General features: G+C 51.5%; 47 protein-coding genes (2 of these 47 running past the window's edge). 30 read left to right on the plus strand and 17 right to left on the minus strand.

What is annotated here, in order from left to right; genetic code table 11:
* Window positions 1–290: the 3' end of a methyl-accepting chemotaxis protein gene (locus tag C4F51_RS08355; protein ID WP_193908887.1), read on the plus strand. The gene continues 1,411 nt to the left of window position 1, outside the view; the window shows 290 of its 1,701 coding nt (coding positions 1,412–1,701); the start codon falls outside the window, past its left edge; the stop codon is at window positions 288–290.
* Window positions 287–817, plus strand: a complete 531-nt coding sequence (locus tag C4F51_RS08360; protein ID WP_193908889.1) for a shikimate kinase — start codon at window positions 287–289, stop codon at window positions 815–817. Before C4F51_RS08355 ends, C4F51_RS08360 begins: the two co-directional genes overlap by 4 nt.
* Window positions 818–960: 143 nt before the next feature.
* On the opposite strand, the gene C4F51_RS08365 is transcribed toward C4F51_RS08360, so the two are convergent.
* Entirely contained in the window at window positions 961–1,431 is a 471-nt protein-coding gene (locus tag C4F51_RS08365; RefSeq protein ID WP_193908891.1) for an Lrp/AsnC family transcriptional regulator, read from the minus strand.
* Window positions 1,432–1,811: 380 nt separating this feature from the next.
* Between C4F51_RS08365 and adk the strand changes: the two genes are divergently transcribed.
* The gene (gene adk / locus C4F51_RS08370; protein WP_193908893.1) at window positions 1,812–2,465 is read left to right on the plus strand and encodes an adenylate kinase; all 654 of its coding nucleotides are present in this window, start codon (window positions 1,812–1,814) and stop codon (window positions 2,463–2,465) included.
* A 109-nt stretch (window positions 2,466–2,574) separates the two neighbouring features.
* Here adk and C4F51_RS08375 read toward each other — a convergent pair whose 3' ends face one another.
* From C4F51_RS08375 to C4F51_RS08385, 3 genes are read right to left on the minus strand one after another with little or no spacing between them, the layout of a single operon-like run.
* A complete protein-coding gene (locus C4F51_RS08375; RefSeq protein ID WP_193908895.1) occupies window positions 2,575–3,003 on the minus strand; it encodes a secondary thiamine-phosphate synthase enzyme YjbQ in 429 nt (142 codons plus the stop codon).
* A gap of 26 nt (window positions 3,004–3,029) precedes the next feature.
* A complete protein-coding gene (locus tag C4F51_RS08380; RefSeq protein ID WP_193908897.1) occupies window positions 3,030–3,398 on the minus strand; it encodes a hypothetical protein in 369 nt (122 codons plus the stop codon).
* Window positions 3,399–3,430: 32 nt separating this feature from the next.
* Complete coding sequence (locus C4F51_RS08385; protein ID WP_193908899.1) at window positions 3,431–3,781, minus strand: HopJ type III effector protein; 351 nt, start codon at window positions 3,779–3,781, stop codon at window positions 3,431–3,433.
* Window positions 3,782–3,946: 165 nt separating this feature from the next.
* Here C4F51_RS08385 and C4F51_RS08390 point away from each other — a divergent pair, with 165 nt between their 5' ends.
* From C4F51_RS08390 to fadA, 7 genes are all read left to right on the plus strand, one after another.
* Window positions 3,947–5,641, plus strand: coding sequence for an NAD-dependent malic enzyme (locus C4F51_RS08390; RefSeq protein ID WP_193908901.1), 1,695 nt, complete (start codon window positions 3,947–3,949; stop codon window positions 5,639–5,641).
* Between the two features lie 279 nt (window positions 5,642–5,920).
* Window positions 5,921–6,571 carry a UPF0149 family protein gene (locus tag C4F51_RS08395; protein WP_193908903.1) on the plus strand — a complete coding sequence of 217 codons (651 nt, stop codon included), beginning with the start codon at window positions 5,921–5,923 and terminating at the stop codon, window positions 6,569–6,571.
* A 125-nt stretch (window positions 6,572–6,696) separates the two neighbouring features.
* Window positions 6,697–7,053, plus strand: coding sequence for an MmcQ/YjbR family DNA-binding protein (locus tag C4F51_RS08400; protein ID WP_193912472.1), 357 nt, complete (start codon window positions 6,697–6,699; stop codon window positions 7,051–7,053).
* Window positions 7,054–7,095: 42 nt separating this feature from the next.
* Window positions 7,096–7,758 (plus strand): SDR family oxidoreductase, encoded by a 663-nt coding sequence (locus tag C4F51_RS08405; protein ID WP_193908905.1) that lies wholly within the window; start codon window positions 7,096–7,098, stop codon window positions 7,756–7,758.
* A gap of 97 nt (window positions 7,759–7,855) precedes the next feature.
* Complete coding sequence (locus C4F51_RS08410) at window positions 7,856–8,470, plus strand: helix-turn-helix domain-containing protein (protein WP_193908907.1); 615 nt, start codon at window positions 7,856–7,858, stop codon at window positions 8,468–8,470.
* A 231-nt stretch (window positions 8,471–8,701) separates the two neighbouring features.
* The gene (gene fadB / locus C4F51_RS08415) at window positions 8,702–10,852 is read left to right on the plus strand and encodes a fatty acid oxidation complex subunit alpha FadB (RefSeq protein ID WP_193908909.1); all 2,151 of its coding nucleotides are present in this window, start codon (window positions 8,702–8,704) and stop codon (window positions 10,850–10,852) included.
* A 12-nt stretch (window positions 10,853–10,864) separates the two neighbouring features.
* A complete protein-coding gene (gene fadA / locus C4F51_RS08420; RefSeq protein WP_193908911.1) occupies window positions 10,865–12,040 on the plus strand; it encodes an acetyl-CoA C-acyltransferase FadA in 1,176 nt (391 codons plus the stop codon).
* Window positions 12,041–12,115: 75 nt separating this feature from the next.
* Here the strand turns inward: fadA and C4F51_RS08425 are convergent, their stop codons facing one another.
* The 3 genes from C4F51_RS08425 to C4F51_RS08435 form a co-directional block, all read right to left on the minus strand.
* Entirely contained in the window at window positions 12,116–13,327 is a 1,212-nt protein-coding gene (locus C4F51_RS08425; RefSeq protein ID WP_193908913.1) for a lytic murein transglycosylase, read from the minus strand.
* 30 nt (window positions 13,328–13,357) lie between these two features.
* Window positions 13,358–13,912: a uracil-DNA glycosylase family protein gene (locus C4F51_RS08430; RefSeq protein WP_193908915.1), complete on the minus strand. Its 555-nt coding sequence runs from the start codon at window positions 13,910–13,912 to the stop codon at window positions 13,358–13,360.
* Window positions 13,913–14,224: 312 nt separating this feature from the next.
* Window positions 14,225–15,190 carry a CvpA family protein gene (locus C4F51_RS08435; protein WP_193908917.1) on the minus strand — a complete coding sequence of 322 codons (966 nt, stop codon included), beginning with the start codon at window positions 15,188–15,190 and terminating at the stop codon, window positions 14,225–14,227.
* 319 nt (window positions 15,191–15,509) lie between these two features.
* On the opposite strand from C4F51_RS08435, the gene C4F51_RS08440 reads away from it, so the two are divergent.
* Window positions 15,510–17,486, plus strand: coding sequence for a methyl-accepting chemotaxis protein (locus C4F51_RS08440; protein ID WP_193908919.1), 1,977 nt, complete (start codon window positions 15,510–15,512; stop codon window positions 17,484–17,486).
* 133 nt (window positions 17,487–17,619) lie between these two features.
* Here the strand turns inward: C4F51_RS08440 and C4F51_RS08445 are convergent, their stop codons facing one another.
* Both C4F51_RS08445 and C4F51_RS08450 read right to left on the minus strand, forming a co-directional pair.
* The gene (locus C4F51_RS08445) at window positions 17,620–19,647 is read right to left on the minus strand and encodes a PhoX family protein (protein ID WP_193908921.1); all 2,028 of its coding nucleotides are present in this window, start codon (window positions 19,645–19,647) and stop codon (window positions 17,620–17,622) included.
* A gap of 281 nt (window positions 19,648–19,928) precedes the next feature.
* Window positions 19,929–20,789: a DMT family transporter gene (locus C4F51_RS08450; protein WP_193908923.1), complete on the minus strand. Its 861-nt coding sequence runs from the start codon at window positions 20,787–20,789 to the stop codon at window positions 19,929–19,931.
* A gap of 386 nt (window positions 20,790–21,175) precedes the next feature.
* Between C4F51_RS08450 and purU the strand changes: the two genes are divergently transcribed.
* From purU to C4F51_RS08475, 5 genes are all read left to right on the plus strand, one after another.
* Window positions 21,176–22,036: a formyltetrahydrofolate deformylase gene (gene purU / locus C4F51_RS08455; protein ID WP_193908925.1), complete on the plus strand. Its 861-nt coding sequence runs from the start codon at window positions 21,176–21,178 to the stop codon at window positions 22,034–22,036.
* Between the two features lie 93 nt (window positions 22,037–22,129).
* Entirely contained in the window at window positions 22,130–22,495 is a 366-nt protein-coding gene (locus C4F51_RS08460; protein WP_193908927.1) for a DUF6164 family protein, read from the plus strand.
* A gap of 240 nt (window positions 22,496–22,735) precedes the next feature.
* Window positions 22,736–24,004, plus strand: a complete 1,269-nt coding sequence (locus C4F51_RS08465; RefSeq protein WP_193908928.1) for a hypothetical protein — start codon at window positions 22,736–22,738, stop codon at window positions 24,002–24,004.
* Complete coding sequence (locus C4F51_RS08470; protein ID WP_193908930.1) at window positions 24,004–25,764, plus strand: hypothetical protein; 1,761 nt, start codon at window positions 24,004–24,006, stop codon at window positions 25,762–25,764. The genes C4F51_RS08465 and C4F51_RS08470 overlap by 1 nt, the downstream gene beginning before the upstream one ends.
* Before the next feature lie 179 nt (window positions 25,765–25,943).
* A complete protein-coding gene (locus C4F51_RS08475) occupies window positions 25,944–26,753 on the plus strand; it encodes a hypothetical protein (RefSeq protein ID WP_193908932.1) in 810 nt (269 codons plus the stop codon).
* Window positions 26,754–26,829: 76 nt separating this feature from the next.
* Here the strand turns inward: C4F51_RS08475 and C4F51_RS18320 are convergent, their stop codons facing one another.
* Both C4F51_RS18320 and C4F51_RS08485 read right to left on the minus strand, forming a co-directional pair.
* Entirely contained in the window at window positions 26,830–28,266 is a 1,437-nt protein-coding gene (locus C4F51_RS18320; RefSeq protein WP_193908934.1) for a cellulase family glycosylhydrolase, read from the minus strand.
* A gap of 147 nt (window positions 28,267–28,413) precedes the next feature.
* Entirely contained in the window at window positions 28,414–30,273 is a 1,860-nt protein-coding gene (locus tag C4F51_RS08485) for a glycoside hydrolase family 6 protein (protein WP_193908936.1), read from the minus strand.
* Window positions 30,274–31,527: 1,254 nt separating this feature from the next.
* On the opposite strand from C4F51_RS08485, the gene C4F51_RS08490 reads away from it, so the two are divergent.
* From C4F51_RS08490 to map, 7 genes are all read left to right on the plus strand, one after another.
* Window positions 31,528–33,198: a lytic polysaccharide monooxygenase gene (locus C4F51_RS08490; RefSeq protein ID WP_193908938.1), complete on the plus strand. Its 1,671-nt coding sequence runs from the start codon at window positions 31,528–31,530 to the stop codon at window positions 33,196–33,198.
* Window positions 33,199–33,341: 143 nt separating this feature from the next.
* Entirely contained in the window at window positions 33,342–35,927 is a 2,586-nt protein-coding gene (locus C4F51_RS08495) for a cellulose-binding domain-containing protein (protein ID WP_193908940.1), read from the plus strand.
* A gap of 290 nt (window positions 35,928–36,217) precedes the next feature.
* Entirely contained in the window at window positions 36,218–37,279 is a 1,062-nt protein-coding gene (locus C4F51_RS08500; RefSeq protein WP_202987654.1) for a DUF4380 domain-containing protein, read from the plus strand.
* Window positions 37,280–37,437: 158 nt separating this feature from the next.
* Window positions 37,438–38,511 (plus strand): nicotinate-nucleotide--dimethylbenzimidazole phosphoribosyltransferase, encoded by a 1,074-nt coding sequence (gene cobT, locus C4F51_RS08505; protein ID WP_193908942.1) that lies wholly within the window; start codon window positions 37,438–37,440, stop codon window positions 38,509–38,511.
* The gene (locus tag C4F51_RS08510) at window positions 38,508–39,131 is read left to right on the plus strand and encodes a histidine phosphatase family protein (protein WP_193908944.1); all 624 of its coding nucleotides are present in this window, start codon (window positions 38,508–38,510) and stop codon (window positions 39,129–39,131) included. The genes cobT and C4F51_RS08510 overlap by 4 nt, the downstream gene beginning before the upstream one ends.
* Window positions 39,131–39,904 (plus strand): adenosylcobinamide-GDP ribazoletransferase, encoded by a 774-nt coding sequence (locus C4F51_RS08515; protein WP_202987655.1) that lies wholly within the window; start codon window positions 39,131–39,133, stop codon window positions 39,902–39,904. The genes C4F51_RS08510 and C4F51_RS08515 overlap by 1 nt, the downstream gene beginning before the upstream one ends.
* Window positions 39,905–39,918: 14 nt before the next feature.
* Window positions 39,919–40,665, plus strand: coding sequence for a type I methionyl aminopeptidase (gene map / locus C4F51_RS08520; RefSeq protein WP_193908946.1), 747 nt, complete (start codon window positions 39,919–39,921; stop codon window positions 40,663–40,665).
* A gap of 67 nt (window positions 40,666–40,732) precedes the next feature.
* Here map and C4F51_RS08525 read toward each other — a convergent pair whose 3' ends face one another.
* Complete coding sequence (locus C4F51_RS08525; RefSeq protein WP_193908948.1) at window positions 40,733–41,836, minus strand: DUF533 domain-containing protein; 1,104 nt, start codon at window positions 41,834–41,836, stop codon at window positions 40,733–40,735.
* Between the two features lie 283 nt (window positions 41,837–42,119).
* On the opposite strand from C4F51_RS08525, the gene C4F51_RS08530 reads away from it, so the two are divergent.
* Window positions 42,120–43,013 (plus strand): bestrophin family protein, encoded by an 894-nt coding sequence (locus C4F51_RS08530; RefSeq protein WP_193908951.1) that lies wholly within the window; start codon window positions 42,120–42,122, stop codon window positions 43,011–43,013.
* A gap of 230 nt (window positions 43,014–43,243) precedes the next feature.
* Window positions 43,244–43,765, plus strand: coding sequence for a cytochrome b (locus C4F51_RS08535; protein WP_202987656.1), 522 nt, complete (start codon window positions 43,244–43,246; stop codon window positions 43,763–43,765).
* A gap of 59 nt (window positions 43,766–43,824) precedes the next feature.
* Here C4F51_RS08535 and ybaK read toward each other — a convergent pair whose 3' ends face one another.
* Complete coding sequence (ybaK, locus tag C4F51_RS08540) at window positions 43,825–44,295, minus strand: Cys-tRNA(Pro) deacylase (RefSeq protein ID WP_193908960.1); 471 nt, start codon at window positions 44,293–44,295, stop codon at window positions 43,825–43,827.
* A gap of 411 nt (window positions 44,296–44,706) precedes the next feature.
* Between ybaK and egtB the strand changes: the two genes are divergently transcribed.
* Window positions 44,707–45,963: an ergothioneine biosynthesis protein EgtB gene (egtB, locus tag C4F51_RS08545; RefSeq protein WP_193908962.1), complete on the plus strand. Its 1,257-nt coding sequence runs from the start codon at window positions 44,707–44,709 to the stop codon at window positions 45,961–45,963.
* Window positions 45,964–46,033: 70 nt separating this feature from the next.
* Complete coding sequence (gene egtD, locus C4F51_RS08550) at window positions 46,034–47,014, plus strand: L-histidine N(alpha)-methyltransferase (protein ID WP_193908964.1); 981 nt, start codon at window positions 46,034–46,036, stop codon at window positions 47,012–47,014.
* 322 nt (window positions 47,015–47,336) lie between these two features.
* On the opposite strand, the gene C4F51_RS08555 is transcribed toward egtD, so the two are convergent.
* The 3 genes from C4F51_RS08555 to C4F51_RS08565 all read right to left on the minus strand — a co-directional run bounded on the left by C4F51_RS08555 (window position 47,337) and on the right by C4F51_RS08565 (window position 52,299).
* Window positions 47,337–48,695, minus strand: coding sequence for a CAP domain-containing protein (locus C4F51_RS08555; RefSeq protein WP_193908966.1), 1,359 nt, complete (start codon window positions 48,693–48,695; stop codon window positions 47,337–47,339).
* Window positions 48,696–48,781: 86 nt separating this feature from the next.
* A complete protein-coding gene (locus C4F51_RS08560) occupies window positions 48,782–49,300 on the minus strand; it encodes a DUF6942 family protein (RefSeq protein WP_193908968.1) in 519 nt (172 codons plus the stop codon).
* Between the two features lie 53 nt (window positions 49,301–49,353).
* Window positions 49,354–52,299 (minus strand): EAL domain-containing protein, encoded by a 2,946-nt coding sequence (locus C4F51_RS08565; RefSeq protein WP_193908970.1) that lies wholly within the window; start codon window positions 52,297–52,299, stop codon window positions 49,354–49,356.
* On the opposite strand from C4F51_RS08565, the gene C4F51_RS08570 reads away from it, so the two are divergent.
* Entirely contained in the window at window positions 52,298–52,546 is a 249-nt protein-coding gene (locus tag C4F51_RS08570; protein WP_193908972.1) for a hypothetical protein, read from the plus strand. The genes C4F51_RS08565 and C4F51_RS08570 overlap by 2 nt on opposite strands.
* A 58-nt stretch (window positions 52,547–52,604) precedes the next feature.
* Complete coding sequence (gene purT, locus C4F51_RS08575; protein ID WP_193908974.1) at window positions 52,605–53,801, plus strand: formate-dependent phosphoribosylglycinamide formyltransferase; 1,197 nt, start codon at window positions 52,605–52,607, stop codon at window positions 53,799–53,801.
* 93 nt (window positions 53,802–53,894) lie between these two features.
* Here the strand turns inward: purT and C4F51_RS08580 are convergent, their stop codons facing one another.
* The gene (locus C4F51_RS08580) at window positions 53,895–55,604 is read right to left on the minus strand and encodes a S41 family peptidase (RefSeq protein WP_193908976.1); all 1,710 of its coding nucleotides are present in this window, start codon (window positions 55,602–55,604) and stop codon (window positions 53,895–53,897) included.
* 304 nt (window positions 55,605–55,908) lie between these two features.
* On the opposite strand from C4F51_RS08580, the gene C4F51_RS08585 reads away from it, so the two are divergent.
* A protein-coding gene (locus tag C4F51_RS08585; RefSeq protein WP_193908978.1) for a BCCT family transporter crosses the window boundary here: on the plus strand, window positions 55,909–57,671 show its 5' portion. It continues 325 nt past the right edge of the window; only the first 1,763 of its 2,088 coding nucleotides appear in the window; the start codon lies at window positions 55,909–55,911; its stop codon lies beyond the right edge, outside the window.

The raw sequence follows: 57,671 nt of genomic DNA on the forward strand, positions 1-57,671 counted from the left end.
ATGCCAGCGCCAGTATGACTGACGATGCGGTTGTTGCTGCCAATGAAGCCGGTGAATCCCTTGCCGGTATCGCCGCCGCGGTGCAAAACATCACCAATATGTCGATCCAGATCGCAACGGCGGCGGAAGAGCAAAGTTCGGTAACCGCCGAGATTGACAAGAATCTGGTAGGCATCAACCAGCTGGCCACGTCTACCTCGGGCGATGCCGGTAAAACGGCAAGCGCCAGTCAGCAGCTTAACCAGCTCTCGGTTGGCTTGCGTCAGCTGCTGGGCAGTTTCCGCATATGAGTCGGTACCTGCCACGGTTACAGGCAGCCTGGCATAACCTCGTATTAGTGGGGATGCCAGGGGCGGGTAAAAGTACTCTGGGCGTGTTGTTGGCTAAAGAGTTGGCGCTGGGTTTTGTTGATACCGATTTGTTGATTCAAACCGATGTGGGCAAGACCTTGCAGCAGATTGTCGACACTGAGGGCTATCTGGCCCTTCGCGAGCATGAGTCGCGGGTGCTGGCCAATTTGGCTCTCTCGGACAGCGTTATCGCCACCGGCGGCAGCGCTGTGTACAGCGAGCAGGCAATGACGGCTCTGCGCGCGCGGGGGCTTGTTGTGTATCTGGATGTGTCACTGCCAGCGCTACGCAGCCGTATTACCAACTACGATCAGCGCGGTATTGCGCGGAGGCCCGATCAGAGCTTTGAAGATCTGTATGAAGAGCGCAAGGCGCTTTATCTGAAATGGGCTGACACGGTGATTTTCTGTGAGGGTAAATCGCCGGATGATGTTGTCCGTGACGTGCTGGCAGCGGTGGCGGTTTAATTTCCGTTAAAGAAATGCGCTAGTGATCGACTATGCTTGAAACCCTGACAGCTGCCGCGTGTGATTACCGGCGGCTGTCAGTTTGGCAGGCTTAACGCTAAACGATTCGATTAAACGCTGATGGCTTGATAAACCGGTAGCCATCAGAGCGGAAGGCGGGTAGTGTATTTGACTTGCCGCAACGCAAAAGACGAACTGATATTGGCGATATGGGGCAGGCGCATTAATGAGTGGCGCAGCAGTTGCTCATAAGCCGCCACGCTTTCCACAACCACCCGCAATAAATAATCCCGATCGCCGCTCATGGCATAGCACTCGACGATTTCCGGGGTATCGCTCAATGCTGCTTCAAATTCATCCAGCGCCGGTTGTTCATGGGTTTTAAGGTTCACGTACACATGCACCGTTACGCCCAGGTTCAGCATGTCCGCATCCAGCAAGGTAACCTTGCCGCGAATAATGCCTTCCGCTTCGAGGCGCTTCAGGCGTCGCCAACAGGGGGTGTGTGACAAGCCAATCAAATTGCCCAGATCCGCCATGGAGTAATCTCCATTTTCCTGCAGGGCGCGCAGAATTTTACGATCGTATTCATCAAGCTCAACAGCATTCGTCATTGATAATTATCCTGCTAATGTCCGAAGTTGTAGTCGGTATCATCCCTTAAATGGCGGGTATGAGAAAAAAGTATGTCGCCATTGTATGCTTTGAGAGGGCAGTGAGCAATTGTTGAGACGCCATTCACGCGGTTTTTTGGTTGCGTTACCACCGGCTTCCGGTCTTGCCTGAATGACAGAATGGCCTTGCACGGGAGCCGTTCGAAAAATCTATTTATTATTCAAAATCAAATAGTTGTGTATCACCTTGCCAGCTTCCCGGAGCGCATATTGTGATTGCTGCCAGGGACGTGTATCGTAACGCCTTTTTTACCAGTCGTATGTGCCAAGACAGGTTTGCATGTGTTTAGCGGCTGGAGAGACAGTGAGGACAGACCATAATGAGAGTTATTTTGTTGGGCGCACCCGGAGCAGGAAAGGGTACACAAGCGCAGTTGATCATGGAAAAGTTTGGCATTCCGCAAATTTCCACCGGTGATATGCTGCGCGCGGCTGTTAAAGCCGGTACTCCGCTCGGATTGCAGGCCAAAGATATTATGGCCTCAGGTGGTCTGGTATCCGATGATTTGATCATCGCCCTGGTTAAAGAGCGCATTACCGCTGCTGATTGTGCCAACGGATTCCTGTTTGACGGTTTCCCGCGCACTATCCCGCAAGCGGAAGCCTTGCAGGAAGCCGGTGTTCATATTGACCATGTGATCGAAATTGACGTGGCTGACGAAGAGATCGTTGCCCGTCTGAGCGGTCGTCGTGTGCACGAAGCCTCAGGTCGTATTTATCACGTTATCCATAATGCCCCCAGGCGTGAAGGCCTGGATGACGTAACCGGTGAGCCGCTGGTTCAACGTCCTGATGATTCCGAAGCAACCGTACGCAAGCGTTTGGGTGTTTACCACGAGCAAACCAAACCGCTGGTTAATTTTTACCAGAGTATGGCTACCGCCGGTGATAAAAATGCACCGCGCTACACCCGTATTGATGGCGTTGGCAGTGTTGATGCCATTCGCCAGCAGCTGTTGACCGTATTGGGTTAAACGCTAAAAAAATTGCCGGTTTAAACGCCGGCAATTTTTTATCCGCTAATGCCCGGATATTCCCCGAATTACTTTTCTCTTCCTGTTATTGCACTGGCAGCCTGATGTTTCAGGATAAAGCCTGCCCCTGAATGGTTATAACCAGCTGGCGCGAGCCGCCATGATTGCGATGTTCACCCAGATAAATTCCCTGCCATGTACCCAGGTTTAATCTACCCCGGGTAATCGGTATCACCACACTGCAACCCAGCGTACTGCTTTTGATATGCGCCGGCATATCGTCATCGCCTTCGTAGTCATGACGATAATAAGGCGCGGCCTCGGGTATAAATTTGTTGAAATGGGTTTCCATATCCTGACGCACGGTGGGGTCGGCATTTTCGTTAATGGTTAATGACGCCGAGGTGTGCTGAATAAATACATGCAACAAACCGATATCAATATTGGCAAGCTCGGGCAGCGCCTGTACCACGTCGTCGGTGATCAGATGAAAGCCGCGAGTTTTTGCTTTCAGCGTTATTTTCTTTTGAATCCACATAATTTTATATCATCAAGGGTGGGCTGCTACTCGGAGGTGTCGCTGGCCGGTTCGGTTTCTGCCGGGGCGGTGCCAACATCCTGCGGACATATGCCATCGCTGAATCCTGTTACGCGTTGGTCGGTACACGCCGAGCAGCCATTGGAAAACGTGTAGGTTTCCCAGCTGGGGCAGGGCGTTGTTACGCAGCGCACGCCGGTATCAATAAACCCGCATACCGGTTGATAATCGGGCGTGCAGGCTGCCGGTCTTTCTTCCGGGCAGCGCACGGCAGGCTGATTATCTGCCGCAACCGGGGCCAGGGGTTCCGACGCCCGGCTGTCGCCGGATTGACAGGCTGATAACAGCACTACTGTGGTGATTAACAGAATCATTCGGCAGGATGCGACAGACATAAAAGCCTCTTCGAAAAATCAGCTAATAAAACTCAGATTTGTTTGGGGGTGAGCGCTGCAGATTCAAACTCAATGCCCGACCAGCCATGGCGTATAAAATTTCTGATGTTGCCGTGGTCGCTGCCTTGCGGATTTTTCAATACATCTTCGCGGTAAAAATCGCCAAAACAATAGAGTGTTTCCTGCTCGGAAAGCGCATGTATTTTCGCAAATGAAAAAACCTTGCATGAGCCTTCGTTTTGTCCGGCGGCATTGCTGATCTCGCCATTGCGAAATGCCGTAGGGATGTAATCGAAATTACTCTGGATGGTGTCAATCGTATGATTAAAGCTGACGGTTTCCGGGGCTGTGCGAAGTTTGGTCAAAAAAATCGATAATTCCATAAAATACTGACTCATCTAATCGTAAAAGGTGAACTGCTATGGTGCATTTTTTGTGTGGTTTTGTCTTTCGCGGGCAGGCGGGAAATCCCCTTGTGAAGCCATTATTCCTGCAAACTTGTGTGATAGTATAGCCTCGTTTCTCACCGACTCCGAAGGGTTACTGCTGTGAAAAAACGTCCTATCTATATTCCCTTTGCCGGCCCCGCATTGCTGGAGGCGCCTCTGCTGAATAAAGGCAGCGCGTTCAGCGAATACGAGCGTCAGCAATTCAACCTTGAAGGGTTGTTGCCTTACAATATTGAAACCATCGAAGAGCAGGCAGCCAGGGCGTACCAGCAGTTGTGTGCGTTTCAAACCGATATCGACAAACATATTTATCTGCGCAATATTCAGGATACCAATGAAACCCTTTACTTCCGCCTGGTAACTGATCATTTGCAAGAAGTCATGCCGCTGATTTACACCCCGACCGTGGGGCAGGCGTGTCAGCAATTTTCGAAAATTTATCGTCGCAAGCGCGGTCTGTTTGTCTCCTGGCCGGATCGTGATCGCATCGAAGATATGCTGCAAAATGCGACCAAACAAAATGTGAAAGTCATCGTTGTCACCGATGGCGAACGCATTCTCGGGTTGGGCGATCAGGGCATTGGCGGCATGGGTATTCCTATCGGCAAGCTCGCCTTGTACACCGCTTGCGGCGGCATCAGCCCGGCCTACACTTTGCCCATTACGCTGGATCTTGGTTGTAATAACCCCGAGTTGATTGATGATCCCATGTACATGGGCTGGCGTCATCCGCGTATCAGCGGTGAAGAATATTATGAATTCGTAGACACCTTTATTCAGGCGGTGAAGCGCCGCTGGCCGCATGTGCTGCTGCAATTTGAAGACTTCTCGCAAACCCATGCCAACCCGCTACTGGCGCGCTATCGCGATGAACTTTGCTGCTTCAACGATGACATTCAGGGCACTGCCGCCGTGGCATTGGGAACTCTCCTGTCAGCGTGTATGGCCAAAGGCGAACGGCTGCGTGATCAACGCATTGTCTTTGCCGGTGCCGGTTCAGCCGGATGCGGTATTGCCGAGCAATTGATTGCGCAAATGCGCGATGAAGGATTGACGGATGCAGAAGCGCGGCAGCGAATTTTTCTATTAAACCGCTCCGGGCTTGTCACCAGCAGCACGCCGGAGCTGCTGTCTTTTCAGCAGGTATTAAGTGTTCCCGACGAACTGCTGCAAGGTTGGCAGCGGGATGAAAATAACACCTCTGGCGCTTTCGATTTGCTGGATGTGGTGAACAATGTGCGGCCCACCGTATTGGTCGGGGTGTCGGCACAGGCCGGTTTGTTCACGCAAAAAATTATCCAGAATATGCAGCGCCATTGTGAGCGCCCGATTGTATTGCCGCTTTCCAACCCCACCTCAAAAGTTGAGGCTTTTCCGGCAGATATTTTGCGCTGGACGGATGGTAAGGCCATGGTCGCTACCGGCAGCCCGTTTTTACCGGTTGAGATTGAAGGGCAACAAATTGCTATTGCCCAATGTAATAACAGTTATATTTTCCCGGGCGTAGGGCTCGGGGTTATTGCTGCCAAAGCTACCCGTATTACCGATGGTATGATGATGGCCGCCAGTCGTGCGCTGGCAGCGGCATCACCGGTGGCACAAACCGGCAGCGGCGCGTTGCTGCCTGCGTTGGGCGATATCCGTGCAGTAAGCAAGGTTATTGCCAAAGCCGTGTTTTTACAGGCGGTTTCCGATGGCGTGGCAATGCCGGTACCGGAGGACGTTATTGATAACGCCATTGAAGCCAATTTCTGGCAGCCGGAATACCGCAACTACCGACGCACATCGTTTTAATACAATACGCTTCGCGGGGCCGCGACTTTCAGTTACCTAAAACAGGGTGAGGTCGCAACCCGCGATGTGATCGCCTTCGCTACAAAATGCAACAGACGCGCACAACCCGGCGTGAAAAAATGGAATGGGTTGCAGTAATTGGTTCTCGGGTGTTGTCTCAAAGAGCCTTTGCAGCTTTTCAGTATACGGAGATAAAGCTATACATTTCTTTACCTCAGCAGGTTTCCGGATGTCGGATTTACGTGGCAGTATGACGGCCACTTTAACGCTGGTGTTTTTATGAGCAGGCGGGAGTTTTTTAAAAACAGTGAATGGCAGCAGATATTGACGACGTTTCTGGAGTCATCCGGGCGTCCGCCATTCACCATGAATTTTTATCAGCTCGACGGTTATATAAAAGCATTAACGCTCTTATCGGATTGTTGCGATGATAAGTGGTTTCCGCTGATATTCGGTGATCAGTCACCGGCATGGCGGGATGAGCAAGAAGCATTGCAGATTCGCGAAGGTATACAAACGCTGGTCGACTTTCACCGACAGCAATTACAACAGGATTGTTGTGACTTGCCACTGGATGTGGATTATTCGCCGAATCGTGAGGAGCGAATGGATCTTGAGCAATGGGCAAGAGGATTTTTGCAAGGCTATAGTTTTCAGGATGATCAATGGAGCAGTTTGTTGGAATTTGCGCCGGGGATAAGGGTTGATGGAAATTTAACAACCGAATCACTGGCCGATGAAATGGACGCTGTGCTATACATTGTATCAACTGTTGCAGATGCTGATTTTGCTGTGGTTCAAGGGGTTCCGGAAGCTGAACTCGATAGCATTTTCAGACGATTGCCTGTTGCCCTGGTTAGCCTTGGTCAATCAGTCAAACAACGCATCACGCTGCAACCCCGTATTGATACAGTCACCGGCATTGTTTGAGCGGTTTGTCTGTGGTCTTCGCATTGATTCCATAGCTCCTTTGTCAGGAGCAAGCCGTTTTCGACGCTGCTTTTATTAATCTGATGACTGAAACTAATTGACTGGTCACGGTAAAGGACTAAATGATGGATTTTTTATCTGCACAAAAATATTTATCGGGTAAACCACAGGCGCGGGAAAATTTTCCTTTCGGCCCGGAAGTAGCGGTTTACAAGGTATGTCATAAAATGTTCGCTACGCTGACGGTAGAATCGGGGTTGCCCCGGGTCAATCTCAAGTGCGATCCCGATGAAGCGCTGGCGCTGCGCGACAAGTATCCGGCCGTTCAGCCGGGTCATCACATGAACAAGAAGCATTGGAATACCGTCTATCTGGATGGCAGCATCAACAGCGCTGACATTGAGCGTATGATCGATAATTCCTATGATCTGGTGGTAAATAATTTGCCGACCGACGAGCGGGTCAAGCTGCTCGGAAAGTAAGTATTTGGTGTAGTAACGATTTGATGTAACGGAGAGTGTTGGATGGGGACTGTTTTAATAACCGGTGCTGCAGGTGGTATCGGTCTGGAGTTAACCCGGCATTACTTGCGTGGCGGCCATCAGGTGTTTGCGGTATGCCGTAAGGCAACTGCCGAGCTGAACGCCAGTGGTGCAACGGTTATTGCCAATATTGATGTCATTGACGAGCAAAGTTACAGCGCGTTAACGCAGTCCCTCTCCGGCATCGAACTGGATATCCTGATCAATAATGCCGGCGTTTTTGGAGACAATACGCTGGGGTCAATTGACTACGAAAATATTGAATATCAATTTAAAGTTAATGCTGTTGCACCTTTGCGGGTAACTGAAGCATTGCTTTCTTCCTTGAAGCCCGGTTCCAAAATTGCCATGATTACCAGCCGCATGGGTTCCATTGCTGACAATGGTTCCGGTGCCTATTACGGTTATCGCATGAGCAAGGCCGCACTCAATGCTGCCGGTGTGTCACTGGCGCGTGATCTGGCCGGAAAAGGTATCGCGGTAGGTTTATTTCACCCGGGTTTTGTACAAACCCGTATGGTGGGTTTTGCCGGGGATATTTCTCCGGAGCTGTCCGCTCAGCGGCTCGCGCAACGCATCGAAGCGCTCTCCTTGCAAAATACCGGCGGGTTCTGGCATTCAAGTGGTGATAAGCTACCCTGGTAGCAGACTTTCTTACGGGTCTTGCAATCAGGTTACAGGTACAGCAATAAGGCTTGCTTAAGGCAAGGGAAAGTGATGTCACTGAAGCGACGCAACAACTATGACCGAGAATCTTGTTTTTCCTCCGGAAAGTGAAGCAGCGGAAATTGCTACTGCTGACGATATCGGTTTGCGTTTGAAATGCATTCGTGAGCGCAATGGCCTGTCGCAACGCGAGCTGGCCAAGCGCGCCGGCATCACCAACAGCAACATCTCCATGATTGAGCAGGGGCTGGTCAGCCCATCGGTCAATTCGCTGGCTCGGGTGCTTGGCGGAATTCCCATGACACTCGCACAATTTTTTGCCTGCAATCCACTCGATATCGGGCAGGTGGTTTATCGTGCTGACCATCTCGCCGCAACGGCTGTTATTCTGGCTAACGGTATCACCCGAACAACGGTTGCAACCGACAAGTTGGATCGGCAGCTGACCTTGCAAAAAATGTCTTTTCTTCCTGAAACGGATACGGGCAGACAGTTGCTGCACACCGACACCGAGTTGAGCGGAACAGTGGTTTTTGGTTCGCTGGAGTTAACTGCCGGTACGCTGGTGCAGCAATTATTTGCTGGCGATGCGTTCTATTTAACGGCGGGTCAACCTTACCGATTGCGCAATCTTTCTACCGCTCATGCAGAAGTCGTTATCACTACGCCTTCGGGCAGCAAAACCTGCTGAATCTTTTCTGACACATTATTATCCTTTCTGCATTTTCAAGCTTGCTACCTCTTTTTCCCCGGCGCAATTCGTGGCACTGTAAACCCACGGTACCTGAATGCGGCGCCGTCGGTATGCAATAGCGACTTCCGTAACGATTATTGCTGATAAAAACAACGAGATAGCGGTGTTCTGTTGTTCGGCTGCTACACTGATAGCTGTCCCGAACTTATTCACAAGAGACCTGTGCTTATGTTTCAAGGAAAAGCCATTTCCCTCACCCGGCTAGCGTCGGGTATTGTTGAACTCATCATTGATCTCAAAGATGAGTCAGTTAACAAATTCAATTTACTCACGGTATCCGAGCTTTCCAAAGCGCTGGATATTCTGGAGCAAACCTCCGACATCAAGGGCTTGCTTGTCACCAGCGGCAAGGATGTATTTGTCGTGGGGGCAGATATCAGCGAGTTTGGTGCGGCTTTCGCAGCCGGCCCTGAGGGGGTCATCAATCACCTCGCCACCAACAACCGCAATTACAACCGGCTGGAAGATTTACCTTTTCCTTCCGTTGTTGCCGTTAACGGTTATGCACTGGGTGGCGGTTTTGAATTGTGTCTGGCTTGCGATTACCGCGTGGCCAGCAGCAAAGCCAAAGTGGGCTTGCCGGAAACCAAACTGGGCATTATTCCGGGGTGGGGCGGCACGGTTCGCTTGCCGCGCCTGGCCGGGCTTGAAACCGCTGTGGAGTGGATTGCTTCCGGTAAGGAAAACAGCGCCGCCGATGCGCTGACTGCCCGCGTAGTAGACGGTGTGGTTGAGCCGGAGGTGTTGCGAGATGCGGCGCTGGCTACCTTGCAATTGGCCATTGATGGCAAATTCGATTACAAGGCGCGCCGGCAACAAAAAACGTCTCCGCTGCAGTTGAATTTCATTGAATCGATGATGGCTTTTGAAACCTCAAAGGCCTTCGTTGGTGCTCAGGCCGGTCGTAATTATCCGGCGCCGGTGGCCGCTATTAAAGCGATGCAAAAAGCGGCGGATAAATCCCGTGATGAAGCGCTGCAAATTGAAGCCGAAGCGTTTGCCAAAATGGCACAGACGCCAATCGCCCCGGCGTTGGTGGGTATTTTTCTTAATGACCAGTTACTGGCAAAAAAAGCCAAAAGCTGGGAGAAAAAATCCGACAAAAAAATTGAACGCGCGGCCGTGTTGGGCGCGGGCATCATGGGCGGCGGTATTGCCTATCAGTCGGCGAGCCGCGGTGTTCCATTGCGTATGAAAGACGTTGCCCGAAAGGGGTTGGATGTCGGTTTGGCTGAGGCCAACAAACTCCTTACCAAACGCGTTGAACGCAAAAAAATGACGCCATCGGAAATGGGCGATGTGTTAAATCGCATTGAACCGATGCTGAGTTACGACGGCTTTGATGATACCGATATCGTGGTAGAAGCCGTTGTTGAAAACCCTGAAGTAAAACGTAAAGTGTTGGCCGAAGTTGAGCAGGCGGTTAATGCCGACACTGTTTTAACCTCCAACACCTCAACCATTTCCATTTCCTGGTTGGCCGAAGCTTTGCAGCGGCCGGAAAATTTCTGCGGCATGCATTTTTTCAACCCGGTGCCGGTAATGCCGCTGGTAGAAGTCATTCGTGGTGAAAAAACCTCTGATCGTGCTATCGCCAGAACCGTGGCCTACGCCAATGCGATGGGTAAAAAGCCGATCGTGGTAAAAGATTGCCCGGGCTTTCTGGTGAACCGCGTTTTGTTTCCTTATTTTGCCGGTTTCTCGCTGCTGGTTCGCGATGGTATGGATTATCAGCGTATCGACAAGGTGATGGAAACCTGGGGTTGGCCCATGGGGCCTGCGTATCTGTTGGACGTTGTAGGGCTTGATACCGCTGTACACGCTGAAAAAGTGATGGCCAAAGGCTTCCCGGATCGCATGCAGCGCGACTACCAATCGGCCATTGAAGCGTTGTACGAAGCAGAGCGTCTCGGTCAGAAAAATGGCAAGGGTTTCTACGATTACCAGACAGACAAAAAAGGTAAGCCGGAAAAAGTTGCCAGCGACGTGGCGGTAAAACAGGTGCAAGGTGTTGTGCAGGGCGATGCAAACGATATCAGTGATGAAGATATTATCGCGCGCCTGATGGTTCCTATGGCAACCGAATTGATGCGCTGCCTGGAAGAGGGGATTGTTGAATCGCCGGCTGAGGCGGACATGGCGCTGGTGTACGGTATTGGTTTCCCGCCGTTCCGCGGCGGTGTTTTGCGCTGGATTGATACCATCGGTCTGGCAACCTTTGCTGACATGGCAAAAAAATTCGAGTCGCTCGGTGCGCTGTACACACCGCCGGCCAGTTTTGCTGACCAGCTGACCAACAACAAAAAGTTTTACGGCTAAAGGAGACGCACAGTGAGTTTACATCCAAGAGATGCCGTGATTGTCGATTACGCTCGCAGCGCCATGGGGCGCTCCAAAAATGGTTGCTTCCGCCACGTGCGTGCCGATGATATATCGGCTGCCATTATTAAAGGCTTGCTGGCGCGCAATGAGGGGCTTGACCCTGCCACCATTGACGACCTGTTATGGGGTTGCGTGATGCAACGCGAAGAGCAGGGTTTTAATATTGCGCGCAATATTTTGTTACTGACCGGCTTGCCGCATACCATCCCCGCGCAAACGATCAACCGCTTGTGCGGTTCTTCGATGTCGGCACTGCACATAGCGACCGCCAATATCCGTGCCGGGCTGGGTGATGTTTATTTGATTGGTGGCGTTGAGCACATGGGGCATTTGCCCATGTACGAATCCATCAACCCCAATCCGTTAACCGGCCTGAGTGTTGCCAAAGCCGCCGGTAATATGGGTATGACAGCAGAATATCTGGCGCTGTTACACGGCGTTACTCGCCAGCAAATGGATGAGTTTGGGGCGCGCTCTCATCAGTTGGCGGCCAAGGCGCGTGCTGATGGCAGTTTTGCCCGGGAAATTATTCCGGTGGCCGGCCACGACAACCAGGGTATTCCCATTCTGGTGGAGCACGATGAAACCATTCGACCGGATACCACTGTAGAAGCGCTTTCAAAACTGCCGCCGGTGTTTGATCCTAAAAATGGCCAGGTAACGGCTGGTACTTCGTCGCAAGTGTCTGATGGTGCTTCGGTTATGTTGGTGATGTCTGCCGAGCGCGCTCAGGCATTGGGTTTGAAGCCAATCGCCAAAATTACTTCGTTAGGCCTGGCCGGTGTTGACCCGTCGATCATGGGTTATGGCCCGGTGCCGGCCACCGAAAAAGCACTAAAAACTGCCGGTTTGACGATTGATGACATTCAGGCGGTTGAGTTGAATGAGGCGTTTGCTGCCCAGGCCATTCCGGTGTTGAAGGATTTGAAATTGCTTGAGCACATGGATTCCAAAGTCAATTTGCATGGCGGTGCCATTGCGCTGGGTCATCCGTTTGGTTGCTCCGGTGTGCGCATTACCGGCTCGTTACTGACGGTGATGGAACAGCGCGATTTAACTCTCGGTATATCCACCATGTGTATCGGACTGGGGCAGGGTATTACGACGGTGTTGGAACGCTTATAACATCAAGCGGCAGATGTAAAAATGCCCCGGCGTGCTGAAAACACGCCGGGGCATTTTTTATTGCGGAAGCAAATTTTACAGGTTGATACCCAGTTTCTGCAGGGTATTGGAATCTGCAAAACCGTCGGCAATCATACCGTGTTTCTGTTGGTATTCACCGAGCGCACGGCGTGTGGCAGGGCCGAAAATACCATCGGGTTCGCCCACATCAATATCGGCTTTCGCCAGTTTAAGTTGTAAATCCAGCACTTGCTGGCGGCTCAGGCGAGGTGCGTCCGTTGCCGGTTGTTGAATCAATTTCCCGCCGCCGGTGATACGGTCAGCCAGATGGCCGACGGCAATGGCGTAATACTCTGAACGGTTCCATTTCATGATCACGCGGAAATTATCGTAAACCAGAAAGGCAGGGCCCTGATAACCGGCGGGCACCAGCAAGGAAGCGGTGAGATCATCCGCTGCTGACAATACATCACCTTTGGCCTGTTTAACCCCGGCATCACGCCATTCGGTCAGTGTGCGGCTCTGGTTCAAACCTGCTTCAAGGAAGTCGAAATCGAGCGGTAATGACACTTCGCGGCCCCAGCGGCTGCCTTTTTCCCAACCAAGGCTGCGCAGGAAGTTTGCCGCCGATGCCATGGCATCGGGGATGCTGTTCCAGAGGTCGCGCTTGCCATCGCCATCGTAATCCACCGCATGGCGTAAAAAGGCCGAGGGCATAAATTGTACGTGGCCCATGGCACCCGCCCAGGAGCCCTCCATCTTATCGGGGCTGATAGCGCCTTCATCAATAATTTTCAGGGCGCTCATCAACTCGCCGGTGAAGTAATCGCTACGACGCGGATCACAAGCCAGTGTAGCCAGCGAATCGAGTACTGACATCTTGCCGAAGAAGCTGCCGTAGTTGGTTTCCAGCCCCCAGAAAGCGACCAGATATTGCGAGGGTACGCCATATTCCTTGCTGATTTGTTCCAGCAAGGCCTGATGTTTTTGCAGCAATGCGCGGCCTTTGTCTACCCGGTCCTGAGTGACGCGGCGATTCAAATAATCGGCAAAGGAGGTGGTGAATTCCGGCTGCTGACGATCCAGCTCAATGACCCGGGCAGAGTATTTAACCTTTGCCAGGGTGTTTTCAATGGTGGATTTGGAAATTTCATTTTCGTTTGCGGTAGCAATCAAAGTGTTCAGGCATTGATCAAAGTTGCCTGTTTCCTCTGGCGCCTGAGCGAAGCTGTGCATCGCCAGACCGAGTAAAAGGGCACCACTGATACACTTTATTTTTTGACTCATAACAACTCCAACAGCTGGTCCTGCACGGTTTCAGGCAGGGTTTACCAAAAAGGCCTGGCGATATTTTAACAGACGATACTCAAATACAGAGGAAACTTCCTGTGACGCCAGCAATTGTCGATATTCCGGCAGACACGCTATGTGGCGATTGGCCGCTGGTGATGGGGAAATCAGCACGTCAGTAGACAAACTATTTGCAGGATAGTGCCTTAAAAAAGTGCGCCAGACAAACCGGCTGGTAAAGACAATACGATCAATTCCGGCACTCAGGCAATGTTCAATGGATTCACTATTAATAGCAAGAATATGCAGGTTGCTATCCGAGCAATTATTGTGGGTACGTATAACCTGACCGGCAATATCGGTGAGCGCCAGGCCATGCTGGTCACATAAGGCTTCTTGCTGGGTGCGGTTACTGGCCGGTTGCTGGAACACGGCTGACAACAGTGGCCAGAAGAAATTTTTGCCACTACCTCCGTAAAACCACGAGCCGTAGTCTTCGCCGTTAAAGCAGGGAAAACTCCCCATAATCAGTGTTTTCGCTCCAACCGGTGAATAATGTCCAAAAGGGTGTTGTTCAACCATCGTATAACAATCCGCTGCTGGGCTGTATGTAAAACGAGGGTGGTACACCGGAATGGGTAGAGCGATTGCGCCATTCGGCCCTGAACCGGCTGAAACCGCAGCGTGTCGCGATTTAGCCGTTCAAGGTTTGATACCACCAGCGCGTCCTTGAATACTGCCTGAAAAATCTGATGGAAATTATAGTAACTCCGACAGATTCCCCTGAGATCTGCTGCACGGTTTCAGGTCGCGGGAAATATCTATGGCACCGGATTCATTAAAGAGGCCGCCGTGCTGCTGGTAAATTGAACAAAACGGCTCACTCGCCGGGGTTTATGGCTGGGTGCCCCCGGCATCTTCTATTTCGGTTTCTGCCCGGCTGGCGCGCACCGCTTCACCAAATGCCTGGAGCAGCGCCGGGAAGCGCGGATCATTCATCAATTGCCAATAGGCTTTTTGTTCAATCAGACGCTGAAACTCCGCGTCTTTCATAATGGCTTGAACCTGCGGGTCCTGGTAGAGTTTTTCCATGCCCCGGTTTGCATCCACCATCAGATTGGCCAGTGCTTTATCCGGCGGGCTGTTTTTATCGGTGAGCCCGGATTGTTGCAGCAATATTTGCAAATCCGGATGGTCGGCAATTTGCTGAAACAGCGGGTCGGCCATAATTTGTTCGGTATCACCTTCTCTCACCATGGCCGATAACTGTGGATCGGCGATAAAAGCTTTCAGCTCCGGCATTTGCGCCACATTGGCGAGCCGTTTGCCATTGTCGACCGGCGAATGCAAAAAACCTTCGGCAAATAATGCCGCATCCGGCTGCACCAGATTGATCAGCCGTGCTCCGGTTTTACTGACCAGCTCGCGTGACAGCTGCGCCAGCGGCGAGTCCGGGGTTTCCGCAGTTTTGCGAAAGTCCTGAAACAGTGTCCAGCCATAGACCAGCAAAATGCCCACCAACGCGCCGATAACGGCACCGGTGAGTAACCCGGCCAGGCGTGACAAGGCGCTCAGCTTGCCAGCAGTACGGGTGTGCTGATCGAGCAGGGAAAACAACAAGGTTACTACCATGCTGACCGGAATAAAAATCAGCAAACCGGCCACTGGATAAACCGCCATACCATGCAATGAGGTGTTTTCCCGAAGGTAATTCGCCAGGGGTGCAATAAACAGGAAGGTGGCTGCGTAGGCTGCCAGCAAACTGCAAAGCTGCGATAAAACGCGAATGAAACCTTTCCAATAACCCTGAAGTGCAAATAGCACTATGCAGCCGGACAGCAATATAAAAGACAGAGACATGATGTTATTTAATACCTGGAACGCCTTGCAGGCAGGTGCGGCAATATAAGCTGGGCGTGGTGAACCGGCAAGCTGCGGTGCTAGTGATAAAGCCTTCAAATGACGCCTGGCCACTGAGGCTGCAGTAAGGCAAATATCGCGGGGTTAGCTCAATAATTGGCGATATCTGCCATATTTCCGGTTTTTTGCTTATCAATGTGGCCGGAAAAGCGCTTTTATTGATTGACCAGGTAAATTACTCAAGTATTCTCCGCGCTCGCCGAAACACCTGACTCAATCAATTGCTCCATAAGGATCGATGGAACACCGGAGATGCCCCATGAATCAACCCCGCTCCCGTATTGCCTGGCAACTGGCGACGGCCCTTGCCGTTATGCTGGTGCTGCTAATCAGCCTCAGCACTATCCTCGCCTTGCGCTCTCTGAGCAACGCCAATCTGGTTACCCGCGAAGAACACCTCGGCAGTGAAGCGCGGCTGCTGGCAGACCAGCTGGGTACTTTTCATGACGGTTTGCGCGAAAGCACCCAGCGGTTGGCTGGACTGTTCGAGCGGCGTTTTAGCACGGGTCTTTATGTGGCTCCGGATGAGCGTGTCACCGTCGGTTCCCGGCAGGCGCCGGTTCTCTATTTAAATAACACAGCCTTAAACAACGACTTTACCGAAGTGGATGAGTTTCGCCAGTTAACCGCCGGTGTGGCGACTATTTTTGTGCGTGATGGCGATGACTTTATCCGCGTTACTACATCGGTGCCCACGCAGGATGGCGGTCGCGCTATCGGCACTGTGCTTGATCGGCAACACAACGCCTATGCGCGGTTGCGGGCGGGTGAAAGCTACGTGGGGCGGGCGCTGTTATTTGAGCGCTTTTACATGACCCAGTACACGCCGGTGCGCGATGCAACGGGCCATGTATTTGCGGTGCTCTTCGTGGGTTTCGATTACACCGATGCGCAGCAAGCACAGTTTGCCAATTTGCAGCGTTTTCGCATTGGCAGCACCGGTTCGCTGGCTTTGCTTGACGAGCAGGGCAAATGGCTGGTGCCGCCTTACGCCGCGCGGCAGCCGGAGCAATTGATTGCGAACCTGTCCCCGGTGCTGGGCGCGCCGGGTAAAGGCGGTTTCTGGAGTGACGGGGAGCAGCGCTTTTACAGTGTCGCCATGCCGTTTGCCGGTGGCCCCTGGACGGTGTTGGCGAGCATGCCCGAGGCAGAAATTCAGGCAGTAACCTGGCGGGTCGGTAGCCAACTGGCCATCGGCAGCGTGATAACTCTGATTATCGCGGTCATTGCGGTGATCTGGCTGTTGCGCCGCAAGCTGCGCCCCCTGGGCGACCTGGTGCGTCAGGCGCAAGCGCTGGGCGCCGGTGATCTCGGTGTGCGTCTTGAGGTCGGCAGTAACGATGAGATTGGTGAGTTATCGCGCAGCTTTAATCAGATGAGCGAAGCCCTGTCGAGCATGGTCGAGCGCATTCGGGATGCCGCACGACACGTCAGCCAGCGAGCCGAGGCGCTGTCCGGCTTATCTCGCGGTGCCTATGCGGGTATTGAGCAACAATCCGGTGAGATCGGCAGCATGGCAGGAGCGGTTGAAGAGTTTAGCGCTACTTCCAAAGGCATTGCTGACAATATGCGTAGCACCGAGCGGATGGCTCATCAAAACGCGCAGCAAACCCGCATTGGCCGTGCCTCCATGGACGAAGCCTCCAATGCACTGGAGCAAATTTCCCAATCGCTGAATGCCACCTCTGAAGTGGTTGACGGGCTGGGGCAGCGTTCCCAGGAAATTGGCGGCATCCTCAGTGTGATTACCTCGATCGCCGAACAGACCAACTTGCTTGCGCTCAACGCGGCTATTGAGGCAGCTCGTGCCGGGGAACAAGGCCGCGGCTTCGCGGTGGTTGCCGATGAAGTGCGCAGCCTGGCGGGTCGTACTCGTGAAGCCACCACCGAAATTTCCAGCATGATCAGCAGTATTCAAGGCGAAACCGGCAGTGCCATCAGCACCATGGAACAAGGCCGTCAATTGATGCAAAACGGTCTGGAGCTGAATGCCAGAGTTGCCGAAGCCTTGAGCCGCATTGCCGAGCAAACCAGCGCCGCTGGCGATCAGTTTGCCGCTATCACCACTGCCACCAGCGAGCAGAGCAGCACTGCAACGGTACTCAGCAGCAACTTGCAAAGCATCGCCCAGGCCAATGGCGAGCAGCACGAAGTGATTGCCAACCTGGCGCACACCTCGAAGGAACTGGAAGCGTTGGCGGCTGATCTGCATCGCGAAGTTGAACGTTTTCGTTAACCCGTTGCTGCAACCCCAATAAAAAAAACCGGCGTCCAGGGGCGCCGGTCATTTTGCGTTTTTAATGTAATGATTGGTTATTGCAAGACTGGTGAAAATTTACCAGCTTTATTTAAGAGAGCGCATTGACAAATCAGGTACCGATAATACCGCCATCGTTTTTAGTCACAATCACGGTTGCCGAGCGAGGGCGACTGGTGCCGCCGCCTGGCCAATGGCTGGTGAAATTGCCTGGTGTAGAACGATCACCCGGGTGCTGAATATTAACAAACATGGTTTTCAGGTCCGGTGTGGTATGAACGCCGGTCACTTCACAATCCATCGGGCCAATCAGGAAGCGTCGCACTTCTTTCGTTACCGGATCGGCAGCGAGCATTTGGTTGTTACCAAACGGGCCGGCATTTTGTTGTGAACCGCTCATGTCCGTTTGAATCCACAGCACGCCACGCGGGTCGATCCACAAACCATCCGGGCTGGCAAAATGGTTGGCTTCCGTCAGGGTTACATCACCGGTGCTGGTACCCACATCGCCGCCTAACAGGAAAATATCCCACTCGAAGGTGTGATCGGCCTGCTCGCGCCAGCGAATAATATGACCGGTAGTATTGTTGGTGCGCGGGTTGGCGGCGTCAGTGGTGCTACGGCCGCTGTTGTTGGTGAGGGTGAAATACACTTCACCGGTTTGCGGGTGCACTGTGCCCCACTCAGGGCGGTCCATTTTGGTGGCGCCTTGAATATCGGCAGCAAGGCGGGTATTGATCAATACATCGGCCTGGTCGGCAAAGGTCACACCGGCGGCTGCGGCTTTTGCCACAAAACCGGAATCGTTAATGTCGAGCGGCAGCCATTCACCTTTCCCGGTTTCATCGAAACGGGCCACGTAGAGTACGCCGTGGTTCAACAAGTGACCGCCCGCGGTTGCCGCGTGGTAATTATCCGCAGACACAAATTTGTAGATGTATTCGTAAGTGGCGTCATCACCGGAGTAACAAACCACCGGTTCACCTTCTACCGCCGGTGCAAACACCACGCCTTCGTGACCAAAGCGGCCTAATGAGGTACGTTTTTGCGGTTTGCTTTCCGGTCTGAACGGATCAATTTCTACCATCCAGCCAAAGGTGTTCGGTTCGTTGCGGTAATCCTGATGGGCGTGATCGCCTTTGGTGGACGCATCAAAACGTACGTAAACATCTTCACCGGATTCAGCGTGCTCCCAGGAGTAACGGCCGTTGCTTGACGGTACGCCGTAACGGGCGTGTTCGCGCGGACGGGTTGTATCTTTGTTAACAAAATAACCGGCCCAGTTTTCTTCGGCAGCCAGATAAGTATTCCACGGCGTGAGGCCGCTACCGCAGTTGTTCAAGGTGCCGCGTGTTTCGGTACCGGACGGGCTGTATTTGGTCGCCATTTTGGCGGAACCCATCGCCGGGCCGCGAATTTCCATCGGCGTAGCGCCGGTAATGCGACGGTTGAACACACTGCCTTCTACCACGCGCCATTCACCGCTGGTGCGTTTAATATGAATAACGCTAACGCCGTGGGTCGCAACTTCTTTATGCACTTCATCCGTCGGGCGTTTGCCATTGACCAGGCTTGGGCCATTGGCGTGCAACACATCCGGATCGAAGTATTCGTGGTTCATTACCAGCAAACCTTCTTCGGAATTATTACCGCCTACATTGGCATCCATCGCCAAAAAGAAAATACCATCGTGGTGGCTGCCCACCTGTTGTTCCTGCTCAATACCGGTGTTGCTGCCGTTGTCGGCAAAGGGTGGCAGGCTGCCAGTCAGCGGCGTGCCCCAGGGAACAAATGCGGTGGCTGTGTAACCGGCAGGCACCTGAATGCTATCACCACGACCGGCTGCAAGACCGGTAAAGCCCAGCAACACTTCCGGCGCGGCGCTGGATGAACTGCTGGAGCTGGAAACGCTGCTGCTTGAAGAACTTGAGCTGTTTTTGTTGCTGCTGCTTGAACCGCAAGCGACCAGACCGGCGCCAATAAAAGCGGCAACAGCGGTGTGCACACTGCCTTTCAAAAATGAACGGCGTTGCAGTTGGCGAGCTTCCAGCACGGAAGCAAAAGTGCGGTTTTCAGAGAAGTTGGACAGTGGTTCTTCTCCGCTGTTATCAACGACCAGCGGGCTATTTTTGTCGACCATCGAAAGTGTCTCCATGCAAAACGGTTGCGTTGTTGGAATGGTTAGCCCACGCAGTAAACGTTAGATGTATGACAGTTTCGGGACAGTTAGGGGAAAGTTTTATGAGTGATTACGGAATGTGATCAAGGCAGCAAAAATGTTTTATCGCGGAAATTTTAACTGACTCTGTTTTTGAAAAAATAAATACATTTTTACTGTTGCAGCCATCGGCAAGCGAACCGCAAGTGCTTGCCGTGGCATAGTGAAAACCTTTTCAGGAACGATTATCGAGTCAGGAAAAATTACCGAGCGCCCAGCCAGGCGCCGGTACTGGTAGCTAACAAACCGATAATTAACCAGCTGCTCAACGCCTCACCCAGAATTAAAGAAGAGCCCAACCCTGCGATTGCCGGTACCAGCGCCATGCAGGAACCCAGGCGGGCAGGGCCGAGCCGTGTCATCGCCGCCATGTAAAAAACCATGGCTACCACCGCCACAATCACACCGTGATAAATACCTTGCAAGGCAATGTCTTTAAAGGGAACAAGCAGAATCGCTTTGGGCAACAATAAAATATAAACCGGCAGGTAAAGAATCGCCGCCAGCAGTGCACCGCCAATCGCCATTTCCCAGGGATCGAAGCCGGAGCGTTTTGCCAGAATGGTGTAAATGGCCCAGAGCACTGACGATAAAATTAATAGCAAATCGCCGGGCAAGGTATTTTCACTGCGCGAAAAAATATCCAGTCCTAAAAAAATCAAACCTATAGCAATCACCGGCAATGCCATGCGTAAACTGCTGCGTAGCGGTTCGCGTAAAATTAACAAGGCAAACAGCGGCACAAAAAAAGGCAGCAAACCGGAAATCAATACCGCCCCATGCGCCGCCGGTGCGTAGCGAAACGCGCTGTACACCACCAGCGAATAGGCCAGCCCGCCGGTAAGCGCCAGTGCCAGCATTTTTCTGTTAAATAAGGGAACCCGTTTCCAGAATAACCACAAGGGCAATAACACGGTGGCGGCCACACCAAAGCGCAGCGCGGTAATATCAAACGGATTTAAATCGCTGGTGCCACCCAGACGAGCAACCAGCACAAAACCTGACCAGATTAAAATGGTACCGGCGGCGAAAAAATAGCCGCTACGAGAAGAGGGAGACTGCATGAAAAACTCCGGGGAACAGCAGGGACCAGCCTGATAGAAGATTGCTCGGGTAAAAGGCTGGCGGGACTGGCCGAATAAGTATCTGCCAATTGGTTACAGGCTTCAAGCTCCAACGAAAATCGTATGGCTTGAGGTTGTTGTTGCCAGTTGTGTATTGCAGCCGGAATCGGGGAATGGATGAATCTGATGCGGGCTGGTTGCTTTTTGAGCAGGAATGTTGGTTGCCTTTGAATTACCGGTTGCTTCCAGTTTAGCTGCTCAAATGTATCGGGATAGCCGCCCTGAGACAGCGCTCACCCTCCACTATAGCTTCAACCCCTTGAATTCAGGGGCTGCTATCCCGTAGGCTTGGCGTCTTTGTGCCGTATCTACAGGAATTACTCGGAATGTCCGGAGTTAAAGAGATCGTACTTACCTTCAGCTGCAAGGACTCGAAAGGTCTGGTTGCGGCTGTTGCTACCTTGTTTGCAACCCTGGGTTTCAACATCAAGGAATCTTCCCAGTTTGAAGACGAAAACAGCCAGCGCTTCTTTATGCGCACGGTTTTTGAGTGCCCACCGGGTTATGCGCTGGGGCAGATTCGCCAGTTGTTCAAGCCGCTGGGTGAGCAGTATCAGATGGATTGGAATATTTTTGATACCCACGACAAGCCGAAAATATTGATTGCTGTCTCCCAGTGGGGACATTGCCTGAACAACCTGCTCAACAGCTGGCGAAATGGCACGCTACCGGTAGATATTGTCGGGGTGGTTTCCAACCATGAAGTGATGCGCGATCTGGTAGATTGGTACAAGTTGCCGTTTCATTATTTACCGGTAACCGCTGCTACTAAAAAAGAGCAGGAAGGGCAAATTTTTCAGCTGATTGAAAACTATCAAGCCGATTGCCTGGTACTGGCGCGCTACATGCAAATTCTGTCGGATGACCTCTGCCGCAAACTGAATGGTCGGGCTATTAATATTCACCATTCCTTTTTGCCCGGTTTCAAAGGCGCCAAGCCCTATCACCAGGCTTACGATCGTGGCGTGAAACTGATTGGTGCCACCGCGCACTATGTCACGGCAGATCTCGACGAAGGGCCCATTATTGAACAGGCCGTTGAGCGTGTTTCGCATATCAACTCGCCGGATGATATGGCAGAAATCGGGCGGGATATTGAAGCCGTGGTACTGAACCGCGCGCTGCGTTGGCATGCAGAACACCGTGTGCTGCTGAACGGTAGTAAAACGGTGGTTTTTTCACGCTAGATTGTTAAATATTGTTGGATGCCCGGCAAGAGCATCGTGCCGGGCATTTTTTTGCAGGTTCCTGTTTCGTCATTTTTATAAGAAAGGTCTTCCATGGCAAAGCTGATTTTCAGATTGAGTAACGTACCGGAAGATGAGGCTATCGATGTAAGACGATTGCTGGAAGAAAATAATATTCCCTATTACGAAACCGATGCAGGATTCTGGCGTGTTGGCGTGGACGCCTTATGGCTGTCGGACGACAGTCAATATGAACAGGTTAAAGCCTTGCTGGAGACGTATCAAAAGTCCCGCACCGCCGAACAGCAGCAACGTTATCAGCAGCAGGTAGCTGACGGCGAAGCCGAAACGTTTGTTGGCCGCAACGCCAGAAAACCTATCCGTTTTATTTTGCTCGCAATAGCAATTCTCTTTGTGTTGAGTTTCACCTTGTTACCTTTTATGGCTTTTTTGTCGTAATTTTTATTAGCACTATTACCAATAATGGTAACCATGATGAGGGTGACGCCAATTTTTTATGGTGTTATCCGGTGTTATTGATCTCTGCTTTTTCCTTCCCTATAGTCCATTGAATAATTCCTCAGAGCCAGGCTTGCAGACCTTTCGGCTCTTTCTCTTTGTTGTCTGATTTTTTCAAAAAAATAATGGCCGTTATAGCGGCTTTTTCTCTGTCTTTCATAACGTAAAAGGATGTTGGTTATGTATACGTGCGTGCGCTGGCCTCGACCCCTGACTCTGCGATTCATCTTCTTAACGCTATTTATATTACTGACCACCGCCTGCCATTCTCCCGATGTAGCCATTGAACCTGCGGGAAAAGTGCATGCTTTACAGGCGGTGGCAACCGCAACGCCTTGTAACCTGCCGGCTGTACCGCCTGCGGCCAGCAGCAGTTTGGCGGCATTTTCCCATTACTCCTGGCAACAATTTACCGCCCTTAATTGGCCTGCTCAGGCGGGAGTGCGCGGACAGCCCGATTGCAGCAAAAAAATCGGTGATGCCGGTGTTCGAGTGTGGGAAACCTATAAAACGACCGATCAACTGTTTTTACCGGACGCCGCCAACCCCGGCCCCTGGTCTGCCGGAGAAATTACCGCGTTTGATTTGAAGTATCGCGCCAAAGCCAATGATGCATTGCCGGTTGAAGAGTCGATTCGGCAAGCCGTGGGCGGTTGGCTTATCGATCAATACCGCAATCCTACCTATTACTCCATCTCGGTGAACCAGAACAGTTATGACTATGTGGTAAGCCAGGGGTTTTATGACCAGAACCGGGTAGCCAATGCAGCGCACATTCGTTTTCCGGACAATGCGCTGGAGGTAAAAGCAGCATGGCGTATTCTGACGCCCTCGGATGATAGCAGCCGCTATCACACCATGAACGCGATGGTGACCCGCTACGACGACCAGGGCAATCCGTCTGGCAAAGAACAACAAAAAGTGGGGTTGGTGGGGTTTCATATTGTTCGCAAGGCTGACAATTTTCCGCAATGGATATGGGCAACCTTTGAACATGTGGATAACACGCCGGACAAGTCCGGGCAGTTTGCCTCTTATTACAACCCGCACTGCAGTGGAAACTATTGCACACCCAATCAGTCGCCCGTTGCTAACAAGCAACCTTTTGATGAACCCAATCAGTTAACCCGTGTAACCGCCATTGATTCGGAAGTTGCCGCCATTAATCAGCAGTGGCAGCAACAATTTGAAGGCACGCCTTTCGCTTATTACCAACTGGTTTCTCCGCAGTGGCCGGAAGACCCGCTTGATCCGGGCAATCCGCAAGGCACGCCTACGCCCGGTGTGGTTGCCAATACCGTGATGGAAAGTTACATACAGCCCACCAGTAGCTGTATGGATTGTCATAGCACCGCGCGGGTGCCGGGTAACCGGGTTAAATCGGATTACAGTTTTATATTTCTGTTTGCCCAACCGGTCAGTAGCAACCCACAGCAAGGAGCGCAGTAATGAGTTATCTCAATGGACCACGTATCAATTTCTGGGGCGGTGGCAGCACCAATGTGGATACAGCCAACAACGAGCAATACGATGAAGACCGGCAACAACCGATCGTTGATCTGATCAATACCACGGTGACGGAAAGTATGACCGATGAGCAGGTTATTAACTTCCTGCGCTCTCCGGCTACCGCCAACGGGAACCCTTACTTTGTTAAAGGCGGTTGGAATTTTTACGGTGATCATCAATTTGCTTTTATGAAAAACAACGTTTCTTCTGCCGGTATACCCGGCGCTGTGTCTACCGAAGGTTCGTTGATTGACTTGCCGGTGTACCTGTTGGGTAGCCTTGACCCAGTGAGTGGCGATGGCCCTTATGGCGGGCCGGTCATGGTGGATCTTGATCCGACCAGCAGTGTTACTACACAGATTTACGCCGGTGGCTTAATGGTGGGCAATCCGGATAAGCCTGCATTATTAATTCAGGGCAGGGCGGTATGCCATTCACGCATGTTAGGGCTTCGTTACCTGGGTATTAAAGGGCCCTATGCAACGCCGGGTTCCATTTCGGCAAATGGCACTTTTCAATTGGCATTTAACCGGGCAGATATCGTCAGTTACGATGCTACTAATCCAATTTTACGGCAGATATTGGATAACCCGCGCACGCAAGGGATTATGGTGCGTTTTTCAATGTTTCAATTTTTTCCTGGCAAAGATACCGCAACACTTCAAAAAAATTACGCAGAAAACCGTAACGATGCCAACCCGTCGCTGGGCAGAATTATTGGCTCTATTGGCGCCTGGTATGAAGGTGAACTGGCAACCGAGTTAAACGGCCGTCACCTTGAAAACAAGCAGCTGCCCGGTGCACAGGGTGTGGCCAGCTATAACCCCGTCTTGCAAATGTTAAGTATGGATCTGATCAGTGCCTTGCCCGGCTCTGCTATCCGGCAAAATGGCAGTGATAACACCTTGCCGCCGGAGCCGAACATTGATTACGGCAATATTCATATTGTTGCCGGTGCTACGCCGGTGGCCAGTGTGGCTTCTTTACCTGACGATTATTATTTATACGGTGGCATTTATGATGTTGCTGTCGGGGCAGAATCAAGCGGGCTTATACAAAACAACCCGTTAACCCTGACCAGTGATGCCGGCAATTTATTGATTCAGGAACAGCCGGTTCGTATTACCAGTGACCAACGCAATGTGTATTGTGATCCGGCTGCCGAAACCATTAGGGTACGGTTGGGTGTGAGATACCTTGGCGGCCCACTAAGGCAGCCCACCATTCTGACTTTATCCAACGCCGCACCCGGTAGCCTGCCTGATGGTAACTTTCTTCAATACCCGCCGGTGGTAACGGTGCCTGCGGGTAAAAGTTATGTTGAATTTACGATTCAGACCAATGCAAGCAAAGACGGTTTTTCGCAGCTGAATATTGCGGCAAACTGTTCAGCTGGAAACTTCATTTCCTTCCGAAAATACCCCTTGCATGATTTTTCTGCGGTTATTAAAAGTGGCAATATTCCCTGGTCATTGGTCTATCAGGAGTGCCTGCGTTTTTATTATGTCTTGTTTCCGGCAATGTCAAAACGCATTCCTTTGAACGATGAGGCTACCCTGCAGGCGGTGGGCGGCGAGCTATTAAAGCGTCTGTCAGATGCCTATCGGGACACCACTTTATATATGCCGCTGACCCGCTCGATGTCACCTGGCAAGGTGGCTTTGCTGCGTGCCTTTATTGAAAAAGATCAGGCCAGTTGACTTTTTAAGGGCAGGGCAGGTTTTTTCATACGGCAATTGACAGCGGTGTTATTGGCGGTCAACAATCCTGACCGGTTTGGCTGATGTCAATCTGTTTGCCAATCCTTAATGGAGCCCGGTTTTCATGCGCCAGCGCGAAAACCGGGGCGTCAGGGGCGTTGTATCAATAAGGAAAAACCGTGCAATCTGTTATTCAGGCCAGAGCTTTTTTTGAGACACTTCTACAACAAAAAGAAATGCCTTTAAGCGAAGTGCTAACATTTTTTAAAAGAAAAAATGGCCGCATTGATGCCGCGTGGGCCGATCAGTTTATCTTGAGAATACATAACGGTGGTGCGCTGGCCCTGGTTGATGACCAGGGTCAGGCCTCTGCCTATTCCGCTGATGCCTTGAAAACCCCCGAGCGTTACTCGCTGGTTTTGAAAAATGCCGCCGTGTTGGACGAGGGGCGAGACGGCGGATATCTTGCATTGGGCGTGCCTGATTTTCCTGTTGAGGATCACCCGCCGGAAATTCACTGCACCCTGGAATATCATTCGCTGCTGCGTGTAGTTGGCGAGAAGCAGGGCGCCGAGCGACTGGCGGAGCGGGTCAGAGCTTTCAGCCATTTTTTTGCCTGGCAGTTATCTATCAAAAACTTATCCGTCGCTGCCAGCTTTTTCTCTCGCGAAACGCCTAAAAAATATGATGAACTTGTACTCGCCCAAAAGCTGCAGGAGTTGGAAGCCATCTATGGTGAATTTTCCTATTTTGATCGGGTAAGTGTTTATACCCTTTATCATGGTAACGGCAGCAATAAGAAACTGTTTCGGGAAATGTCTCTGCCAAAAGGCGTAAGTCGGGACGCGCGGCGGGGAGAGTCTGAATTTTATCTGGTGGCGATGCACTCTCCCGGCGGCACCATGATCGATGCAGTCAGAATAGCATTGGATATTATTGAAGAAGAGGGTGTGCTCAGGATTCTCAATATTGAGTGGTATGTGGAATAGTTTTCAATAGTTACAATAAAAAAGGGCATAAAATTTTTATGCCCTGTAAAGAATAGGTAAATATCTCCCAGGTTTTTTATTCGCTAATGAGCTCTTTTACCAGAGTGCCTGATGGCGAAAGATCGCTGGCTGACCAGTTTCCCGTCGGGCTGGCGCCCGGACGCAAGGCGGCGGTTCCCTCTACTTTGGGTGTGATGCTCCAGTTAACCCAGCTGATACCCCGTGCATTTAAGAAGTTAATCCATTCCCGGGTTTGTTGTTCGCAAACCTGACCGTCACCGGTCGCGTCGGCAGTTCCCCATTCGGTAGAAAATATCAGTGCGCCTTGGGCTCTCGCCTGGTCAACCTTGTCACGCAACCATTGGCCGTGTGTGCAGGCATAAAAGTGCATGGCGTAGCCGACATTGGGGAAGGTGACCGGATTGGCTGCAGCGTCGGTTACATCCTGACTCCAGGTGGCGGTGCCGACAATAACCAGGCTGTCCGGAGCATGTTGGCGGATAACCGGAATGACATCCTGAGCGTAGGGGCGAATTGCATTATTCCAATTAACGCCGCCACCGTTTGGCTCGTTGGCAATTTCATAAATAATATTGGGAATATTGCCATAACGGCTGGCGACTTCATCAAAAAATACTTTAGCTTGTTGCTGGTAAGTTTGTGGATTGCCATCACTGAGAATATGCCAATCTACCAGTACATAAATATCCAGCTCGATAGCCGCCTCAACAATTTCGAACACCTTGTATTTCACCGAGGGGTTACTGATGTAACCATCGCTGGAGGTGTACATGGCGGCGCGAATCACGTTAATGCCCCAGTCGTCCCTTAACCAGCGAATGCTGTCGATGTTCATAAATTCACCGTACCACTGCAGCCCGTGTGAACTCATGCCGCGTAATTGAACCGGCTGATTGTGCCGGTTTAGTAATTGGCTGCCGCTGGCGCGCAGGTGTCCGTGTTCGCTAACAAAGCCGCCCGCTGTTGCCCCGCCGGATGACTGGCTGCTTTGATGGCTGGAGAGGCTGCTGTTTGAACTACTGGATGACGAATAAACGGATGACACAGAAACAACACTGGAGCTGTAGCTTGATTGCGATGAAACGCTGCTTTGTTGTGAATTGCTATGGCAAATATTGCCTTCTACTGCTGGCTGTTCGGCGGCGCCACCATTTTTATTCACCTGGAATCCGAATTCCACATGCGTGCCTGGCGTGATGTTGCCGTTCCACGCCAAATTACTGGCTTGGAATGGATTACTGCCGGTGAAATTGGCATTCCAGCCATTGGTCATTTGGTTGTTCTGGTAATGCCAGGAAACATTCCAGCCGTTGATGGTTTGCGCCGAATTATTGGTAATACGAATATTGGCGGTGTAACCGGTGCTCCATTCGTTGGAAATACTATAGGTGCAGTCGGCAGTTTGTGCGTGCGCAAAAGGTGTGGCAATTAGCCCTGCAAGCAGCCAAAGCGCGGGCGTAATCAATGCATATCGACGTGCTGAATTTATCATGTTTTTTCTCCATGGCTCTGTGCGCTTTTGTCAAAGAGCGAGCCTTCAGTCATGAGTTTTGTGTAACAAAAAAACGGAAACCAGCGGCGAAGTGCCGCTGGTTGTTTTCATCCCTGAAGCTGACTTTCCTTGTACACGGAAGCCGCGTTATTGCAGTGGCGGGTAAGCATTTTGCAGCAGAATATCAAAGGCTTCATGGAACCAGCGACCGGCATGAGGTGCGCCTGGAATGGCACCGGTCAGCGTTCCATTCACGGTAGTGAAGGTGGGGTCACAGAAACGGTCAAACCCTTTGGCCGGATCAACCGGATCAATAATCCCGGCGGATGCAACACCATCAGACTCACCCGGTGGTTTCACCCACACGTAAGCATCAATACCTGGCTCCGGCGCTACGGTTGGGCGTTCGCCAATACCGCCATACTGATTACACCAGTTACCGCGATGTACACGGCCATCGACTTTGGAGTTGTTCACGAACACATCGAGAATATTGCTGGTTGATGCAACGGTAGGACGGTTGGGGCCGCCCCAGCCATTACGTGAGGTATCTACCAGCATGCCAATGGTGCTCGGGAAGCCCAACTGGATCATGCGGTTGCGCCAGGCTTGTACAAAGCTCACTTCACTGAAATGGTAATTCCACTCGTAGAAGGTTGCCGAGCGCACCGGGTTGCCGCCACCTGGCATGGTGCTGTTGACCAGTGAGTCGAGGAACGGCTCGCGCAGCGGTGTGTAACCGGCGGTGTTGGACACAAAACCGGCAATGCTATCGACGCCTTTTTCTGCACCTTTAATGGCATTGGCAATCAGCGTTGATGCCTGGGTGAAGTTGTTCTCCCAGCCCAACCAGCCGGAGTGGCCGATATCAATATAGCTGTAGACGTTTGGCAATTTACCCAGCTCTGTCAGGGTGTGACGGGTACCATCAACGTATCCACCTGGGCCCGCTGCTTCCTGACATACCGGGTTGGAAATGTTGGTCACCAGATTCGGTAGGGAATCCGGCTCAATAATCGCAATGATACGAATATCGCGGTAGTCCGGATCTGAAAGGATGTCGACGATCGGTGCGATGTACTCATTTTTATAACGGTTGAAACCGTCTTCTCTGATGAGCAATTCACCGTTGGATGCCAGCGCATGGCAATCGCGGTTGGGCAAATCATAAATAACCACCTGGAACAGGTTGGCGCCCTGATCCAGCGCTGCATCCAGATGCTCGCGAAGGCCCAGTTGTGATGGATCTTGTGGCGCAATCGCGCCAATGCGATCCATCCATACCGCTGTGCTCACATCAGCAATAGCGGCGCCGCCAGAGGCGAGTGCATTTGCTGCCCAGTCCTGGTTGATATACCAGTTAGCGCCCACAAAGGGGTTGTCCATGCGATCACTCCAGTCGCCGGGATTGCCTGGTGTGCTGCTGGAAGATGCACTGCTTACCGAGCTTTGCGAACTCACTGAACTTTCCGAGCTGGCCGAGCTGGCCGAGCTTTCCGAACTCACCGAACTTTCTGAACTGACAGAGCTTTCGGAGCTTACAGAACTTTCTGAACTGCTTGAGCTTGATGAAGCGCTGGAAACAGGCGTGCTGCTAACGCTGCTGGAACTTTGCGCGCTGCCGCATACATTCCCCGTTACCGTCGGAATTTCAGCAGTGCCGGTTGGTTTTATTCCCTGAAAACCGAACTCGGCGGTCTGGCCCGGTTGAATGGTTCCGTTCCAGCCCAGGTTGGTTGCGTTGTAAGGATTACTGCCGGTGACATTGGCATTCCAGCTGTTGGTCACCTGGGTGGCGGTGTTGTATTGCCAGCCTACCTGCCAGTTGTTAATGGCGGTGGTGCCGGTGTTGGTAATACGCACCAACCCCGTAAAACCGCTACCCCACTCATTACTGACCAGATACTGACAATTGGCTGACTGTGCCAGGACGGCCGGGGAGGCCGCCATCAGTCCGAGGCTTAGCAATGCTGCCAGGCCGAGCCCATGCTTTTGTTGAACGATCATGGTAATTCTCCTTATTTTTTTGATAAAGCCGACAAAGGTTGTCGACCCTGATAAGCGCTCCCAAGCCTCTCTTCATGACAAAGCCCGCTCAGCCTGAGCTGTTTTTTCCGGTGTCATTCCTCCCTGAATTGCGAGCGCAGAGTGGGGAACGTCATGCTCCCCCGGGTTGTTATTCCACACACAATCCCGTTTTCGTTGTGTCGCCCTCTGGCGGCGCAAGGAGAACCGGACTGCAGAAAGTACCCCGCCTGCTGGCGGGGTCGAAGCCGGGCATTGCGCCCGGAAAAAACGATGACTGCGAACTTGTTTGGGTAAGGCAACCTGCTGCCGCATTGGCTAAAACGGGCTCCGGCGTGTTTTTCATCGGTGTTACCGCTAAAAGTCATTGCGAGTGCTCTTGGTGTTTTTGAAAGACAGCGCTGTCATTTTTTGTTGTTTTAAAGGGGTATATTTAATTTCTCTGTAAATTTTTCAAGGGGTTTTTCGAGCTTCAGTTATTTCGTTTTTTTTAAAATAATGATTTTTTCGTATTTATTTTTATAAAAATGTTTTTCTCGTCGGAGAAATGTTTTCCAAATTAATCCCGGTTGCGTTTCAAGCTAATTTAAATTTTTTTGAAAAACAAATTAAATTAATGTCTTTTATTTTTGGTGAGAAGTAGAGCACATTTTTCTGGTGATTTAATTTTTTAGATTTGTTGCTTATTGGTAACTATTTTCTGTGTTTTATTTTTTAATAAAAATTTTATAAATTTTACTTTTGTTTTTTCTAAAAGATTTGAATATTAAATAGCTATATTGAAATGAAAACCTATTTCCAAAGTGAATTCAGTTGTTGCGATTTTTGTTTTTTAAGTTCGCTAGTAAAATTGGGTAATTGGGGTTTTTAAGCGTTTTATTTTTTATGCTTTACTTTGTTGTGATGTGTTTTTTATTGGTAAAAATTGATCTTGTCGCAGGAATGGATTTTTTTCGAGTTTTACGTCGTGTTGCAATTCATGGGTAAATGCTTTGAAGTGTGTCGGAAGATTTTATTGGCTAAATAACATTCGAGTCTGGTTGTTTTTATCCTGAACCGGAATATGGCTGTAAGTTTTGGCTAAAAAGTAGTTGTTTGAAAATAATGGCTTAAAGTGAATTATTAAAACCCTTTCCCTCGTGTGAAAATCTGATTTACGTAAGATTCTGTTGTTTTGTTTCATCGGGATCTTGCACTCCACCCTGCATTGAAAAAAATATTGGTAAGGAGTCTGGTATGAGAATCAAAAAACTGGCGCTCACAATGACAGCGCTGTCTATCTCTGCGGCAACTCTCGGGCACGGTTTGATTTCCGAGCCGCCTTCACGCAATTGGCTTTGTGGCGCCACCACAAAACCCCATGAAGCTTCACCCACCTCGGCCTGTGGCCAGGCCTTTGCGGGCGATATGAATGGTGGCTATCAATTTATGAGTGTGCTTACCCACGATGTGGGTCGAAAAGGGGTAACGCCTTTGCCAACCCATGTGTGTGGTTTTGATAGCGAAACCTGGAATGGTGGTGCCACGCCCTGGGATAAAGCCATCGATTGGCCAACCAATGCCATGACGGCTGGCCCCAAAACCATTACCTGGGATATTTCCTGGGGGCCACATTACGATGACACAGAAGAATTCCGTTACTGGATTACCAAGCCGGATTTTCAATTTCAGGTGGGGCAGGCCTTAACCTGGAATGATTTTGAAACAGAAGCCTTCTGCGTTATTAATTACGATGATAAAAATCCCACTGCCAATCCCAATGCCATTCCGGATAAAGGCAACGCTTTATTTCACACCGTTTGTGATATTCCGCAGCGTACCGGGCGCCATGTTATTTATGCCGAGTGGGGGCGGAATCAGTGGACTTACGAGCGCTTTCACGGCTGTATAGATGCCTCATTCAGCGGCGGTAGTGAGCCCAACCCTGTGGTTGCCAATATCAGTGCGACACCATCCGGTAACAGTTTTACCGGCGCGGGAACTGTTGCCTTAAGTGCTGCTGCGTCCACCGGCAACAATCTCGTTTATCAGTGGAGTATTGATGCGGTTAATCCGGCACTGTACAGCTTGTCGAGTACTACCGCCGCCAATACCACATTAACGCTTGCCAATCCGCAAGCCGAAAGCGCGGTAACGGTTCGCTTATTGGCCTCATCGGGCGGATCTGTCAGCAATGCTGCTTTCACGATCACGCACTCTCCCGATGTTGCTGGTAATTGGGCTGATCTGGGGGCACTCACACCCATTGCTCGTACCCTGGAAGCGGGAGACAAAGTCAATTTGCGTTTTGTGCGCCAAAACGGACAGGACGTGTATGTTCCATCGACTCCGCTGGATATTAACGCGGCGAATCAGGGAGCCGCTGAGTGGACGTATGCGTTGGCTCAGGCGGTCAATCTCGCCGCAGCGGATGTGCAGGTGGGGGCGCTGGATAGCAATGACAATGTTAATCCGGTGCAAAGTGCCACGGGTAATCGTATTTATGCCCAGCTGCCCTCTGATTACGCCAACGTGTATTTGAATATTCAGCAAGGCAGCAGCAGTTCTTCCTCCAGCAGTACCTCGTCAGCCTCCAGTGCCAGCTCGGTTGTGCCATCTCCTGGCGGCAACTGTGAGTACATTATTAGTAATGAATGGAACACCGGTTTTACCGCGACCATTCGTATCACCAATAAGGGTACAACGGCCATCAATGGCTGGACGGTGAATTGGGCGTATGCCGATCAATCCCGCGTCAGCAACGCCTGGAATGTGAATTTTTCCGGTGAGAATCCTTACGCTGCCAGTAACCTGGGGTGGAATGCCGCTATTCAACCGGGTGACAGTGTGGAATTCGGCTTCCAGGGCACCAAAGGCGCTGGCTCGGCAAGCACACCGGTCGTTACCGGTAATGTTTGCGGCTCATAATTAAGGCGTTTTCAAAATATCTTTTTTTATAAAGCAACAACAGGGATGTTGTAACGGAATATTCGCCAGCCCGAATATTCCGTTTTTTCAATAATAACCTTATCAATTTTCGCTTTTAAAAATTTTTACATGGCGGAGTTTTTATGAATATAAAAAATACCTTATCAACCTTGCTACTCGGTTTTTCGGTTGCGTCTCTTGGCTGGGCACAAACATCGGTGCCTTATCAATGGGACAGTGTGGCTATTGGCGGTGGTGGTTTTGTGTCGGCCATTGTGCCAAGTAAAACCGAGCCGGATTTGATTTATGCACGTACCGATGTCGGTGGCGCTTATCGTTGGGATGCCAGTAATGCGCGCTGGATTCCACTCACTGATTGGGTATCGGAAGAAGAGACCGGTTTTCTTGGCATTGAGTCTATCGCTACCGACCCACAGCAACCGAATCGGGTATATATGTTGGCGGGTATCAGTTATTTCAATAACGGTAAAACCGCCATTCTCCGCTCAACGGATTACGGACAAAATTTTTCAGTGCTGGATGTTACCAGCCAGTTTCGTGCTCACGGTAATGGCATGGGCAGACAAACCGGTGAAAAATTACAAGTCGACCCGCTCAACAGTCAAATTTTATATGCAGGAACACGCTGGAACGGTTTATTTAAAAGTACCAATTATGGTTCAACCTGGACTCGTTTGAACGGTTTGAATATTACAACCACACCGAATGAAAACGGAATCAGTTTTGTTGTGCTTGATGCATCTTCGTCCAGCGGCAGCCAAACGCAAACCTTGTATGTAGGGGTTTCCCGTTTTACCAGCCACGGTGCCAACCTATTTAAAAGCACCGACGGCGGCGCTACGTTTACCGCAATTACCGATGCGCCAACACAGAATATGCCGCAACGTGCTGTATTGGCGAGCGATGGTAATCTTTACGTGACTTATGCCGATGGCGCTGGACCACATGGACATTGGGCGGTGCCTGAACCCATGGAAGCAGGGCAGGTGTGGCGTTACAACACCGCCACCGGCGCCTGGACAAATATCACGCCGGCCGGTTTTACCCGTGGTTTTGGGGGCATCAGTATTGACCCGGCCAATCCGGCACGGTTGGTGTTAAGCACCATCAACACCTGGATGCAGCAATACGACGCGGCGTATGGCGACCGCATTTTAATTTCAACCAACCGCGGTGCCAGTTGGACTGATGTTATTGATCGCGGTTTTGCCATGAACAATAACGGTATTCCCTGGATTAATGGCCATGCGATCCACTGGACCGGCTCCATTGAATTTGACCCATTCAACGCCGGGCGGGTGTGGGTGTCATCCGGCAATGGTATTTTTAAAACAGAAAATATTAACAACACGCTGACCACCTGGGATTTCACCGTAAAAGGTCTGGAAGAAACGGTGCCGCTTGGTTTGGTCAGTGTTCCCGGTGGTCCGCTGGTTTCTGTGATTGGTGACTACGACGGATTCCGTCATACCGATGTACGCAGTTACGGACAAATTCATCAGCCCCGCATGGGCACTTCAACCGGCATTGCCGTAGCGGCGCAGAATCCGAATATTCTGGTGCGTGCCGGTGGCGGTGATAATCCGGGTATGTACTACTCCACCGATATGGCGCTGAGCTGGACTCGCACTGCCACAATGAATGGCACCAATGGCCAGGTAGCGCTATCGGCCGATGGTGCGGTGTTGCTGCACAGCCCGGAGAACAGTTCCACCAGCTACCGCTCTACCAACGTTGGTGGCAGTTGGAGCGTCGTGTCAGGGCTCACTGCCAACAATGCATTTCCGGTGGCAGACCCCATCAACTCACAACGTTTTTATGCCTACGACAATGGCCGTTTACTGGCGAGTAGCAATGGCGGCGTTTCTTTTTCTCAGGTGGGTACGCTGGCTTCCGGTGGCTCCAATGTTATTCGTGCGGCACCTGGTCGCGAGGGTGATATCTGGGTTGCACTTCACGGCGGCGGCCTGGCGCGCTCTGTGAATGGTGGTGTCAGTTTTACCACTATTTCCGGCGTGTCACATGCCGGGGCAGTCGGTTTTGGCAAGGAAGCGCCAGGCGCGAGTTATCCCGCTGTCTATCTATGGGGCACAGTGGCGGGAGTGAAAGGTGTATACCGTTCAACCGACACAGGTGCCAGTTGGATGCGCGTAAATGACAACGATCACGAATATGGCGGCCCGGGTAATGGCCGTTTTGTCATGGGCGACCTGAATATTTTCGGTCGTGTTTACATGAGCACAGCCGGACGCGGCATTGCATTTGGTGAGCCTGCGGCTGGCGGTAGCAGCAGTTCGGTTTCATCGGTTAGCAGCCTGCCGGTGGTATCCAGCAGTAGTGTGAGCAGTGTCAGCTCTGCCATTGTCAGCAGCCATTCCAGTTCAACGTCCAGTGTCGCCAGCGGTTCGGGCAGTTGCCAATATGTCGTCACCAATGATTGGGGGAGTGGATTCAACGCCGCTATACGCATTACCAATAATGGCAGCCAACCCGTCTCCGGCTGGCAGGTCAGCTGGCAGTTTGCTGATGCCACACGTATCAGCCACAGCTGGAATGGCGAGTTGTCTGGTAACAATCCTTACACACTGACGCCGCTATCCTGGAATGCCACCATTCAACCGGGTACAACGCTGGAAGTTGGTCTGCAAGGCACAAAACCCGGCGGAGCGGCGAACATTCCCGTATTAACCGGCACCTTGTGCCAGTAAGTAGAGGTTCAATAAAGCGGTAAAAATCGACTCCAGTGGCCTGTTTAAAGGGTAACAACGTCAACCGTGCACAATGCGAATTTGGCGTCGGAGCATTATTTCAAAATGAGCAAGCCATGGACGGTTTGTGCAAGCTAAAGGGATTTTATTAATGTGTTTTGAAGTAACCCCTGCTGTAGTCGAGGTATTGTTTAATAACGGGAACCGGCTCTTGTGGCCGGTTTTTTATTGCAGTAAGGTTCATCTCCTTCTTTTTAGCTAATACCTTGGCACCGTCAGGAAAAAAATAAATGAAGCTCTCACTGGCAAGTCTTTTTTTAATAACGTCTATTCCGCTCATGGCTTTCGCCGATGAACCGGTAAAAAAATTATCCCTCAGCAGTGAGTCATTAACGCTTACCCTGACGCCGAATATTGGCGGTCGGGTGTTGTCTGTAGCGCGAAATGGCCAGAACAATATATTAAAAGTTGGCGATGCGGTTCAGCAGCAGCCAGCGCCGCATGTTCATGCCGGCGCAGACAATATTGCTTATCTGGGCCATGAAATATGGGTAGGCCCGCAATCTGCCTGGTGGGTGCACCAGTCGGTGAACCCGGCGCGTGCAGCAAAAAAAGCCGTGTGGCCGCCTGACCCCTGGCTGGGGCAGGGAACCGACACCGTGATAAAGCACTCGGCACAGCGTATTGAACTGGAAAGTCAGCCAAGCCCGGTGTCCGGTTTGCAGTTGCGAAAACGTTGGCAACTGATAGAGGGCTTGCCTGACTCCATTTTGCTGGAGGCTGAAGCCGTTAATACGCGCGATGAACCGGTGGCCTGGGATTTATGGTTTAACACCCGTTTGCATCCGCAAGCACGCGCCTATGTTCCGGTCGCTAATAAAGAGCAGGCGCGTTTTCAGCACATCACTGATGAACAGCATGCACCGCTGGATTACCAATGGCATGGCAGCTTTCTAACGCTCAATCTCACCACGCCGGAAGCACCGGCGCAGGCGCGCCGCGGGAAAGTTTTTATTCAACCGGATGCCGGCTGGATGGCGGGTTTCTACGGCGAGCAGGTGCTGATCATTCATTTTCCTCTGCAACCTGAAGCGCGGATTCATCCGGAGCAGGGGCAGATAGAACTCTACCTGGAATATTTTCCGGGCGATGCCAGCGCCGGTTTACTGGAGATGGAAGTGCATGCGCCTTACGAAAAACTCGCCCCTGGCCAACGCATGTCGGCCACCGAAATCTGGACCTTGCTGCCTTACCTGGGGCAAGCCACTGCTGCCGAAGAAACCGCCTTTTTACGGGAGCAAATTCCGTTGTTGGAGCAGCGCTTGAATAAGGCGGGCGTTGCCATCAAATAATACTCAGGGTTTGGCTTGAGCGTTTTGGTCATGCCATAACAAACGGAGAACAGCACGTTTATTGATAAGTTGACGCGCCGGGCTTCTGCGCCAGCGAGGGCTTTGGCTTTACCGCGGCAAATGCCGGATAATGGCTCATTTTCTCAGGGTTTAACATCATGAGCGGTGAGAACTTCTGGTACAGCAAACCGGCCAGGCCACTGTGTGAAGCCAGCTTGCAACAGGCGATGGCGCGCCAGCAGCAGCTGACCAAGCCTTTGGGCGCTTTGGGGCAGCTGGAATCCCTGGCGGTGCATATTGCCGGGTTACAAGCGAGTGAAACTCCGCATATTGGCAAGGCGACGATTGATATTTTCGCTGCTGATCACGGCATCGCGGTAGAAGGTGTTTCTGCGTATCCGCAGGCGGTGACGGCGGAAATGATTCGCAATTTTGCCCGCGGCGGTGCGGCGATATCGGTGTTGGCCCGCGAGCAGGGTTTGCCGCTGGCGGTGCACAACCTCGGCACCGTCGCTGACCCCGAAGATTTACCCGGTGTAACGCAATATCACCTCGGCAAAGGCACCGCCAACTTTTTGCATGCACCAGCCATGACCAGCGAGGGTTTGCAACGGGCGTTGGCAGTCGGGCAGCAGGTGGCATCAGAGCGCGCTGCGGAAGATGTCGATCTTGCCATTGCCGGTGAAATGGGCATTGCTAACACCACCTCGGCAAGTGCCTTGGCCTGCGCCTTATCGGGTTTTCCGGCGGCGATCCTGGTCGGGCCGGGTACTGGCCTGAATGCAGACGGTATCAGCCGTAAAATCACCGTCGTGGAGCAGGCGCTGGCCTTTCATCAGCTGGCGAATCAATCACCTTTGGCGCAATTACAAGCCGTTGGCGGTTTTGAAATCGCTGCTATCACCGGGTTTTTTATCAGTTGCGCACAACAGGGTATTGTTGTGCTGGTAGATGGTTTTATCTGTTCGGTCGCGGCGCTGCTCGCCATGCGCATCAACCCGTCGGTTCGTCCCTGGTTGCTGCTATCCCACCTTTCTGCCGAACCCGGGCACAGTATTGTTGCGGAAGCTTTTATGTTTAAACCGCTGCTCAATCTGGGGCTTCGCCTCGGCGAAGGTTCCGGGGCGGCACTCGCTTTACCGCTGGTTAAACATGCCTGCCAATTACATACCGGCATGGCCACTTTTGCGGAGGCGGCCGTATCCACCGCTGCCAACGGCTCGCTGTCATGAGCGAAACCTTCTCAAGTACTACCATTGATTTATTCCGCCACGGTGAAGCCGAGGGCGGAAAAATTTTTCGTGGCAGTACCGACTCGTCTTTATCTGCTGCCGGGTTTGAGCAGATGACTAACACCATTGGTGTAAACCCGCCGCGCTGGGACGCTATTATCAGTTCGCCCTTAAGTCGTTGCAGTGACTTTGCCAAAACCCTGTCTATTCAATACGACGTGCCTTTGTACCTGCACAGCGATTTTCGCGAAATTAATTTCGGTGAGTGGGAAGGGCAGCTGGTGAGTGACGTCTATGAGGAGAACGCCACAGCGGTAGAAAATTTCTGGCTCGACCCGCTTTCCTCGCCGCCGCCGGGCGCAGAAACGATGAAAAACTTCCAGCAACGGGTCATCGCCGGTTGGGAACCCTTGCTAACAGAAATGCGTGGCAAACATATTTTGCTGGTGACCCACGGCGGTGTGGTGCGGATGATTCTGGCACATATTCTGGCGATGCCATTGCGACCTTTATCGCGCATCGCTGTGCCCGAAGCGGCCTTGTCACGCGTACAAGTTTTCCATGAAGCCAACAAACCCGACTGGCCACAAGTCATCTTTATGAACGGGGTTTATCCCTGATGGCTTCAATCATGAAGGCGATTATTATCGCTTTTTTATTTTTGACCCGCTTCCCTATGCCGCGCATCGAAAATATATCAGCGGCTGATAACGGGCGCTCTCTGGGCGCGTTTCCGTTAGTTGGCCTGGTTATCGGTTTATTACTCGCGGCGATTGCCTGGCTGGGGCATTTTTTATTACCACCCATCGCCCTGGCCGCGCTGATACTGGTGGTGTGGGTATTTATAACCGGTGGCCTGCATCTGGATGGTCTTGCTGACAGTGCTGATGCCTGGCTTGGCGGTTACGGCAACCGGGAACGCACCCTCGAAATAATGAAAGATCCACGGTGCGGCTCCGCGGCGGTAATGACCGTCAGCTGTTTACTGATATTCAAATTTTCGTTGCTGGTGGCTTTGCTGGAAACCCACAGCGCGTGGTGGCTGGTATTACCGCCCTTGCTGGGCCGTTGTGCATCAGTGGTATTGATGATGATAACGCCCTACGCCCGAGCCAGCGGCCTGGGAGCCGACTTTAATAGCGCCATGCCGCGCAAAAGCTTGTGGCTAATCATTTCTGGTGTTGCGATAATGTGCGCCTTATTTCTGCCGTGGATTTTTACATTGGCAGTGACTTTGTGTGTTATCCCAACATTTTTCGGGTTGCGTCAATTGATGATCAGCCGCCTCAATGGCACCACCGGTGATACCGCCGGTGCCTTGCTGGAAATTATCGAGGCCGCGGTATTGTTTGGGCTAACCATGGGTTTTTATCAAACCTTGACAGGTTTTTAACAGAGGAAAGCATCATGACCATCAGTTCCGAAGCCGATGTGATAGCGCTGAAAAAAATTGGTGCTATTGTTTCGCGCACCTTGCAAGCCATGCTGGATGCCATCGAGCCAGGTATGACCACCCGTGAGCTGGATGCCATTGGTGCAGCCCTGTTGAAAAAATACGAAGCCAACTCCGCGCCGTTTGTTACCTACAATTTTCCCGGCGCTACCTGCATCAGCGTTAACGAAGAAGCCGCTCATGGTATTCCCGGTGACCGCGTGATTCAGCCGGGTGATGTGGTCAACGTGGATGTATCCGCTGAACTCGGCGGTTATTTTGCAGATACCGGCGGCACACGTGTAGTACCTCCGGTGACTGAAGTGAAAGAGCGGTTATGCCGCGCTACCCTGGCCGCATTGGAAAATGCCATGCAATACGCCCGCGCGGGTAAACCACTCAACGGTATTGGCCGGGCTATTGAGCAAACCGCACAAAGCTGGCAATTCAGAATTATTGAAAATCTTGGCAGCCACGGCATTGGCCGCTCACTGCACGAAGAACCGGGTCATATTGCCGGTTATTACGATCGTAAGGACAAGCGCGTTTTGAAAGAGGGCATGGTAATTACCATCGAACCTTTCCTGTCAACGAAAAGCCGATTGGTGCATGAGCAGGCTGATGGTTGGACGTTGTCCGGAGTACCGGGAAATTTATCCGCCCAATTTGAACACACCATGATTATCACCAAAGGCCGGCCGATTATTACCACCTTGCATTAATAAAAAATGGCAACCATGGGTTGCCATTTTTTATGGTCCGGTTTAACCGGCGGGGCGAATAAATCGGTTAAACACCTTTCACCATCTGCATCACACTACCGGCACTCAATGAGCTGGCCTGTTGTTGAATTTGTGGCGCGTACTGGTTCTGCAAACCGCTACCGCGTTGTTTCAGTTCAGCAAACGTCTGCTTCAACAGGGCCGTATTCATTTGGCGGCCACCGGCATAATAACGTTTTGCCAAATGCCCCAGCGCATAAGTAGTGGCAAACGAAAAAGCCGCGCCGGTTGCTGCACTACCCAAGCCGCGACCCAAACCTCCGGCAACTTTGCCCAGCAAACCACCCATCAGTTTGCGCCCGAATTGTTCAATGTACTGCGAGGTTAAACCCACGCCGGCGGCAGTAATAAATTCCTTGATGTGCCCCTGATCCAGGTTAACGCCGTAGGCCTGACCAACGCGATACACCAGGCGAATTTGCAGCGGAATAATTGCCATGGTCGCCCACGACTGTGGCAGCAACTCCAGCGCACCGGCAAGAATCGCGCCTTTAAGAATACGGGAATCCAGCTCGGCCTCAGGAATTTGCAAGGCCAGCCCGGCGGGTGCGGTAGCAGCGGTGTTAGCACCGGCCGCCGGTTGCGCATAAGCGGTATTGGCGGTTTGTGTGTAAGGTTGGTTGTTCGCTTGTTGTTGCGTCTGATTATAAATCGGGTTGATCACATCGTTGGGCAACGGCATGGCTGCCAGCGCATCGGCATGTTGCTGGCTGTCGGCAGCGGCGGCAGCAGCCGTTTGAGCCGATGCGGTGTCCAACTTCAGCGCATGGTGCAGCTGCTGCAAAAAGACCTTTTCTTCCGGGCTTTGAATACCGTCTGCATCGCACACACAAACGGCCATTTCATAAGCAAGTTGCCGCGCACCCAGGTCATCACCCAGTGCCTGGCTGGCGCTGGCCAGATCAACACGTTTCAGTAACACGGCCTGATAAAGACGGGGCAATTCGGGCATACCACCTTCACCGGCCAGTGAGTCGGCCAGGGTGCGAATTTGTTCCCGTTCATCGTCGTGCTTGTGTCCATCGGCAAAGGCGGCCAGTAAAGCGATGGTCAGAATGCCCTGGTTTTGCCGGGCTTCATTCGGTTGGCTTGCGGTGTACGGGGTTGTCATACGGGAGTCTTCCCTTGAATTAGCTGTTTGAGAAAAAAAGCCGAGCACTATGGCAGTTGTTTGTTGCAGAAATATGACAGCGTGGCGGGTTGCCCGGGTCAATTTTTGCGCTGAATTTATGGCAGGTATTTTCGGCCCCGCAGGGCGGAAAACTTGCCGGGCATTATGACCACAAGGTTGCCATTTTGTTTCTGTTGCAACGCATTGTCTGCTGCTGTTTGGCTGATTACAATAGCGGCTTCGGTGCTCGCCAGGAGTGCCTTTTGTACCGTCGGATCAGCGCATGATTGTTCGCTCACAAAAGCCCACACTGTTTACCTTGTTATTTGCCATCCGCGGCACCATTGTTCCGGTTATCTGGAAAAAAGTTCTCTTTACTGTGCTGGTCAGTTCCTTTGTGGTCGCCACTCACGGCCAGCTGCTGGACTACAAAATTGCGCTCACGGCCACGCCGTTTACCTTATGGGGTTTGACCCTCGCAATCTTCCTTGCCTTTCGCAATACCACTGCTTATCAGCGCTTTTGGGAAGCACGTACCTTGTGGGGCGACTTGTTGATTGTTTGCCGCAATATCATTCGGCAAATGCTCACCTTTATGCCGGCGCTTGGCCGGGAGCAGCGCCTGGCGCTTGCCCAACAGTTGCTTGCTTTTGCCTACAGCCTGAAAGATCAACTGCGCGAAGCACCTATGTCTGCGGAATTGAAAACGCTTGCGGGTGATGAACCTGTGTGTACAGAAAAGCGGTTGCTGAATTTTTCCCGCGCCTTGCTTGGCACCGCAAAAGAGCAGCAGGTCAGTGATATTTTACGGTCACAATTGGATGAACAATGTTCACGCTTGTCAGCCGTGCAGGGCGGTTGCGAACGTATTAAATCTACCCCGGTTCCTTACTCCTACATTCTTATGCTGCACCGCACGGTGCATATCTATTGTTTTTTATTGCCATTTTGTCTTGTTGATAGCCTGGGTTGGTTCACGCCCTTTGCAGTGTGCATTCTCGCCTATACCTTTTTTGGCCTCGATGCGCTGGGCGATCAAATTACCGATCCATTTGATGTGGAAGCGAATGATTTACCCTTGAACGCACTGTGCCGCAGCATTGAAATTTCGGTTTTGGACATGCTCGACGAGCCAACCCCGCAACCGGTTAACGCCATCAATGATGTGTTGTTGTAGCCCGCTATTATTCGCTGCGGTGTGCACAAACTTTACATGGTGTATTTACATTCCTGAACATTCCTCACGTTAATTTGCATGCCATTCCTGCTACCATGAAATTGCCGTGGTTGTGTCCGTTTTTTTCGGGCCGCCTTATTAAATCAACAAAATAGAAATTGCCCTGATACCAGCCTGTCCGTTTATGGATAGGCCTGTTCACGTCAGGAGCAGATTGATCGGAGACGTTTATGTTGCAGGATAATCAACAATCTTACGGATTGGTTACGCGGGTTTTTCACTGGGGAATGGCGGTGCTGGTTTTTTGGCAGCTGCTGAAGTTCGGCGATGACATTGCAGACGGTGAGCATTGGGTGGCTAAAACACTGGTGCCTTACCACGGTTCTATCGGGTTGGTATTAATGGCGCTGGTTATTTTGCGCTTGTTATGGGTGTTTACCCAGCGCAATGTGCGTCGCCAACAAACCTCTGCCGGTATCATGGCGAAGCTGGGACACTATGCGCTTTACCTGTTGCTGGTGTTGGTGCCGCTGAGCGCAATCTGTTTAATGCTGGGGCGCGGTTTTGGTTTGAAAGCATTCGGTTATCAGCTGGTAGAGCGCGGTTCAACCAAAAGTGAATTATTAGCCGCTCTGGGCAGTTGGCATGCCACATTGGCAACCCTGCTGGCGATTATGATTCTCGGCCACATAGGTTTTGCCTTGTGGCATCACTTTGTAAAACGCGATGGCAGCATGAAAAAAGTCTGGTAAATTTCTTTGTCGGGTGGGTCAACCGGTTGTGCCGGTTTGACCAGCCTGAAAACCGTTCTTCACTCTCTGCCAATATCGGCAAATTTCCCTTCCGTCAGTTTGCACAAATCGTCCGGTGCCAATTCAATTTCAAGGCCGCGTTTGCCGGCACTGACAAACACCGTGTCAAAATATTGTGCGGATTCATCAACAAAGGTTCGCAGCGCTTTTTTTTGCCCCAATGGGCTAACGCCGCCCAATACATAACCGGTTACTTTTTCAACCAGTTGCTTGTCTGCCATGACAACTTTCTTCTCGCCAGCCGCTTTGGCTATTTTTTTCAAATCCAGAGTGCCGGAAACCGGCACCACACCGGTAATCAATTCCTTACTGTCAGTCATCACCACCAGGGTTTTAAAAACCTGCTCTGTGCTGACCCCGAGTTTTTGTGCAGCCTCTTCACCATAAGATTCTGCTGCCGGGTCGTGATGGTATTGATGAATGTGGTGTTCAACCTGGTGTTTTTGCGCGAGGAGAATTGCGGGAGTCATAATATCCGACGTGTCCAAAGCCAGTGCGAAGGGCTTTTATCATAAAACATCGCAGAAACAGACGCCAGTTTTCGCAGTAATCCGGGTGGCTCACCAGCGAGCCGCCCGGGTGAATAAACAACATTCCATCGCGCAAACGTCTCTTTTTAATCAGGCGTGATTGAAGTGACTCAAAAATGCCGGACAAATCACATCCTCGCTCATGCATTGATAATTTGTCGCCTCTGACTAATAAATAAGCATATTTTACTGGGGCTTTTCCAGGATTCTTGCTATACCTGAATTCTGATACTAAAAAACAACAAAATATCAGGTAAGTAAATAGCCGGTAATACACACAAACTGTCGTCAAAACAATGAAAACACGCGTGCAGTGTCATCGAGTCATTTATTTAGCAGAGTATTCAGGTCATGCAGAAAAGTGTTCCTCAGCCCACCGGGTATGCGTTCGTTGACGACTACCGGCGCGTCCGCGAATTGACTCTCAGCCTGACGGCGGGCTTCTCTGAAGAAGATATGATGTTGCAGTCCATGCCGGAAGCCAGTCCGGTGAAATGGCATCTCGCCCATACCACCTGGTTTTTTGAAAATTTTTTATTACAGCGATTTTTTACCGGCTATCGTTGTTTTTCAACTGCTTACAATTATTTATTCAATTCCTACTACGATGCGGTAGGTAAGCGAACGCCACGTCACCAGCGCGGGCTTTTATCCCGCCCGTCACTTTCCGAAGTATTGGCCTATCGTGATCATGTTGATAATGCCATGGTGCATTTGCTGGAAGATGCCGATACGCGCATCGCCCGATTAACCTGCGTTGGTTTGCACCATGAGATGCAGCACCAGGAATTGATTCTCACTGACCTCAAACACGCGCTCTTTCAAAACCCTTACGCGTTTACCAGCATTGCAACCACATCCTTACCACCTCAACCGCCGCTGAAGCCCGCAACCTTTATTGAGGTGGCGGGCGGCATCGCTCGGATTGGCAGCAGCGATAAAGAAAATTTTTCTTACGACTGCGAGCAGCCATCACACCGGGTATTGCTGAATGACTTCGCCATCGCAAGCGCACCGGTGAGCAACGGCGAGTGGTTGCAGTTTATGGACGATGGTGGCTACCAAAAGTCGGAACTTTGGCTTTCCGATGGTTGGTCGCATTGTGTGGCAGAACACTGGAGTGCGCCGCTTTACTGGCAAAAGCAGGAAGACCATTGGCAGCAAATGACCTTGCAGGGGTTTATTACGGTTGATCCGCAGGCACCGGTTTGCCATATCAGTTTTTATGAGGCTGACGCTTTCGCTCGCTGGGCCGGGCGCCGCCTCCCCACCGAATTTGAATGGGAGCGCGTTGCTGCGGCAGAACCGGTTGCCGGTAATTTTCTTGAAAATGGTCACTGGCATCCCGTCGCCGGGCATAACAAAAGAACATTTCGGCAAATTTATGGCGATGTATGGGAGTGGACCAATAGCAGCTTTTTACCCTATCCGGGGTTTAAAGCAGAGCAGGGCGCACTGGCCGAGTACAACGGTAAATTTATGATGAATCAGATGGTGTTGCGGGGCGGCTCCTGTGTGACACCGGTTCACCAGATGCGCGCCAGTTATCGAAATTTTTTCTATCCTCACCAGCGTTGGCAATTCAGCGGTTTGCGGTTGGCCGGATAACAGACAGGGTTGTCTGTGGCTAACAGGCAACGAAATAGCACAGCATATGGACTTATCAGAGGCGAATGTTATGTTGAACTACTCTTCTGCAGTAACCGCTGTTGTACCTTCGGTTGCGGTACCCGATAACCTGTTTTTGCAAGATGTTTTACAAGGCCTTGGCGAACCCCAAAAGCGGCTCTCGCCCAAGTATTTTTACGATGCCGAAGGCTCCCATCTTTTTAATCAAATCTGTGAGCTTGAAGAGTATTATCCTTACCGTACCGAGCTTGCCATGTTGCCGGGTGTTGCCGCAGATTTGCGGGAATTTTTTGCCGGTCACCAGCAAAAAGGCCTCGGTGTTGTCGAGTTCGGGGCAGGGTCTTTACATAAAATACGCTTGTTGATTGACGGTATCCCTTTTTTAAATCGCTATATTCCGGTCGATATTTGCGGTGAACATTTACGCATGGCTTCGCAGGGTTTAAGCCGCCGCTATCCCCAGGTGAAAGTAACGCCCATTGAGGCAGATTTTACCGGTTACGTCACTTTGCCCGAGCGCAGTACCCGGCTGCTGGGGTTTTTTCCGGGGTCAACGATTGGTAATATGTTGCCGGATGAAGCCATCCATTTTATGCACCATATGCGCGACAGCATGGGTATGGGCAGCCATCTGCTTATTGGCGTGGACACCAAAAAAGACACACGCATTTTGCATTGGGCCTACAACGATCAGGCCGGTATTACCGCGCGGTTTAACAAAAATATCCTTAAACGTATCAACCGCGAACTCGACGGAAATTTTGATATTGGCTGCTTCAAACACGAAGCCTGGTATAACAAATCCCTCGGGCGTATTGAAATGCATTTGCGCAGCAAGGTGGCGCAAACCGTAACTGTGGCCGGGGAGCATTTTTTCTTCTGTGAAGATGAAACCATCCACACCGAAAATTCCTACAAATATCACCCGGAAGAGTTTGCCAGATTGGCGGCTATGTCTGGCTGGGGAACGGTAAAACGTTGGGCCGCAGCGGATGATATGTTTTCGATGTTTTTGCTAACGGCGCGTTAGTCACGCTGGTTGGTATACTTGAAAAACATTGACGAGATTACGGATCGTTTTTTGGTGGAAGAGTCAGTGCCATTCTGTAGGTTTGTCATCAAGCTGTTTGTTCCAAAAATGCATGAATACATCCTTGTAGCTCTGACGAGTCAACGGAAACCGCTCCTGCATTGCTCTAACTTCCGCCATCCATGGCGGGCGTCCCTGACTCGACAGTTTTGGAACAAACCGCTTGATGCCAAACTCGCATTGTGCCCGCCTGAAAGTTTCTCATCCAGGTGGTATTGAATAAACGTCCGGTTATTTGCTTTCTGACCAAATAGTCTTTCAGTTATCTAATGTTAACCGCATTCCCTGATTTGATAACATCTCGCTTGAGGTTGTTGCCATTGATGGTGAAAGAGTGTGTTTGCTGTTCACCAAGACCATGTACTGTCATAGTATAAGTGCCGTCACTCAACGGAATGCTGTAAGCGCCGCTGGAAAATACTTCATAGAAATTATTATTGATCTGGATGGAGGTGTTACTCAAACCTTCGCCAACATCATAAAAATTATTGCCATTTCTATCTTCGTAAACAACGCCGGTCAAAAACCGATTGGTGCCGGTGCGAGCAAAAACTTCCGTGAGCATGGAAGATAAAAATCTCCCGCCATTCTGATAAGCGTAATAGCCTTGCAGTTGGCCTACACCGACTTCACGAAAATTGTTACTGAGAATATTGCTGCGATGACCCGCTGACTTGAATAAACCCTCATGCTGTTCAAACGCATATTGAGTCAGGTTAATGGTGTTGCCAGAAGCCCCGGCCAATGCAATATTTTCCCCGGTAGCCCAGGAGCCGGTCAGGCTGTAACCGCTGTTGCGAATGCGATCGGTCACGCTGCTGTTATTAATGCCGGTGTGAGAAAAGACATTATTATCCAGTAGCCATTGCGAGTGATCCCGCGCCGCGCTTTGCAAACGGGTGTTGAGGGCCAGCGGTGGTTTTGCCTCTGCGGAAATCGGCGTGCCGGTTATACCCTCATTTAAATTGATACCATAGCGAGCAGCTTCTTGCAGCGGATTGGCTCTGGCCCGGTTAATCAATTCAATCACCAACACCTCCTGGGCGGTGGGGGCCAGTGCACTTTGTAACGCGGTGGGGATTGCAGAAACTTCGCTGCTCGGATTGCTCTCAACATTGGCGCGATTGGCGGTTACCACGAAGTACAACGGTTTGCCATTTTGTAGCCCGCTCAAGGTGTAAGGCGAGCTGACATTTTCTATCCGTCGGCCTTCATCAAAAGCGGCAATATTGGCCGGAATAATTCCGCTCTCTGCGGCAACATAGGCGTTATAGCTGGTAGCACCTTGCACGTTGTTCCATCGCAAGGTCACACTGCCTTGAGCCGCGGTGGCCGAAAGCCCGGCAGGCGCAGTGGTTGCAGCTGCCGAACTGCTATTGGATGAAGCTTGTGACCTTGACGAAGCCTGAGAAGATGGTGCCGCCGAAGACACCGCCAGGCTGGAAGAACTGTTGGAAGAAACCGATTGAAGGGACGATGACAGTGAAGAGGCCGGCGTTGATATAACTGATGAGGTGTTAATCGGGCTGCTGCTGGCGGGAGGCGATGAATTGTTGTCGCTGCTGCCACCACAGGCGGTAAGCAATAGCAGAAGAGGGGCGAGCGACAGGTATCTGGTCATGGGGATAATCCGCGAAAATAAAACAGATTTTACGCGTTATCATCGGTGCAATCTGTGAGAAAGGCCGGAAAAGCCATGCGTTTGCATCACATTTTGGGGGTATCCATCGCCGGCAAAAACTCCAGCAAACGCCGGATTCGCTCGTTGGAGAGCTGCCGATAATCGGGATAGGGCGACACAATGAGCGGCTGCCCGGGTAAAGAGGCAAACCAGCTGTCGTGCCATACCAGCCCGGGTATGGCCAGGCTGGTGGCGTAAGTTTTGCCAAAAATAATATGCCAGCAGTTGGCAGAAAAATCCGGCGGGCTGAAAAGTAATGTTGCGCCTTTTCCATTTTGAAAAAGCCATTCATCCCGATACGCCTGCCAGGAAACCGGAAGACCGCTGTGGCCATTTTGATGATGCCAGTCAAATACCAGTTTGGCGCAAACGTTGAATGCTTTTCGCCAATGGTTGCTGGTATTGGCCACAATGTGGGCAATTTCGCCGGGCGCGAGCGGTTGCAGATGGTTCAGGGCAGGGTAATGATCCAGCGGCGGACGGTTGGCGATATAAAAACGCAGCGGCGCATTAGCGCAACCCAATCCCTGAAGGGGTTGCGCCATTTGTGCTGAATGTTTTCCAGTAGAGGCCATTACTTTTTTGCCACGACCAGCGCTTATACCGCGATGGATTGCGGTGTGGTTTCCTTGTTTTTTTGCTCAACCAGCCAGGCTTCGAGAGAGGCAGGTGGTAGTGGCTTGGAAAACAGAAAGCCCTGCGCCGCGTGATAACCCTGTTTCTGCAAAATCGAATACTGGCCGTCTTTTTCAATGCCTTCTGCGATTACGGTCAGCTGTAAACTTTCACCGATACAGAGCGCGGCATAACTCAGTGCTTTGGAGGCTTCATCGTGTTCGATGTCATCGACAAAACTCTTGTCCAGCTTCAATTCGCTAACCGGTAATTTTCTTAAATAATTAAGGCTGGAATAACCCGAGCCAAAATCATCCATCGACAAGCGCGAACCGTTTTCATGAATTTCCAACAGCGTTTTCATGGTGGATGGATTGGTGTCCAGTAATACGTTTTCGGTAATCTCCAGCGTCAAATCTTTCGGTGACAATGAATTTTCTGCGAGCGTATTCATGATCATTTGTGGCAAATGCAAATTGTGGAAGTTGGTGGGTGACAGGTTCACCGACACCATAGGAACATTCAAGCCGCGCTTGCGCCAATCGCCCAGTTGTTTACAGGCTTCGTGCAGCGCCCAATGCCCCAGTTCGCCAATCAGTCCGCATTCCTCGGCAAGCGGAATAAAACGCGCCGGAGAAATTTCGCCAAACACCGGGTGATACCAGCGTGCCAGCGCTTCTACGCCATAAATCTGCTCGGTTTTCATATCAATTTGCGGCTGGTAATGCAGCATTAATTGATTGTGTGCCAGCGCTTCACGCAGGGCGGCTTCGAGCGCTAATCGCTCCTGGGCGACCACGTTCATTTCGTTACTGAAAAAGCTGAAACGCCCGCGCCCCTGGGTTTTTGCCTGGTACATGGCAATGTCGGCGCGGTGCAGCAGCGTTTCCATGTCGTGACCGTTGTCGGGAAACAGGCTGATGCCGATGCTGGCGGATGGCGTTATTTGGGTGCCATCAATATTGCACCCGTTGAATAAATCGGCTTGCAGGGTTTCAATAATGTCGGTGATCTGATTGGCGTCGCATTGCGGCAGCACCAGCACAAATTCATCACCGGAGAGGCGCCCGACAATATCCGAGCGACGGCGATTATTGGTGAGACGGGTCGAAACTGTTTTTAATAACTCATCGCCAGCGTTATGGCCAAGGGAATCATTAACCTGTTTGAAACGATCCAGATCAATAAATAATACCGCCAGTTTTTCCTTGTTGCGCATCGCGTTGGCAATGGCCTGGTCTGCTTTGGCGTGCAACAGGCTGCGGTTGGCCAGGCCGGTAAGGCTGTCGTAAAACGCCAGCTTGCGAATTTGCGCTTTCGATGCTTCCCGGTCCAATGCCAATGCACATAAATTAACGCTGAGCTCTATAAGGCGACGGTGAAACGGGTCGGGTTGCTGCTGGCGATTGCGATAATAAAAGGCAAAGGTGCCAACCACTTTACCGGTGGTGGTTTTGATGGGCACCGACCAGCAGGATTTTACATTTAACGGTTGCGCCAAATGCGCGTAATCGCGCCACAACGGATCCGTTGCAATATCTTCAACCCACACATCTTTGCCGGTAAAAGCTGCTGTGCCGCAAGAGCCTACCATCGGGCCAATTTCCAGCCCTTCCAGCGCATCGCAATAGGCTTTTGGCAAGCCCGGTGCTGCCAGGGGGCGCAAGCATTTGTTTTCATCAATGGCCAGGATGGAAGGAATAACTTCCGGTGCGATGCGTTCTACTTCGGTACAAATTTTTGCCATAATCTCGGAAAGCGGGGTTTCGTACACCATGGCTTCCAGCACTTTATGCTGTAGCACTTCGTGCATTTTCGGTTCGGTAATGTCTGTCATTACACAGCAGGCGTGGGTGAGGATTGCCTGCTCATCCATAATGGGATTGACATGAATCGCGCTCCACGAGCGCTCGCCGGTTTTACTTTGGGTCAGCTTTTCAAAATGCTGCGACTTTCCTGCAAGTAATGCCTGGTGCATTGCCGAGGTATCGGCGGGTGTTGCATCCGGCAGGAGTAATTGGTTCGATGGTTTGCCCAATACCTCCGCCGGGGTGTAACCAAAAATACGGGTAAAGGCAGCGTTGACGTAGATGATGTTCCAGTCAGCATCGGTAAGCAGCACCGCATTACCGGTTTCATCGGCAACCAGCGACAGCAGTTTGACCCGCTCATTTTGCTGGCTTTCTTTTTTCACCCGCTCGGTGATGTCGGATGAAAATTTAATAATTTTTACCAGTTGACCGTTGAGGTCATACACCGGGTTGTAGGTCGCTTCCAGCCAGATTCGCTCACCGGCTTTATTTTTGCGTTCGCACAAGCCGCTGTAAAACTGCCCCTGGCGTAATCGACTCCAGAGCGTTTTGTAGCTGATATGGGTCACGTCATCGGTAAAGCAAAAAAAGGTATGGCTCTTGCCGATGACTTCATTGCGGGTGTAACCGAAGCTGCGCAAAAAGTTGTCATTCACATCCAGCAGCGTACCTTCCAGTGAAAATTCGGCGATTTTCATGGAGCGATCCAGCGCTTGCAGTTTCATGTTCTGCTCGTTGGCAGCCACTTTGGTGGCGGTAATATCGCTGGCAAATTTGATGATCTTGATGCGCTGGCCGCTGGCATCAGTGATCGGCGTATAGGAAGCTTCAAGCCAGATAGGGTAGCCGTTGCTGTGCTTGCGACAGAACTGACCGGAAAGGGTGCTGACCTGGTTTTGGTTGCGCCAAAAATCGCGGTACTCGTCGGAGCTGGCGTGGTGCTCGTGGTGAAAGCGGGTGTAATGCCATCCCTGAATTTGCTCGAGCTGGTATCCGAAAATGCTCAGATAATTGTGGTTCGCGTGTATCAGGTTTCCTGCCGTGGAAAACTCTGCGATAGCCAGCGCCTGATCCAGCGCCTCGAGAATATGCGGAGCATTGTCATTCGGGATCGTCATGTACTTTTCCTTCAGGCTGGCCAACCTGATGTATGTTGAAAAAAGCGTCAACGCCAATATACCCAAAGTCGGCCTGAATAACGACGGGAATTTACCGGAATATGACCTTAAAGCCACAAAATGGCACGTATCAACGTTTTTTTGGCAGTTTTTAGGCTGGATATACTCAGCCCCTCAAGGTGCCGCATCTATCCGTAAACCTGTACCTGAAGACAAACTTCGGCGAAAAAAGGGCTGCAACCCCTAGCCGCTGTACTGATAAACTGTTGCCCATCGATTCTGGTTTGCTTTCATGAGGAATGGTTATGAAACCTGATACCGCTGTAGTGCTGGGTACACCTTTTTCTGTCACCGCCAAGCGGGTTTTATTGCTGGGTTCGGGTGAGTTGGGTAAGGAAGTCGCCATTGAACTCAAACGCCTTGGTTGCGAAGTGATCGCCGCCGATCGCTACGCCAATGCACCGGCAATGCAGGTGGCTGACCGCAGTGTTGTTATTTCGATGCTGGACGGCAATGCGTTAAGGGCATTGGTAGAGCGTGAAAAGCCCGCATTGATTGTGCCGGAAATTGAAGCCATCGCTACCGCCACGCTGCTGGAGCTGGAAGAAGAAGGCTATCGGGTTATTCCCAGCGCCCGAGCGGCGCATTTGACTATGAACCGGGAAGGCATCCGCCGTCTGGCGGCAGAGGAGCTGGGGTTGAATACCTCGCCGTATCGTTTTGCGGATGACAAAGCCGCTTACCTGGCAGCGATTGAGGAGATAGGTTTGCCCTGCGTGGTGAAGCCCATCATGTCGTCATCCGGCAAAGGGCAAAGCCTGGTGCGCTCCGGTGCCGATATTGATGCCGCCTGGCAATATGCCCAGGAGGGCGGCCGTGCCGGTGGCGGGCGCATTATCGTTGAAGGCTTTATTGACTTCGACTATGAAATTACCCTGCTGACGGTGTGCTCTGTGTCGGGAACCTTGTTTTGCGCCCCGATTGGCCATCGCCAGGAAAAAGGCGATTACCGCGAATCCTGGCAGCCGCAAGCGATGTCGCTGGTGGCCCTGGCCAGCGCTCAGGATTACGCCGCCAGAGTCACCGAAGCACTGGGTGGCTACGGTTTGTTCGGAGTGGAATTATTTGTGAAAGGCGATGAGGTGTGGTTCAGCGAAGTATCTCCACGCCCGCACGATACCGGTATGGTGACCTTGATTTCGCAAAACCTGTCGGAGTTTGCCCTGCATGCCCGCGCCATTCTCGGGTTGCCCATTCCGGCCATTCGTCAGCATGCGCCCTCCGCATCGGCAGTATTGCTGGTTGCCGGTGAATCATCTTCCATGAGTTTCGGCAATCTGGCAGAAGCCTTGAAAGAAGAAGACACCGACCTGCGCCTGTTCGGTAAACCCGAAGTGCACGGCGAGCGGCGCCTGGGTGTAGCACTGGCATCGGCAGACGATGTTACGGAAGCCAAACGTAAAGCGCTGGCGGTGATTGCAGCGATTAAAGTCAGTCTGTAAGCGAAACCCTGCACGGCGCGCTTTGTTGCGCCTGACAAAAAAGCCCTTGTCGATAACAATCGGCAAGGGCTTTTTATTGGTGTGCAGGAAAAATTATTGTGGATGACGAGCCAGTTTGTCGTTCAACCCGGGCGCGGAACGAACAAGGTCTGAAATCAGCGCATCCTGTCTGCCAGGCAAACTGACCGGTGACCCCACCGGGCCTTTTGAGGCGCGTGCTGCCGAGGCGACGGGCGGACAGTTTCTGAATACATCGTAATACAGGGCAGCATTCAGACGGCTTTCATCAAACGAACCCAATGACTCGCTAAAATCATCCGCTACCTTGCAACCTTTAATATGCGCCTGGCTGGGAAGAAAGATGCTATTGGTCGGGATAAATCCGTCACTGTAATCGCCAAAACCTTTGCTGTTTTCGCCGCGGAATTGCGTGGTGAAATAAGAGGTACCGCAGTTGTCAATCATGTAGGCGCCGTAGGGTTTTCCGCAGGTGGTATCGCCGATGAGTGTTACGCGCACCCCGGCACCGGCCAGCGCATTGATGATGGATTCGGAGGCAGAGCAGGTACCGGCACCGGTGATGATGGTGACTTCGGACAGATCCAGCGTTGGCAAGGCAATGCCCGGTTCTACGGAAAAGCCGAGCGTGGTCTTGTGAAAGCCCACCGGCACCAGCGCCTCACCGGTTACCGGGTTAATGGCGGTGTGTTTGTCATTAAAGATCATTTTTTCAAACACTTTCCCCTCGGAAAAAACGCCGGAAATCATGTAGGAAAGCTGACTGGCGATATCCAGATAACCACCGCCGTTGTAACGCACATCCAGAATCAACTTATCAATATTGCGCTCTTTCAGCCATTTGATGCTTTCCATCAACTCGTACTCGGCGTGAGCATGGTGGGTGTTGAACAACAGATAACCGTACAAGGTTCTGGAGCCTGCCACCTGGTGAAGCCGGGCTTCATGCACTGCATATAAATCATTGTCTGAAGCGGTGAGGGTGATGGTTTTCAGTTGGTTGTCCAGGGTTTCAAAACGGAAAACATGGCTGGCGTCGCGTTGCGACGGGTACAAGGCGGTCATCAACCGGGAAACTTCAGTAGAGCTCAGTGTCGCCAGCGCAATATCATCCACACGCTGCAGTTTCATACCGCGCGTTATGCCCGCATTAAAAGCCACCGAATAGGGCTCAACCAGCGCCACGACCATATCGCCCCGGTCGTTTTCCCAGCTGATACCGTAACCGTAAATAACGCCTTGTTCGGTGTTGGATTGCAGTACGTCAGTGGGTTGTGACCAGTGAAACTTGTCTTTTTCATTGCCGCCGGGTGTCAGTTCTGCGGTTTTCAACTGCTGAAAGTAGGTTTCTACATTGCTGTAGGCGGCGGGGTTAACGTCTTCAATTTCGTTGTACCACAAATAAAGGTCATGGCTGACCGCGCGCAGGAAGTTGTTCTCATCAATATAACTGCCCTGGCTATCCCGGTAGGCGTTACCGGTTACCGGGTTCACACCGGTGCGCGGTGCGGCACACTTGTCGGCGTAATGACTTTCGGAATGAAACACGCCTGCCTGCCATACCTGCGGATCTGCCGGTGTGCTTGAACTGCTGGAAAAGCTGCTTGCCGAGCTGAGGCTGGAGGAGCTGCTCGACACTACATTATTGGCACTTGAGCTGGATTGCGCTGTTGTCGCCGGGCGATCCGAACCGCTGTTGCCGCCGCCTCCACCGCCACAAGCGGTCAGGAAAGCAGCAATGACGAGCATGGATGCCGCCAGTCGAGAAGAGGAGAAGTGATTCATGAAAGATTCCTTGGCCAGTACAGCCATTGCACAATCCGGGTGAGTAAATTTTTGAAGGCAGAATTCGATAATAATTGCTTTTTCATGTCAAGAAAAACATAGGAATATTACCTGGATATGTCTATATCGAATTAATTGACGTGAATATTGCACCCCCGATTGGCCTGTTTAGAGATGTTTTATTCTGCTGAATATTTCGCAAAGTCTGTTGGTAAATAGCAACTATGCTTGTAGGGCGCGATTTGTGATTGATCATATCGTTTGATAGTCTAAAAAAACATTCATCCTGATTTTGGGGAAAAATATGTCCGCCAAACCCGGTAACAGCCGCTTTACGCCGGTTATTTCTCTTCCTGTTTTTGCTCCTGCGGTTATTGTTGCCATCCTGCTCGTTGTGGGAACTATCAGTGACCCGGAGTTGGCGGGTAGCCTGTTCGCTGACATGCTTGCCTTTGTAACATTGCAGTTCGGTTGGTTTTATATGCTCGCGGTGGCGAGTTTTTTAATGTTCCTGGTGGTGATTGCTTTTTCCCGCTGGGGCCATATCAAACTGGGGCCGGATCATTCTGACCCGCAGTACAGTTTTCCGGTTTGGTTCGCCATGTTGTTTGCTGCCGGTTACGGCATCGCGCTGTTATTTTTCGGTGTTGCTGAACCGGTGCTACATTACGCTTCACCGCCGGAAGGCGCGCCGCAAACGGTGGATGCCGCAAGTCAGGCGATGCAAATTGCATTTTTCCACTGGGGTTTTCATATCTGGGCAATTTACGGCATCGTTGGCCTGGTGCTCGCCTATTTTTCTTTTCGCCATGGTTTGCCGTTATCCATGCGCTCTGCACTCTATCCAATGATTGGTGATCGCATTTATGGCCCCATCGGTCACGTGATTGATGTTTTTGCCATTCTCGGCACCTTGTTCGGTGTTTCTACCACGCTGGGTTTATCGGTAACTCAAATCAATGCCGGTTTGAATTATCTCTGGCCGGAAATTCCCATGAGTGTGCAGGTGCAGGTTGGCGCTACGGTGGTGATCACCGCGATGACCGCGGCCTCGGTAGTGGCGGGGCTTGATAAGGGCATCAAGCGGTTGTCCATCCTGAATATGGTGTTGGCGATTTCGCTGATGGTGTTTATTTTTGTGGCTGGCCCGACCCGTTTTATTCTGGAAACCTTTCTGCAAAATACCGGCAGTTATCTGAGCAATATTGTTGAGCGCACCTTTAATCTTCAAGCCTACAGCCGGTCTGACTGGATAGGAAACTGGACGCTGTTTATCTTCGGCTGGACTATCGCCTGGGCGCCTTTTGTCGGGTTGTTTATTGCGCGAATCAGCCGTGGCAGAACCATTCGGCAATTTGTACTCGGCGTAATGCTGGTGCCTACTATTTTTACTTTTATGTGGTTTTCTATTTTTGGCGATACTGCACTGCATCTGATTATGATGGAAGGCTACACCACGCTGATCACCGATGTGCAGGATAACCATGCCATCGCGCTGTTCAAACTCTATGAACATTTCCCTTTTACCCGCGTAGTTTCCATTGCCACGGTATTTCTGATCATGGTGTTTTTTGTTACCTCGGCAGATTCGGGTGCATTGGTGGCAGATGCCCTGGCGTCGGGCGGTGCAACCGTTACGCCGGCATGGCAGCGTTTTTTCTGGGCGGCACTGCTCGGTGTTGTGGCATCAACCCTGTTAATCGCCGGTGGTTTGCAAGCGCTGCAAGCAATGACCATCGTCAGCGCCTTGCCCTTCGCGGTTATTATGATGATCGGTATGGTGGGGTTGTGGCGGGCTTTGGTGATTGAAGGTTACCGTGAAGACAGTTTGCAGTCGTCTTCGCAGCCGACCCGAAAATTTGGCCAGGGGCCGGGTGCATGGCAGCGTCGTTTAACCGGGCTGATTACTTACCCGTCATTGGTGCAGGTAGAAAACTTTATTAAAGGTGCCTGTTACGATGCGCTGGTGCAAGTACGACAGGAGCTGGTGAAAAAACAGTGGCCTGCCGATGTAGTCCTTGAAACCGACCCGGTGTTGCGCACCTATATCACCATTGCTGACGAAGA

It is taken from the genome of Cellvibrio polysaccharolyticus (genome assembly GCF_015182315.1).
Classification (GTDB): domain Bacteria; phylum Pseudomonadota; class Gammaproteobacteria; order Pseudomonadales; family Cellvibrionaceae; genus Cellvibrio; species Cellvibrio polysaccharolyticus.

Bases quoted from the DNA above. Each gene is read 5' to 3' on its own strand.
- C4F51_RS08360 (WP_193908889.1), top strand. From the start codon at position 287: ATGAGTCGGTACCTGCCACGGTTACAGGCAGCCTGGCATAACCTCGTA.
- C4F51_RS08365 (WP_193908891.1), bottom strand. From the start codon at position 1,431: ATGACGAATGCTGTTGAGCTTGATGAATACGATCGTAAAATTCTGCGC.
- adk (WP_193908893.1), top strand. From the start codon at position 1,812: ATGAGAGTTATTTTGTTGGGCGCACCCGGAGCAGGAAAGGGTACACAA.
- C4F51_RS08375 (WP_193908895.1), bottom strand. From the start codon at position 3,003: ATGTGGATTCAAAAGAAAATAACGCTGAAAGCAAAAACTCGCGGCTTT.
- C4F51_RS08380 (WP_193908897.1), bottom strand. From the start codon at position 3,398: ATGTCTGTCGCATCCTGCCGAATGATTCTGTTAATCACCACAGTAGTG.
- C4F51_RS08385 (WP_193908899.1), bottom strand. From the start codon at position 3,781: ATGGAATTATCGATTTTTTTGACCAAACTTCGCACAGCCCCGGAAACC.
- C4F51_RS08395 (WP_193908903.1), top strand. From the start codon at position 5,921: ATGAGCAGGCGGGAGTTTTTTAAAAACAGTGAATGGCAGCAGATATTG.
- C4F51_RS08400 (WP_193912472.1), top strand. From the start codon at position 6,697: ATGGATTTTTTATCTGCACAAAAATATTTATCGGGTAAACCACAGGCG.
- C4F51_RS08405 (WP_193908905.1), top strand. From the start codon at position 7,096: ATGGGGACTGTTTTAATAACCGGTGCTGCAGGTGGTATCGGTCTGGAG.
- C4F51_RS08410 (WP_193908907.1), top strand. From the start codon at position 7,856: ATGACCGAGAATCTTGTTTTTCCTCCGGAAAGTGAAGCAGCGGAAATT.
- fadB (WP_193908909.1), top strand. From the start codon at position 8,702: ATGTTTCAAGGAAAAGCCATTTCCCTCACCCGGCTAGCGTCGGGTATT.
- C4F51_RS08425 (WP_193908913.1), bottom strand. From the start codon at position 13,327: ATGAGTCAAAAAATAAAGTGTATCAGTGGTGCCCTTTTACTCGGTCTG.
- C4F51_RS08430 (WP_193908915.1), bottom strand. From the start codon at position 13,912: ATGGTTGAACAACACCCTTTTGGACATTATTCACCGGTTGGAGCGAAA.
- C4F51_RS08435 (WP_193908917.1), bottom strand. From the start codon at position 15,190: ATGTCTCTGTCTTTTATATTGCTGTCCGGCTGCATAGTGCTATTTGCA.
- C4F51_RS08440 (WP_193908919.1), top strand. From the start codon at position 15,510: ATGAATCAACCCCGCTCCCGTATTGCCTGGCAACTGGCGACGGCCCTT.
- C4F51_RS08445 (WP_193908921.1), bottom strand. From the start codon at position 19,647: ATGGTCGACAAAAATAGCCCGCTGGTCGTTGATAACAGCGGAGAAGAA.
- C4F51_RS08450 (WP_193908923.1), bottom strand. From the start codon at position 20,789: ATGCAGTCTCCCTCTTCTCGTAGCGGCTATTTTTTCGCCGCCGGTACC.
- purU (WP_193908925.1), top strand. From the start codon at position 21,176: ATGTCCGGAGTTAAAGAGATCGTACTTACCTTCAGCTGCAAGGACTCG.
- C4F51_RS08460 (WP_193908927.1), top strand. From the start codon at position 22,130: ATGGCAAAGCTGATTTTCAGATTGAGTAACGTACCGGAAGATGAGGCT.
- C4F51_RS08465 (WP_193908928.1), top strand. From the start codon at position 22,736: ATGTATACGTGCGTGCGCTGGCCTCGACCCCTGACTCTGCGATTCATC.
- C4F51_RS08470 (WP_193908930.1), top strand. From the start codon at position 24,004: ATGAGTTATCTCAATGGACCACGTATCAATTTCTGGGGCGGTGGCAGC.
- C4F51_RS18320 (WP_193908934.1), bottom strand. From the start codon at position 28,266: ATGATAAATTCAGCACGTCGATATGCATTGATTACGCCCGCGCTTTGG.
- C4F51_RS08485 (WP_193908936.1), bottom strand. From the start codon at position 30,273: ATGATCGTTCAACAAAAGCATGGGCTCGGCCTGGCAGCATTGCTAAGC.
- C4F51_RS08490 (WP_193908938.1), top strand. From the start codon at position 31,528: ATGAGAATCAAAAAACTGGCGCTCACAATGACAGCGCTGTCTATCTCT.
- C4F51_RS08495 (WP_193908940.1), top strand. From the start codon at position 33,342: ATGAATATAAAAAATACCTTATCAACCTTGCTACTCGGTTTTTCGGTT.
- C4F51_RS08500 (WP_202987654.1), top strand. From the start codon at position 36,218: ATGAAGCTCTCACTGGCAAGTCTTTTTTTAATAACGTCTATTCCGCTC.
- cobT (WP_193908942.1), top strand. From the start codon at position 37,438: ATGAGCGGTGAGAACTTCTGGTACAGCAAACCGGCCAGGCCACTGTGT.
- C4F51_RS08510 (WP_193908944.1), top strand. From the start codon at position 38,508: ATGAGCGAAACCTTCTCAAGTACTACCATTGATTTATTCCGCCACGGT.
- C4F51_RS08515 (WP_202987655.1), top strand. From the start codon at position 39,131: ATGGCTTCAATCATGAAGGCGATTATTATCGCTTTTTTATTTTTGACC.
- map (WP_193908946.1), top strand. From the start codon at position 39,919: ATGACCATCAGTTCCGAAGCCGATGTGATAGCGCTGAAAAAAATTGGT.
- C4F51_RS08525 (WP_193908948.1), bottom strand. From the start codon at position 41,836: ATGACAACCCCGTACACCGCAAGCCAACCGAATGAAGCCCGGCAAAAC.
- C4F51_RS08530 (WP_193908951.1), top strand. From the start codon at position 42,120: ATGATTGTTCGCTCACAAAAGCCCACACTGTTTACCTTGTTATTTGCC.
- C4F51_RS08535 (WP_202987656.1), top strand. From the start codon at position 43,244: ATGTTGCAGGATAATCAACAATCTTACGGATTGGTTACGCGGGTTTTT.
- ybaK (WP_193908960.1), bottom strand. From the start codon at position 44,295: ATGACTCCCGCAATTCTCCTCGCGCAAAAACACCAGGTTGAACACCAC.
- egtB (WP_193908962.1), top strand. From the start codon at position 44,707: ATGCAGAAAAGTGTTCCTCAGCCCACCGGGTATGCGTTCGTTGACGAC.
- egtD (WP_193908964.1), top strand. From the start codon at position 46,034: ATGTTGAACTACTCTTCTGCAGTAACCGCTGTTGTACCTTCGGTTGCG.
- C4F51_RS08555 (WP_193908966.1), bottom strand. From the start codon at position 48,695: ATGACCAGATACCTGTCGCTCGCCCCTCTTCTGCTATTGCTTACCGCC.
- C4F51_RS08560 (WP_193908968.1), bottom strand. From the start codon at position 49,300: ATGGCGCAACCCCTTCAGGGATTGGGTTGCGCTAATGCGCCGCTGCGT.
- C4F51_RS08570 (WP_193908972.1), top strand. From the start codon at position 52,298: ATGTACTTTTCCTTCAGGCTGGCCAACCTGATGTATGTTGAAAAAAGC.
- C4F51_RS08565 (WP_193908970.1), bottom strand. From the start codon at position 52,299: ATGACGATCCCGAATGACAATGCTCCGCATATTCTCGAGGCGCTGGAT.
- purT (WP_193908974.1), top strand. From the start codon at position 52,605: ATGAAACCTGATACCGCTGTAGTGCTGGGTACACCTTTTTCTGTCACC.
- C4F51_RS08580 (WP_193908976.1), bottom strand. From the start codon at position 55,604: ATGAATCACTTCTCCTCTTCTCGACTGGCGGCATCCATGCTCGTCATT.